48 protein-coding genes, 3 tRNA genes and 2 pseudogenes (1 of these 53 running past the window's edge) are annotated in these 57,671 nt (G+C 60.5%); 20 read left to right on the top strand and 33 right to left on the bottom strand.

The features are described from left to right. Positions 1–357 precede the first annotated feature (357 nt). Entirely contained in the window at positions 358–792 is a 435-nt protein-coding gene (locus tag ACB040_RS15450; RefSeq protein WP_338774998.1) for a YcgN family cysteine cluster protein, read from the top strand. Positions 793–1,299: 507 nt separating this feature from the next. On the opposite strand, the gene pflB is transcribed toward ACB040_RS15450, so the two are convergent. The 4 genes from pflB to ACB040_RS15470 form a co-directional block, all read right to left on the bottom strand. Continuing rightward, entirely contained in the window at positions 1,300–3,582 is a 2,283-nt protein-coding gene (gene pflB / locus ACB040_RS15455; protein ID WP_005352571.1) for a formate C-acetyltransferase, read from the bottom strand. A gap of 46 nt (positions 3,583–3,628) precedes the next feature. Further along, entirely contained in the window at positions 3,629–4,477 is an 849-nt protein-coding gene (gene focA / locus ACB040_RS15460) for a formate transporter FocA (RefSeq protein WP_005333620.1), read from the bottom strand. 381 nt (positions 4,478–4,858) lie between these two features. Further along, on the bottom strand, positions 4,859–6,619 hold the full coding sequence (gene ycaO, locus ACB040_RS15465; RefSeq protein ID WP_064335887.1) for a 30S ribosomal protein S12 methylthiotransferase accessory factor YcaO: 1,761 nt from the start codon (positions 6,617–6,619) through the stop codon (positions 4,859–4,861). A gap of 193 nt (positions 6,620–6,812) precedes the next feature. Then, on the bottom strand, positions 6,813–8,246 hold the full coding sequence (locus tag ACB040_RS15470) for a glycoside hydrolase family 1 protein (protein WP_021231363.1): 1,434 nt from the start codon (positions 8,244–8,246) through the stop codon (positions 6,813–6,815). Between the two features lie 167 nt (positions 8,247–8,413). On the opposite strand from ACB040_RS15470, the gene ACB040_RS15475 reads away from it, so the two are divergent. Beyond that, positions 8,414–9,277: a LysR substrate-binding domain-containing protein gene (locus ACB040_RS15475; RefSeq protein WP_371155512.1), complete on the top strand. Its 864-nt coding sequence runs from the start codon at positions 8,414–8,416 to the stop codon at positions 9,275–9,277. Positions 9,278–9,313: 36 nt separating this feature from the next. On the opposite strand, the gene ACB040_RS15480 is transcribed toward ACB040_RS15475, so the two are convergent. After that, the gene (locus tag ACB040_RS15480) at positions 9,314–10,063 is read right to left on the bottom strand and encodes a substrate-binding periplasmic protein (protein ID WP_371155510.1); all 750 of its coding nucleotides are present in this window, start codon (positions 10,061–10,063) and stop codon (positions 9,314–9,316) included. Positions 10,064–10,239: 176 nt separating this feature from the next. After that, positions 10,240–12,504 carry a 5-methyltetrahydropteroyltriglutamate--homocysteine S-methyltransferase gene (metE, locus tag ACB040_RS15485; RefSeq protein ID WP_371155508.1) on the bottom strand — a complete coding sequence of 755 codons (2,265 nt, stop codon included), beginning with the start codon at positions 12,502–12,504 and terminating at the stop codon, positions 10,240–10,242. A gap of 276 nt (positions 12,505–12,780) precedes the next feature. On the opposite strand from metE, the gene ACB040_RS15490 reads away from it, so the two are divergent. Then, positions 12,781–13,689, top strand: a complete 909-nt coding sequence (locus tag ACB040_RS15490) for a LysR substrate-binding domain-containing protein (protein ID WP_371155506.1) — start codon at positions 12,781–12,783, stop codon at positions 13,687–13,689. Positions 13,690–13,695: 6 nt separating this feature from the next. Here ACB040_RS15490 and ACB040_RS15495 read toward each other — a convergent pair whose 3' ends face one another. After that, complete coding sequence (locus ACB040_RS15495) at positions 13,696–14,631, bottom strand: LysR substrate-binding domain-containing protein (RefSeq protein WP_371155504.1); 936 nt, start codon at positions 14,629–14,631, stop codon at positions 13,696–13,698. 192 nt (positions 14,632–14,823) lie between these two features. Here ACB040_RS15495 and ACB040_RS15500 point away from each other — a divergent pair, with 192 nt between their 5' ends. From ACB040_RS15500 to ACB040_RS15515, 4 genes and pseudogenes are all read left to right on the top strand, one after another. Beyond that, entirely contained in the window at positions 14,824–15,561 is a 738-nt protein-coding gene (locus ACB040_RS15500; protein ID WP_371155502.1) for an isochorismatase family protein, read from the top strand. A gap of 59 nt (positions 15,562–15,620) precedes the next feature. After that, positions 15,621–16,520 carry a pirin family protein gene (locus ACB040_RS15505; RefSeq protein ID WP_201913733.1) on the top strand — a complete coding sequence of 300 codons (900 nt, stop codon included), beginning with the start codon at positions 15,621–15,623 and terminating at the stop codon, positions 16,518–16,520. Beyond that, a pseudogene (locus ACB040_RS15510) lies at positions 16,517–17,776 on the top strand (CynX/NimT family MFS transporter). The gene ACB040_RS15505 and the pseudogene ACB040_RS15510 overlap by 4 nt, the downstream one beginning before the upstream one ends. A gap of 100 nt (positions 17,777–17,876) precedes the next feature. Beyond that, entirely contained in the window at positions 17,877–18,779 is a 903-nt protein-coding gene (locus ACB040_RS15515) for a LysR family transcriptional regulator (protein ID WP_371155500.1), read from the top strand. Between the two features lie 125 nt (positions 18,780–18,904). Here ACB040_RS15515 and ACB040_RS15520 read toward each other — a convergent pair whose 3' ends face one another. Continuing rightward, positions 18,905–19,795 (bottom strand): LysR family transcriptional regulator, encoded by an 891-nt coding sequence (locus tag ACB040_RS15520; protein WP_371155498.1) that lies wholly within the window; start codon positions 19,793–19,795, stop codon positions 18,905–18,907. A gap of 101 nt (positions 19,796–19,896) precedes the next feature. Here ACB040_RS15520 and ACB040_RS15525 point away from each other — a divergent pair, with 101 nt between their 5' ends. From ACB040_RS15525 to ACB040_RS15535, 3 genes are all read left to right on the top strand, one after another. After that, entirely contained in the window at positions 19,897–20,535 is a 639-nt protein-coding gene (locus ACB040_RS15525; RefSeq protein ID WP_371155496.1) for an NAD(P)-dependent oxidoreductase, read from the top strand. Between the two features lie 425 nt (positions 20,536–20,960). Further along, on the top strand, positions 20,961–22,004 hold the full coding sequence (locus ACB040_RS15530; RefSeq protein ID WP_338771181.1) for a 2-oxoglutarate and iron-dependent oxygenase domain-containing protein: 1,044 nt from the start codon (positions 20,961–20,963) through the stop codon (positions 22,002–22,004). A 133-nt stretch (positions 22,005–22,137) separates the two neighbouring features. Beyond that, positions 22,138–23,301 carry a PLP-dependent aspartate aminotransferase family protein gene (locus tag ACB040_RS15535; RefSeq protein ID WP_338771184.1) on the top strand — a complete coding sequence of 388 codons (1,164 nt, stop codon included), beginning with the start codon at positions 22,138–22,140 and terminating at the stop codon, positions 23,299–23,301. A gap of 112 nt (positions 23,302–23,413) precedes the next feature. On the opposite strand, the gene ACB040_RS15540 is transcribed toward ACB040_RS15535, so the two are convergent. From ACB040_RS15540 to ACB040_RS15550, 3 genes are all read right to left on the bottom strand, one after another. Continuing rightward, a complete protein-coding gene (locus tag ACB040_RS15540) occupies positions 23,414–25,078 on the bottom strand; it encodes an AMP-binding protein (protein WP_005333638.1) in 1,665 nt (554 codons plus the stop codon). Positions 25,079–25,176: 98 nt separating this feature from the next. Further along, positions 25,177–25,455 carry a YfcL family protein gene (locus ACB040_RS15545; RefSeq protein ID WP_005333639.1) on the bottom strand — a complete coding sequence of 93 codons (279 nt, stop codon included), beginning with the start codon at positions 25,453–25,455 and terminating at the stop codon, positions 25,177–25,179. A gap of 99 nt (positions 25,456–25,554) precedes the next feature. Beyond that, positions 25,555–26,670: an ATP-NAD kinase family protein gene (locus tag ACB040_RS15550; protein ID WP_371155492.1), complete on the bottom strand. Its 1,116-nt coding sequence runs from the start codon at positions 26,668–26,670 to the stop codon at positions 25,555–25,557. Positions 26,671–26,790: 120 nt separating this feature from the next. On the opposite strand from ACB040_RS15550, the gene ACB040_RS15555 reads away from it, so the two are divergent. Then, a complete protein-coding gene (locus ACB040_RS15555; protein ID WP_005333641.1) occupies positions 26,791–27,528 on the top strand; it encodes a TerC family protein in 738 nt (245 codons plus the stop codon). Positions 27,529–27,623: 95 nt separating this feature from the next. Here the strand turns inward: ACB040_RS15555 and ACB040_RS15560 are convergent, their stop codons facing one another. The 18 genes and pseudogenes from ACB040_RS15560 to pspA form a co-directional block, all read right to left on the bottom strand. Beyond that, positions 27,624–28,112, bottom strand: coding sequence for an OmpA family protein (locus tag ACB040_RS15560; protein ID WP_323935174.1), 489 nt, complete (start codon positions 28,110–28,112; stop codon positions 27,624–27,626). A gap of 35 nt (positions 28,113–28,147) precedes the next feature. Beyond that, positions 28,148–29,377, bottom strand: a complete 1,230-nt coding sequence (locus tag ACB040_RS15565; protein ID WP_371155489.1) for a diguanylate cyclase domain-containing protein — start codon at positions 29,375–29,377, stop codon at positions 28,148–28,150. Further along, complete coding sequence (locus tag ACB040_RS15570) at positions 29,374–29,931, bottom strand: YfiR family protein (protein WP_236375654.1); 558 nt, start codon at positions 29,929–29,931, stop codon at positions 29,374–29,376. Before ACB040_RS15570 ends, ACB040_RS15565 begins: the two co-directional genes overlap by 4 nt. Positions 29,932–30,120: 189 nt before the next feature. Beyond that, entirely contained in the window at positions 30,121–31,668 is a 1,548-nt protein-coding gene (gene tyrR, locus ACB040_RS15575; RefSeq protein ID WP_005333656.1) for a transcriptional regulator TyrR, read from the bottom strand. Positions 31,669–31,816: 148 nt separating this feature from the next. Further along, positions 31,817–31,924 (bottom strand): annotated as a pseudogene (locus ACB040_RS15580) (4a-hydroxytetrahydrobiopterin dehydratase); the annotation flags it as partial. Positions 31,925–31,966: 42 nt separating this feature from the next. Continuing rightward, positions 31,967–32,305, bottom strand: coding sequence for a 4a-hydroxytetrahydrobiopterin dehydratase (locus ACB040_RS15585; protein ID WP_111900610.1), 339 nt, complete (start codon positions 32,303–32,305; stop codon positions 31,967–31,969). Positions 32,306–32,357: 52 nt separating this feature from the next. After that, positions 32,358–33,152 (bottom strand): phenylalanine 4-monooxygenase, encoded by a 795-nt coding sequence (gene phhA / locus ACB040_RS15590; protein ID WP_371155486.1) that lies wholly within the window; start codon positions 33,150–33,152, stop codon positions 32,358–32,360. A 153-nt stretch (positions 33,153–33,305) separates the two neighbouring features. Then, positions 33,306–34,736, bottom strand: a complete 1,431-nt coding sequence (locus tag ACB040_RS15595; RefSeq protein ID WP_323968850.1) for a gamma-aminobutyraldehyde dehydrogenase — start codon at positions 34,734–34,736, stop codon at positions 33,306–33,308. Positions 34,737–34,765: 29 nt separating this feature from the next. Continuing rightward, on the bottom strand, positions 34,766–35,593 hold the full coding sequence (locus ACB040_RS15600) for an ABC transporter permease (protein WP_040069351.1): 828 nt from the start codon (positions 35,591–35,593) through the stop codon (positions 34,766–34,768). Positions 35,594–35,628: 35 nt separating this feature from the next. Next, positions 35,629–36,597 (bottom strand): ABC transporter permease, encoded by a 969-nt coding sequence (locus ACB040_RS15605; RefSeq protein WP_005346227.1) that lies wholly within the window; start codon positions 36,595–36,597, stop codon positions 35,629–35,631. Beyond that, positions 36,594–37,607: an ABC transporter ATP-binding protein gene (locus ACB040_RS15610; RefSeq protein ID WP_371155483.1), complete on the bottom strand. Its 1,014-nt coding sequence runs from the start codon at positions 37,605–37,607 to the stop codon at positions 36,594–36,596. Before ACB040_RS15610 ends, ACB040_RS15605 begins: the two co-directional genes overlap by 4 nt. A 143-nt stretch (positions 37,608–37,750) precedes the next feature. Continuing rightward, the gene (locus ACB040_RS15615) at positions 37,751–38,896 is read right to left on the bottom strand and encodes an ABC transporter substrate-binding protein (protein ID WP_338774999.1); all 1,146 of its coding nucleotides are present in this window, start codon (positions 38,894–38,896) and stop codon (positions 37,751–37,753) included. A gap of 197 nt (positions 38,897–39,093) precedes the next feature. Next, positions 39,094–40,017, bottom strand: coding sequence for a LysR family transcriptional regulator (locus ACB040_RS15620; RefSeq protein WP_338771203.1), 924 nt, complete (start codon positions 40,015–40,017; stop codon positions 39,094–39,096). Positions 40,018–40,209: 192 nt separating this feature from the next. Next, a complete protein-coding gene (locus ACB040_RS15625) occupies positions 40,210–41,241 on the bottom strand; it encodes a YcjF family protein (protein ID WP_371155480.1) in 1,032 nt (343 codons plus the stop codon). Between the two features lie 53 nt (positions 41,242–41,294). Continuing rightward, on the bottom strand, positions 41,295–42,701 hold the full coding sequence (locus ACB040_RS15630; RefSeq protein ID WP_371155478.1) for a YcjX family protein: 1,407 nt from the start codon (positions 42,699–42,701) through the stop codon (positions 41,295–41,297). A gap of 101 nt (positions 42,702–42,802) precedes the next feature. After that, complete coding sequence (gene pspC, locus ACB040_RS15635) at positions 42,803–43,207, bottom strand: envelope stress response membrane protein PspC (RefSeq protein ID WP_005333670.1); 405 nt, start codon at positions 43,205–43,207, stop codon at positions 42,803–42,805. Next, the gene (gene pspB / locus ACB040_RS15640; protein WP_005333672.1) at positions 43,204–43,440 is read right to left on the bottom strand and encodes an envelope stress response membrane protein PspB; all 237 of its coding nucleotides are present in this window, start codon (positions 43,438–43,440) and stop codon (positions 43,204–43,206) included. Before pspB ends, pspC begins: the two co-directional genes overlap by 4 nt. Positions 43,441–43,443: 3 nt before the next feature. Further along, a complete protein-coding gene (pspA, locus tag ACB040_RS15645; RefSeq protein WP_005361184.1) occupies positions 43,444–44,130 on the bottom strand; it encodes a phage shock protein PspA in 687 nt (228 codons plus the stop codon). Between the two features lie 196 nt (positions 44,131–44,326). Here pspA and pspF point away from each other — a divergent pair, with 196 nt between their 5' ends. The 6 genes from pspF to ACB040_RS15675 all read left to right on the top strand — a co-directional run bounded on the left by pspF (position 44,327) and on the right by ACB040_RS15675 (position 50,768). Then, the gene (gene pspF / locus ACB040_RS15650) at positions 44,327–45,355 is read left to right on the top strand and encodes a phage shock protein operon transcriptional activator (protein ID WP_371155475.1); all 1,029 of its coding nucleotides are present in this window, start codon (positions 44,327–44,329) and stop codon (positions 45,353–45,355) included. 108 nt (positions 45,356–45,463) lie between these two features. Continuing rightward, complete coding sequence (sapA, locus tag ACB040_RS15655; protein ID WP_041202111.1) at positions 45,464–47,059, top strand: ABC transporter substrate-binding protein SapA; 1,596 nt, start codon at positions 45,464–45,466, stop codon at positions 47,057–47,059. Positions 47,060–47,061: 2 nt separating this feature from the next. After that, the gene (locus tag ACB040_RS15660; RefSeq protein ID WP_371155473.1) at positions 47,062–48,021 is read left to right on the top strand and encodes an ABC transporter permease; all 960 of its coding nucleotides are present in this window, start codon (positions 47,062–47,064) and stop codon (positions 48,019–48,021) included. Positions 48,022–48,056: 35 nt separating this feature from the next. Then, positions 48,057–48,950 carry an ABC transporter permease subunit gene (locus ACB040_RS15665; RefSeq protein ID WP_005333677.1) on the top strand — a complete coding sequence of 298 codons (894 nt, stop codon included), beginning with the start codon at positions 48,057–48,059 and terminating at the stop codon, positions 48,948–48,950. Next, entirely contained in the window at positions 48,950–49,948 is a 999-nt protein-coding gene (locus ACB040_RS15670; protein ID WP_005333679.1) for an oligopeptide/dipeptide ABC transporter ATP-binding protein, read from the top strand. The genes ACB040_RS15665 and ACB040_RS15670 overlap by 1 nt, the downstream gene beginning before the upstream one ends. 34 nt (positions 49,949–49,982) lie before the next feature. Continuing rightward, the gene (locus ACB040_RS15675) at positions 49,983–50,768 is read left to right on the top strand and encodes an ATP-binding cassette domain-containing protein (RefSeq protein ID WP_005333681.1); all 786 of its coding nucleotides are present in this window, start codon (positions 49,983–49,985) and stop codon (positions 50,766–50,768) included. Positions 50,769–50,873: 105 nt separating this feature from the next. Here ACB040_RS15675 and htpG read toward each other — a convergent pair whose 3' ends face one another. From htpG to dauA, 4 genes are all read right to left on the bottom strand, one after another. After that, the gene (gene htpG, locus ACB040_RS15680; protein WP_058058711.1) at positions 50,874–52,787 is read right to left on the bottom strand and encodes a molecular chaperone HtpG; all 1,914 of its coding nucleotides are present in this window, start codon (positions 52,785–52,787) and stop codon (positions 50,874–50,876) included. Positions 52,788–52,963: 176 nt separating this feature from the next. Then, positions 52,964–53,566: a recombination mediator RecR gene (gene recR / locus ACB040_RS15685; protein ID WP_338771212.1), complete on the bottom strand. Its 603-nt coding sequence runs from the start codon at positions 53,564–53,566 to the stop codon at positions 52,964–52,966. A 372-nt stretch (positions 53,567–53,938) separates the two neighbouring features. Beyond that, positions 53,939–54,026, bottom strand: a tRNA-Ser gene (locus ACB040_RS15690). 183 nt (positions 54,027–54,209) lie between these two features. Further along, positions 54,210–55,946: a C4-dicarboxylic acid transporter DauA gene (gene dauA / locus ACB040_RS15695; RefSeq protein ID WP_368215923.1), complete on the bottom strand. Its 1,737-nt coding sequence runs from the start codon at positions 55,944–55,946 to the stop codon at positions 54,210–54,212. Between the two features lie 487 nt (positions 55,947–56,433). Between dauA and ACB040_RS15700 the strand changes: the two genes are divergently transcribed. From ACB040_RS15700 to ACB040_RS15710, 3 genes are all read left to right on the top strand, one after another. Then, positions 56,434–56,509: transfer RNA gene (locus tag ACB040_RS15700), tRNA-Asn, on the top strand. A 4-nt stretch (positions 56,510–56,513) separates the two neighbouring features. After that, positions 56,514–56,589 (top strand) — tRNA-Asn (locus ACB040_RS15705). Between the two features lie 742 nt (positions 56,590–57,331). Further along, positions 57,332–57,671, top strand: the beginning of a protein-coding gene (locus ACB040_RS15710; RefSeq protein ID WP_338771218.1) for a hypothetical protein. 1,247 nt of this gene lie beyond the right edge of the window; 340 of the gene's 1,587 nt are visible here — the first part of the coding sequence; its start codon is at positions 57,332–57,334; its stop codon lies beyond the right edge, outside the window.

Consider the following 57,671-nt stretch of genomic DNA (forward strand, 5'->3'; position numbering starts at 1 on the left):
GCGCCAGTTTAAAAGTCAGCGAGTAATCGCGCTGTGTCCGTTTCACACCTTGTCCCATCGGGTTCTCCATTTATTGGGGGGAAAGGTGTAAACCATATTCAGGACGGGACAGATGTAACGGATAAAGAAGCAGAAAATAAAACCTGAACTGGACAATCATGCAGCCCAAGTATTCAAACCTGCGGGACTTCCTGCCCACCAGCGAACCCGTTTGAGCAATATGATGAGGCTGAAAGTCATTGCATTCATTTGAGCTGATCACGACAATTTGCCCACCGGAGTGACCCTCTCCTTGAAATACCGGGTAACAAGGGGTATAACCACGCGTTTTATCAGGTGTAATAAGTGAGCGGTATGATGCAAGCCCCTTTTTGGCAGACCAAGAGTCTGCAGCAGATGACTGAATCCGAATGGGAATCCCTCTGCGATGGTTGCGGAAAATGCTGCCTCAACAAGCTGATCGATGAAGATACCGACGAACTGGTTTTCACTAATGTCGCCTGCAATTTGCTTAACACCAAGACCTGTCAGTGCTCTGATTACGCCAATCGTTTCAAAAAAGAGCCTGACTGTCTGCAGATCACCCATGACAAGATCACCGAATATGACTGGCTCCCCTCAACCTGCGCATATCGCCTGCTGTCTGAAGGTGACACTCTTCCAGAGTGGCATCCTCTGCTGACCGGCAGTCGTTCCGCGATGCATCAGGCTGGTCAATCCGTCCGTGGCAAAGTCATTCACGAGGATCAGGCGGGTGAATGGATCGATCACATCATCACTTGGGCCAGCTGACACGCTCAACCCGCTATTCTCCAGAGGCAAGGGCTGCACAATGTGCAGCCCTTGTTGTTTCTGCAAGCAGGGTTTGTAGTTTGGTTGGCTTAAGCCACACACATATCTGGCTGGCTAAACCTGAGACCTCCCAGCTGCGTATGGAAAGGGAGAGGGAGAGGCAGAGGCAGAGGCAGAGGCTATGGGTATTGCTTGATACCCGCGATGGCGCCTCTGTTCACCCCTTAAACCTGATCAGCTGTTCCACGAGCCATAGCAACACTGATGTAATGGCAGGCAAAGCAACCGCCTATCCCCTTAGAGCGCGAATAAAGCATAATCGCATTACAGACGGGGCCTAGGTCAATCCTGGTGAGCCCCTCCCCTTAATCCTCTTGAAATACCCAGTAACAACTGTTGTGGTTGCGATGGAACTGGGGGCGATTCACAGGGGATGATTACTCCCCCTGAATCGCACGCATAAAAAAACCGGCGCCTTGGCGCCGGTTTTTGCTCACTATGTCTCGATTACAGAGAAGCAGTGAAGGTACGGGTGATGACGTCTTGCTGTTGCTCTTTGGTCAAAGAGTTGAAGCGAACGGCATAACCGGATACGCGGATGGTCAACTGCGGATATTTCTCCGGGTTTTCCATGGCGTCCAGCAGCATTTCACGGTTCATCACGTTAACGTTCAGGTGCTGACCACCCTCTACGTTGGATTCGTGGTGGAAGTAACCGTCCATCAGGCCAGCCAGGTTGGCTTTCTGGGCTTCCATATCTTTACCCAGTGCGTTCGGAACGATGGAGAAGGTATAGGAGATACCATCTTTAGCGTAAGCGAACGGCAGCTTGGCTACGGAAGTCAGGGAAGCAACAGCACCTTTCTGGTCACGACCGTGCATCGGGTTTGCACCCGGGCCGAACGGAGCACCAGCACGACGGCCATCCGGGGTGTTACCGGTCTTCTTACCATATACCACGTTGGAGGTGATGGTCAGAACAGACTGGGTAGCAACAGCACCACGGTAGGTGTTCAGCTTCTGAATCTTCTTCATGAAGCGCTCAACCAGGTCACAGGCGATATCATCGACGCGAGCGTCGTTGTTACCGAACTGCGGGTATTCGCCTTCGATTTCGAAGTCGATGGCAACGCCATCTTCGTCACGAATCGGCTTGACCTTGGCGTACTTGATGGCAGACAGGGAGTCAGCAGCTACAGACAGACCAGCGATACCACACGCCATGGTGCGATATACGTCACGGTCGTGCAGCGCCATCAGAGAGGCTTCGTAGCTGTACTTGTCGTGCATGTAGTGGATGATGTTCAGCGCAGCAACGTATTGCTTGGCCAGCCAATCCATGAAGTGGTCCAGACGATCCATTACGTCGTTGTAGTCGAGGTACTCGGACTTGACCATCTCGGTTTTCGGACCGACCTGGATCTTGAGCTTCTCGTCCATACCACCGTTGATTGCATACAGCATGGTCTTGGCCAGGTTGGCACGAGCACCGAAGAACTGCATCTGCTTACCAACGATCATCGGGGATACACAGCAAGCGATGGCGTAGTCATCGTTGTTGAAATCCGGACGCATCAGATCGTCGTTCTCGTACTGAACGGAAGAGGTCTCGATGGATACCTTGGCACAGTACTTCTTGAAACCGACCGGCAGCTTCTCGGACCACAGGATGGTCAGGTTCGGCTCAGGGGACGGGCCCATGGTGTACAGGGTGTTCAGCATACGGAAGCTGTTCTTGGTGACCAGAGTACGGCCATCAACGCCCATACCAGCCAGGGTCTCGGTCGCCCACATCGGGTCGCCGGAGAACAGTGAATCGTATTCCGGAGTACGCAGGAAGCGAACCATACGCAGCTTCATGACCATGTGGTCCATCAGCTCCTGGGCTTCTTGCTCGGTGATCAGGCCTTTCTGCAGGTCACGCTCGATGTAGATATCCAAGAAGCTGGAGGTACGACCGAAGGACATGGCTGCACCGTTCTGGGACTTGACTGCCGCCAGGTAGGCGAAGTAGGTCCACTGTACGGCTTCTTTAGCGTTCTTGGCCGGTACGGAGATATCGCAACCGTACTTGGCAGCCATCACCTTCATCTGTGCCAGGGCACGGTGCTGCTCGGAGATCTCTTCGCGCAGACGTATGGTGGCTTCCAGGTTGACGCCGTTTTCCAGGTCAGCTTGCAGGGACTTGAACTGGGCCAGTTTGTCGGCCATCAGGAAGTCAACACCGTACAGAGCAACACGACGGTAGTCACCGATGATACGGCCACGGCCGTAGGCATCCGGCAGACCGGTGATAACACCAGACTTACGGCAGTTCAGGATGTCTTTGGTGTAAACGTCAAACACGCCCTGGTTGTGAGTCTTGCGGTATTCAGTGAAGATCTTCTCGACCATCGGGTCCAGTTGACGACCGTACACTTCGCAAGAAGTTTTAACCATCTTGATACCGCCGTTGGCGATGATGGCGCGCTTCAGCGGCTTGTCAGTCTGCAGACCAACGATCTGCTCCAGGCTCTGATCGATATAACCGGCATCGTGTGCGGTAATGGTGGAGGGCAGGTCAGTATCAAAATCGACCGGCGCATGAGTGCGGTTCTCGATTTTGATCCCTTCCATGACCTTGTCCCACAGCTTGGTGGTCGCTTCGGTCGCGCCAGCCAGGAAGGACTCGTCACCTTCATACGGGGTGTAGTTCTTCTGGATGAAGTCACGGGTGTTGACAGAGGTCTGCCATTCACCGGCCGCGAAGCCTTCCCATGCTTTTTGGAACTGTTCGTTAAGTTCTGCCATTTTTCATTACCTCACACGGTATTGATGTAGTATCCCGCAATCATCCTTAATGATGACGACGGAAGATAAACCAGTAAGTCAGACCAACCATCACGCCACCACCGATGATATTGCCGATGGTCACGGGGATGAGGTTGTGTAGGACGAAGTTGGATACGGTCAGGTCAGCAAAGGTTGCCGGATCCTGGCCGATGGCCTGCCAAAATTCCGGACTAGCCACGCTGTGGATAGCGATACCAACCGGAATCATAAACATGTTTGCGATGCTGTGCTCGAAACCTGATGCAACGAACATGGCAACCGGCAGCAGCATAACCACTACCTTGTCAGTCGCGCTGCGGGCACCAAAAGCCATCCAGGCAGCAAGACATACCATCAGGTTACAGAGGATACCCAGCGCCACCGCTTCGAAGAAGGTGTGGTGAATTTTGTGTTGGGCCACTTTGAGGGCGTTAAGGCCCCACTGACCGTCTGCGGCCGTGTACTCGGCAGAAACGATGATCAGCGCCACCATCAGCAGACCGCCAATCAGGTTACCGAAGTAGACCAGACCCCAATTCTTGAGCAGCTGAGCCCAGCTGATGCGATTGGCAGCCTTGGCCACCAGCGTCAGGGTGGTGGAGGTGAACAACTCGGCACCGAGCAGCACACAGAGAATAAGTCCGAGAGAGAAGCAGAGACCGCCCACCAGCTTGGCCATACCCCAAGGCATGGAGCCGGTTCCGGTCGTCACTGTGATGTAGAAGATAAATGCGATGGCGATGAAAGCGCCTGCGGTGATGGCCAGTGGAATGACCTTGTATGCCGGCTTGGTAGCCTTGGCATAGGTGATGTCTTCAGCCAGTGCAGCGATGGCTTCGGGCTTGAGACAATCGAATGGAGATTCAGCTTTCAATTATTTTCTACCTGAATGTTTTGCCTGTTGAAATCATAACAAAGGGCCAAATAGCCAAAATTGACATTGATCAAGTTTATCAGAGTGCGAATGTAATTTTACTACAAATATTTTAGTGCGATGGCTACGCCACTTTACACCAGGTATCAGCTGAAACAGAAATATCACATTTTTAATGCAATGATTTTAAAGAATTTATTCCAGAGCATGGAAATATGGTATTGGCAAGATATCTTTGCAGTTCAACAGCACATCCCCTGCCCTGCCATCAACCCCCTTAGGGGTATTTTTTGTTTTTTATTTCATCTTTGAATAACAATCCCTTGCCTTGCCGCACCATAAACAGAAGGGGCCACACGGCCCCTTCCTTTACAGCAACAATCACGCCCAGTGATGGGCTCGCTTGGCCTTCTGCAACTTCTCGTAGGCCGCCAGCAGCTTCTGGTGCAGCGGGAACTGGGAGAGCGACAGGTCGGCCGCCTCCAGACCGTGGAAGCGAGCTTCGCCACTGGCGTTGGCCCATGCCTGTGCCAGCGTCTCTTCGCCATACATGCGGGTGAAGACGGCGCGATACTGCTCCGGATCCCGCTCCTCGTCGAGGAACAACTCGACGCAGGCACGCAGGGCGCGGTAGTAGCTGGCACGCTCGGCAGTGAACACTGACTGGTTGAACTCCATGGTCCAGTCGATGAGATCCAGTGCGGTCTCCAGCTCACCGGCGGCCAGCGCCAGCATGGCTTTCAGCTCGCCAACGCGCAGGGTGTGCAGCGCGGTCCCCTTGGCAGCGGCGATGCCCAGCAGCTCGCGTACACGGGTGCGCTCGTCGTGCCCCTCTTCATCCAGTTGATCAAACAACGCCATGTACTGCTCGGCGTCCCAATCCAGTGATGGCAGCGCCAGGATCACTTCGCGCAGGTTGGCGCCCATATTGTTGTTGGCCAGCAGCAGATCTTCGGCCGGATAGATGTCGGACATGCCCGGCACCAGAATGCGGCAGGCGTAGACACCCAGATGCTCGTAGTCGGCGATATAGACCGGCTGCTCCAGCTCATGGAAGATGCCGATCAGGTGATCGAACTCCTCCTGCGAGGTGCCACGGAAGTCCCAGTCGGCAAACTCGAAGTCCGCATCCTGCTTGAACAGATCCCAGCTGATAAGGCCCGAGGAGTCGATGAAGTGGGTCTCGAGGTTGTGGTGATCAGCCACCTGCTCGTTGTCGAATGACGGCGGCACGAACACGTCGAGATCCTTGAGACCGCGGCCCTGCAGCAGCTCAGTGACGGTCCGCTCGAAGGCCACTTCGAAGCGCGGGTGGGCACCGAAGGAGGCAAAGCAGGTGCCGTTGCTCGGGTTGAGCAGCACCACGCAGATGACCGGATAACGGCCACCCAAAGAGGCATCGAAGCTGTAAATGGGGAAACCTTCCGCTTCGAGCGCCGCGATGGAGGCGGCAATCCCCGGATAACGGGCAATGACCTCGTCCGGGATCAACGGCAGGCTGATAGCCTCGGCGATGATCTTGTTCTTCACGTGGCGCTCGAACACTTCGGAGAGCGCCTGGGTGCGCGCTTCGGTCTTGGTGTTGCCAGCGCTCATGCCGTTGGAGACATAGAGGTTGCCGATGATGTTCATCGGGATGTAGACGGTCTCGTGATCGGACTGACGCTCGAACGGCAGGGCGACGATACCGCGCTCCTCGTTGTTTGACTGCAGATCCACCAGCATGTCGGCGGTCACTTCACCGTCCGGGTTGTAGAACTTGCGGGTGAAGCTGTCGAGCAGACCGGCCGGGAACTGGTCGCCCTCGATGGGGAACCACTTTTCGTTCGGGTAGTGAACGAAATCGCCGTTGGCGACCTGCTCGCCCAGATAGAAGTCGGCGAAGAAGTAGTTGGTGGAGAGACGCTCGAAATATTCGCCAAGGGCAGACGCGAGGGCCGCCTTCTTGCTGGCACCCTTGCCGTTGGTGAAGCAGAGGGCGCACTCTTTGTCGCGAATATGCACCGACCAGACGTTCGGCACGGGGTTGAGCCAGGAGGCCTCTTCAATATCAAAGCCCAAGGCTTGCAGCTTGGTCTGGAAGCGTTCGATGGAGTCTTCCAGCGCCGCGTCCTTGCCGGGAATAAAAGTGTGGTCAGTCATCACGATATCCTGATTTTTATTGGCTCATGTTCGGCCGCAGATAATAGCAGGGGTCGGCGGCTTTGGCAGGACAAAAATCAGCAAACAGGGATGAGTCGCACGGTGAGAAACCGGCTTGCCCCCTCTCCCCCGCCACAAACAGCGCGGGCCCGGGGATTGCCCGGGCCCGCTGGTTACGCGACGCGATAAACCGTCAGAGCTGCTTGCCCTGGCTCGCAATCACCTGGCTGTACCAGTGGAAGCTCGCTTTCTTGATCCGGCGAAGGGAGCCCCCCTGCTCGTCACGCTCCACATAGACGAAGCCGTAACGCTTCTGGTAACCGTTGAGCCAGCTCAGGATGTCGGTGAACGACCAGGCGCAGTAGCCGAGCAATTCCACTCCATCCTGCATCGCCTCCTGGCAGGCCTTGACGTGGCTGCGCAGGTAATCGATGCGGTACTCATCGTTCACCTTGTCGCCCGCCTCCAGCTTGTCGAACTCGCCAAGACCGTTCTCGGTGATCATCAGCGGCAGGCCATAGCGGGAAGAGAGGCGACGCAGCGCGATGCGCATCCCGGTCGGATCGATGGCCCAGTCCCAGTTACTGGTCTCAAGGTGCGGATTGGGCGCCGTCTTGTAAAGACCCGGGATGCCGCTCGATGGCGTAGTACCCTTCTTGCCGGTGGTGTTGATCCGCTGCAGGGTCTGACCGCCCAAGGGGTTATCTGTGTAGGTCAGGGTGTAGTAGTAGTTGACGCCGATGTAGTCGGGCGTCCCCTCTCGCAGCAACTCCATATCGCCCGGCAGGATCTCCGGCGCCTCGCCGTTTTCTCGCAAGTAAGCGAGCGCCGCCTGGGGATAGCGGCCAAAGCAGTAGGCATCCAGCCACCAGAGGTTGTTGAACTCCTCGGCGTTCTCGTAGGCCAGCATATCTTTCGGGTCGCACGACGCCGGATAGGCAGGGGAGTAGGCAAAGCTCGGGCCGATGAGGCCATTTGGCACATGCTGGCGAAACGCCTTGATCACTCGGGCATTGGCCAGAAACGCGATGTGGTTGGCGGCAAAGAAGCGCTTGCGATCCTGCACAGCGGGCGGATGGGTGCCGAGCTGATAAGCGTTAGTCAGGTTGTAGTTCTGCTCGTTAAGCGACACCCAGTACTTCACCTTGCCGGCAAAGCGCTGATAGAGGGTCACGCAGTAGCGCTCGAAATCCTCGATAATGCGTCGGTCTTCCCAGCCGCCGTACTCATCTTGCAGCGCCTGCGGCAGATCCCAGTGATAAAGGGTCAGCACCGGTTCGATCTGGTGGGCCAAGAGGGTGTCGATCAGCTTCTCGTAGAAGGCCAGACCCGCCTCGTTCACCTCCCCCCGACCGGTGGGATAGATGCGTGGCCAGCTCACCGAGAAGCGGTAAGCCTTGAGCCCCATCTCGGCCATCAGCGCCACGTCCTCTTCCATGCGGTGGTAGTGATCCACCGCCACATCGCCGTTGCTCCCCTCAAAGGTCTTGCCCGGCAGCTTGGTGAAGAGATCCCACACCGAGGGCCCCTTGCCATCGGCATTCCAGCCCCCCTCCACCTGATAGGCGGCGGAGGCGGCGCCCCACAGAAAATCGCTCGGGAAGTCGTTGAACTTGTGGTGATGCATCTGGTGTTGCTCCTTCTGCGCTGATGGTGTCAGCCATCTCTGATAACTCGGCGCCCCCGTGCCGGGGCATCCGAAATGAATTGGCATAAGCATCCATCACTTCTAAAATTCCGTCCAATGACAAATTTGACCACTCAACATTCCCAACAGGAATGAAAGGAGCCCTGATGGAGCTACGGGATCTGAAAGCCTTCGTCACTCTGGGGGAGGTGCTGCACTTCGGCCAGGCGGCGGTACGTCAACACGTTACCCAATCCGCCCTGAGCAAACAGATCAGGCGACTGGAGGAGGAGCTGGGCGGCGAGCTGTTCGAGCGCAACGCCAGTACCACTCGTCTCACCGGACTGGGCAGGGCGCTGTATGAGGATGCCCGCAACCTGGTCATCCAGAGCGAGCAGCTCTCGCGCACCGCCCGCGACGTGCTGGCGGGCAATGTCGGCACCCTGCGCATCGGCTTTGGCGTGGCCACCAAAATCCTGGTGCCCGCCGCCATCGCCCGTTTTCGCGCCGAGCGGCCGCAGGTGACCATCGAGCTCAACGATCTCTCCACTCACCACCAGTTGCTGGCGCTCAGTGAAGGCAAGCTGGATCTCGGTTTTTGCCGCCTGCCCGCCCCCAAGGGGTGGCACGCCCTGCCGGTGGTCGAAGCCCACTTTGTCGCCGTACTGCCCGCCAGCTACCGAGATGTGAGGGAGTTGGCGGATCTGGTGGACAAGCCGCTGGCGATCCTGCGTCGGGACAAGGCACCGTCGTTTTACGATCACCTGATGAACTATCTGGCCCAGAGCGGGCTGCGTTTTCGCGATATCCAGTACGTCAACGACTTCGCCGCCGGTGTTGCCACCGCGGCAGCCGAGATCGCCTGGACTCTGGTTCCCTCCTCCACCACCATAGAGCACCCGGATGTGCTCACCCTGCCCCTTAGAGACGGGGAAGCCTGCTGGACCATTGGCCTTATCCGTCCGCCCCACAGCAAGGGGCCCTTGATCGATGCCTTCTGGGCAACCATCGCCGATATGACGCCAAGATAGACACGCCGTTGGCAAACCGCAGATGGCGGCAACGCATCAACGATAGCGTTCGACGATACGCGCCAACTCGCCGCTTTGTCGCAACCGTTGCAGGGCACGGTTGAACTCGGTTATCCGGGTATTGAAGCGGGAGTGCTTGCCGATGCAGAGATTGAACGGGGTAGAGGCAAGCTGCAGCGGCACCTCGACCACCTGCCCGGACAATCCCAGCTGGTTGAGTTTGAAACGTGCCACCAGTGGGTCGGTCACCATCAGATCCCCTCGACCCGCCGCCAGCATTTTGAAAACATTATCGACATTGATGGTGTGATGAACGGTGAAGCCCGCCAGGTTCTCCTTGCCCCAGCCGTTACCGAAATAGTCGAGAAAGGTAAGCAATTTGAAGTCGCTCAAGCGGCTGGCACGCTGAAATTCCGCCATGCGGGGATGGGCACGCTGGGTAAAAATGGTTAGCACAGTGGTAGTGACCGGCTCTTCCACAACCAGGGTATAGCTGCGCCGCTCCCGGGTTGCGATGGTCACGAAGCCATCGGCCTGCGCCATCCGCACCAGTTTTTGCGCCCGTTGCCACGGATAGCCTTCGTGGTGCACCCGCAGCCCCATCTGCGCCGCCACCCGATCCATCACGTCGATCATCAGCCCGCGCATCCTACCCTGTTCGTCACGCCACGAATATGGGGCAAAGTCGTCAAAGTAGACCATCTTCAACTCGGCCGCTGGCGCCGCCCAGACACTCTGCCACATCAGCAATCCCCACAGGATTGCGCTCCCCAGACTGACTCTCATGGCGCGACTCCATCCACTTCTGCCACCTCTGAGCCTAGTGCAAAGCGGGCAGCGGCAAGGATCAGGATCCAGTGGAAAAAGTGGCCAACGAAAAAAAAGAGGGGAAGCACATGGCTTCCCCTCTCTCGTTCGTTTTTCAGCACGCCACCTTACCGATGGCGGTCACGGCTTGCCGGTTAAGCCAGCTCGGCCCGCAGCGCCTTGGTGGCATCGACCATCACCTTGAGGGCGGCCTCAGTCTCTTCCCAGCCGCGGGTCTTGAGGCCGCAATCCGGGTTGACCCAGAGCCGCTCGGCCGGGATCTGCTTGGCCGCCTTGCGCAGCAACCCCTCAATCCAGCTCTGGCTCGGCACGTTCGGCGAGTGGATGTCGTAGACGCCCGGGCCAATCTCGTTGGGGTAGTTGAAGCGTTCGAACGCTTCGAGCAGCTGCATCTGGCTGCGGCTGGTCTCGATGGTGATCACGTCCGCATCCAGCGCCGCCACCGCCTCGATGATGAGGTTGAAATCGCTGTAGCACATGTGAGTGTGGATCTGGGTGCTGTCCGCCACCGGGCTCGCGCTCAGACGGAAGGCCCGCACCGCCCAGTCGAGATAGGCCTGGTGATCCTGCTTGCGCAGGGGCAAGCCTTCGCGGATCGCCGGTTCGTCGATCTGGATGATCTTGATGCCGGCGGCTTCCAAGTCAGCCACCTCGTCACGAATGGCCAGCCCGATTTGCAGGGCGGACTGTTCGCGGCTCACATCTTCGCGCGGGAAGGACCAGCAGAGGATGGTCACGGGGCCAGTCAGCATGCCCTTGACCGGCTTGTCGGTCAGGCTCTGGGCAAACTTTGTCCACGCCAGGGTCATAGGGGTCGGGCGGTCGATGTCACGGGTGATCACCGGCGGCTTGACGCAGCGTGAGCCATAGCTCTGTACCCAACCGAAGCGGGTGATGGCAAAGCCATCCAGCAGCTCACCGAAATACTCCACCATGTCGTTGCGCTCGGCCTCGCCATGTACCAGCACGTCCAGCCCGATCGCCTCCTGACGCGCAATGGCATCGCGGATCTCGGCCTTAATGCCAGCCTCGTAGGCGCTGTCATCGATGCGACCAGCGCGCCAATCCTGCCGCAATACCCGGATCTGCGAGGTCTGCGGGAAGGAGCCAATGGTGGTGGTGGGCAGCAGCGGCAGTTTGAGATCCGAGCGCTGCAGCTCGGCCCTGACCGGATAGGGGCTGTGGCGATCAAAATCGCTGTTGGTGAGGCTGGCGAGCCGTGACTGCACCGCTTTTTTGTGCACCCGGCTGTCGGACTCCCGATCGACGATGGGCTGGCTGTAGGCGGTGATTTTGTCGAGCTCGCCCCCATCCAGATACTCTCTGAGCAGCCCCAACTCGAAACATTTTTGCAAGGCGAAGGCGAACCAGCTGCGGGTCTGGGGATCCAGCTCCTGCTCCAGGGTCAAATCCACCGGGCTGTGCAGCAATGAGCAGGAGGAGGCCACCCAGAGCCGCTCACCGAGTTTGGCTTTAAGTGCCTTCAGAGTCGGCGCCAGCTTGGCCAGATTGGCACGCCAGACGTTGCGGCCGTTGATCACCCCGGCAGAAATGACCCACTGGGCGGGCAGATGCGGCACCAGGGTCTCCAGTTGCTCGGGGGCGGCCACCAGATCCAGATGCAGGCCATCTACCTTGAGGCTGGTGATGATGTCGCGCTGATGAGCCACCGAGCCGAAATAGGTGGTGAGCAGCAGCTTGCAGGGGCCGCTCAGGCGCTCGTAGGCGTTGAGGTAGGCCAGTCGCCACTCGTCCGGCAGGTCCAGCGTCAGCGCCGGTTCGTCGATCTGCACCCACTCCACTCCCTGGGCGGCCAACTTGGCCAGAATCTCCTGATAGACAATCAGCAGGCGATCGAGCAGTTCAAGGCGGGAGAAGCCGCTCTCTTTCTCCTTGCCGAGCCACAGATAAGAGACCGGCCCCAGCAGCACCGCCTTGACCGGCAGCCCCAGCGCTTTGGCCTCTTCGACCTCGTCAAACAGCTGGCTCCAGCCCAGTTTGAAGCGCTGATCACGGCTGAATTCCGGCACCAGATAGTGATAGTTGGTGTTGAACCATTTGGTCATCTCGGCGGCGGCCGCCGCCGGGCCGGTCGGCGCACGGCCGCGGGCCACCCGGAACAGGGTGTCGAGATCGGTCTCGCCATGACGGTGACGGGCAGGCACCGCATCCACCAGCAGGCTGGTACCGAGCACCTGATCGTACCAGGCGAAGTCGCCCACCGGCAGCAGATTGACCCCGGCGCCGTGCTGGGCCTGCCAGTGGCGCTCACGCAGCGTCTTGCCCACGGTAACGAGTTCGGCCTGAGTGGTCTCGCCACGCCAGTAGGATTCGAGGGCAAATTTCAGCTCGCGCTTGGCGCCGATACGGGGGAAGCCCAGGGTGTGTGCTCGTGTCATAGGTTCATTTCCTTATGCTCATTCATCTGATGGGAAACTGGATGATTTAGCCATCCAGATGTTTACACATCCAAAATGACAAGATAAGGTGACGCTGGCTATTGAATCCTCTTCAAGTGGCTCTCAAATAATCCTCAACTGACCGCCGGTAAGGTTCACCGCGAGGATACAGAGGCCGATTTTTACAGGTGCAAGAGGTGCCGCAGTCAAGAAGCGCAGCAGGCCACCGCCGACCGCAACCTCAGCGCCATACGCAATCTCACAAGGAGCCATCTTATGGCAGTGCCAAGCAATGCAGGGATAGAGATAAAACACTTGAAAACATTGACCGCGCTGGCCGAGCAGGGCTCGCTGGCCGGTGCGGCGCTGACCCTCAGCCTCACCCAGTCCGCCCTCTCCCACCAGCTCAAAGAGCTGGAGACCCGCCTCAATCTGGAGCTCTACCTGCGCAAAAGCCGTCCGCTGGTGCTGACCGCTGCAGGCAGCCAGCTGCTCGCCCTCGCCCGTCAGGTACTGCCCGCCCTGGCACAGACCGAGAAACAGTTGCAAGCCCTGCAGAGTGGCGATGCGGGCAGGCTGCATCTGGCGCTCGATTGCCACAGCTGCATCCAGTGGCTGCTGCCGCTGTTGCCCGATTTTCGCCGCCAGTGGCCCGGGGTGGATCTGGAGGTGGAGTCAGTGCCGGGCTTTGATGCCATCAATGCCCTGCTCGGCGGCCAGCTCGACCTGCTGCTCACCTCCGATGTGCAGGCCCGCGGCGATCTCCACTTCGAGCCGCTGTTTGCCTTCGATCTGACTCTGGTGATGGCGCCGGATCATCCCCTCTGCCACCAGAGCCACATCGAGCCGGGCGATCTGGGGCCGGAGGTGCTGCTGGTCTATCCGGTGGAGCGCAGCCGCATGGATATCTTCAGCCGCTTTTTGCAACCCGCCGGGGTGGAGCCCGCCCGCTGCAAGCCGGTGGACAACACCTCGGTGATGCTGCAGATGGCCGCCGCCGGCCTAGGGGTTGCCGCCTTGCCGCGCTGGGCCAGCGACGAGTTTGTCAGACAGGGGATGCTCTGCGCCCGCCCCCTAGGGAGCGGTATTCGTCGCCATATGTACGGCGCGGTGCGGGCCGCCGATCGGGATCAAGCCTGCCTGCAGAGCCTGTTCGAGCGCATTCGCCGCAAGATGGAGGGATAGCCCTCCTCAGCGTGGCTGACCGACCTCTGCCAGCAGTGCAGGCAACTGCGCCTTGATAAAGTCGATGAGGGCCCTGACCGCCGGTGACAGACCGCGCCGCGCGGGATAGAGCATCACCAGCTTGCCATCTTTGGGACGCCACTCGGGCAGCAGTTGTTGCAGCCGCCCATCCGCCAGCTCATTCACACAGGCGTAAAGTGGCAAGCCCACCATCCCGAGCCCCGCCAGCGCCGCCTGTTTGAGGGTTTGCACATTGTCGCTGCGCAACAGCACATTGACCGCCACCTCCTCACTCTCCCCGCTATCGTGCCGCAGCCGCAGCAGATCGGGCTGACGCTCCAGCGAGCTGAAAAGCAGGGCATCCTCTCCCTCCAGCTGGCGGGGATGTGCCAGTGCGCCATGGCGGGAGAGCCACGTCGGGGTCGCCAGCACACCCCACTGCACCGTACAGAGCGGCACCTGCACCAGACTGGAGGGGGGCTGCTCAAAGGCCACCCCGCGGATCACCACATCCAGCCCCTCCTCCAGCAGATCCACCTGCCGATTGCTGGCTTGCACGGCGAGCCTCACCTTGGGGTATTGGGCCATGAAAGCGGGCAGCAAGCGGGCAAGCAGCGCATCGGCCATGGTAATGGGCACGCTGATCCGCACCAGACCGCTCGGTTCCTGCTGCCGTTGCCGCACAGCCGCCTCTCCCGCCTGCGCTTCGGCCAGCATCGCCTGACAGTGGCGATAGAGCACCTCACCGGCATCGGTCAGGCTGAGTTGGCGCGAGGTACGTTGCAGCAGCCGGGTATCCAGCCGCTCCTCCAGCAGCCGGATCCGGCGCGAGATCCGCGACTTGGGCACGCCCAGCGCCCGCGCGGCGGCAGTGAATCCCTGTCGCTGCACCACATGGGTGAAGAGATAGAGATCATTCAAATCAAGTTCCAGTGGTGTCATCGAGTAGCCTTGGTCAGGGTGAGGTGCATTCACATCGTTCCACCAATAGAACGATAAGAACCTATTTCACCAGATTATCGCCATTTTTGCAGCCATCATAATGGCCCTGTCCCCATCAGACGGTTGCTGCGCGGGCAATCCGCCCCACCAGCAAGGGCCGTTTGACTGTTCCGATATCACAAGGAGTTCACCATGAAACTGCGACAAATCTGCTCTGCCACCCTGCTCGGTCTGGCGACCCTGACCGCCACGCTGACCACCACAGCGACACCGGCCATAGCCGCCGAGGCTGCCAGCCATCCGACCGTATCACCCAACCGCTATCTGGAGATGCTCTCCCGAGACAATGCGGTACTGCTGCTGGTCGACCATCAGGTCGGCTTGCTGAGCGGCGTGCGCGACACCACAGTGGGCGAGCTCAAGCACAACGTGGTGGCGCTGGCCAACGCCGCCCGCGCCCTCGGCGTGCCGGTGATCGTGACCGCGACCATGCCCGATGGCATGTGGGGCCCCACCATGCCTGAACTGACCAGTGCCCTGCCGGATGTGAAGGTGATCAACCGCACCGTCATCAACGCCTGGGACGATCCTGCCGTGCGCGCCGCCATTGAGAAGACCGGCCGCACACAGCTGATCATCGCCGGGGTATCCCTCGAGATCTGCGCCAGCTTCCCGGCCCTCTCTGCCAAGGCTGCCGGCTATGATGCCCGGGTGGTGCTCGATGCTTCCGGCACCTTCAACGAAGCCAAGCGCACCACGGGTCTGCAACGCTTGCTGGGGGCCGGTATCCCGGTCACCGACTACGCCTCTGCCGCGGTCGAGATGCTGCGCAGCAACGTCGACCCCAAGGCGCACGATGTCTACAGCGCCCTCGACATGCCTTTCGCCACCCTGGTGTGGCAGATGCAAGAAGGTGCCAAGAAGTCGTAACTCGCCCCGCCTTCGGTCAGATGACCGAAGGCATCTTTTATCTTCAAGAGGTTATATCGATGACCAGACGCCTGACTCTCTCCGCCCCCGTCAAGGGCCAACCGCTGCGTATTGGCAGCGGCTTTGCAGCCAGCCATTTTGGCGAACACTTTTTCAACGGTCTGATAGACCCCGTGGTGATGGTGGATCACTTCCAGATGACCGCCCCCACCTTCGAGCCCCATCCCCACGCCGGGATCTCTGCCGTCACCTATCTGTTCGAGGATTCGACGAGCCCCCACGTCAACTACGACTCCCTCGGCAATCAGGGCCCCATCGAACCGGGAGCGCTCCACTGGCTGGCGGCCGGGCGCGGGGCCGAGCATACCGAGCAGCCGGAGGGGGCATCGCCCTATGTCCACGCCCTGCAAATCTTTGTCAACCTGCCTGCCCGTCAGAAGATGGCGTCGCCTTTTGCCGTCCACGCAGCCGCAGCCACCATCCCCGAGTTTCATGGCGAAGGGGTGCGAGTACGGGTGGTCGCAGGCCACAGCAACGGGATAACGGCACCACACTCGGTAGAACTACCCCAACCCTTTACCCTGCTCGATGGCCATTGCGCGCCCGGCAGCCGCTTCACCCATCTGCTGGCGGCAGGCTGGAATGCCATGATCTATCCCCTGACCGGATCGCTGACCCTGCTGGCGGAGGGAGAGCGGCACCTCATCCCGGCAGGTCACGGGATGGGTGTCAGCCTGCCTGCCGATGGCGGCGAGGCGGTGGCACTGCAACTTGAGGCCACCGAGCCCTGCCACTTCGTGCTGCTCTCAGGCCAGGCGCTCAATGAACCCCTGGTCAAACATGGCCCCTTCGTCATGAACAGCCACGACGCCATTGCAGATCGGCTGCATGCCTATCAGCGCGGCGAATTTGGTCAGCTCAACGATGAGTGGCTGCGCAACGGCCAATATCGGCCATGAGCACGCTCGCTGGCCACCAGCCACAAAGCACGCGCTGGCCTCTGGTCTTCCTCGCCATTTTCGCCGGTGCCAGCGGCGCCCTCTGCCTTGGCAAAGTGCCCGCCGTGCTCGGCATATTGCGCAGCGAGCTGGGGCTGACACTGGTTGAAACCAGCTATCTCGCCTCAGCTTTCAATACGCTGGCGATCCTCTTCAGCCTCTTTCTCGGCCTGTTGCTGACTCGCTGGAGTGGGCGGCAAACCGGGGTTGTCGGGCTGCTGGTTATCGTGGCAGGCGGGGCGTTGGCACTGCCCGCCACCGGGCTGTCCATGATGCTGTTGTCGCGCATTGTCGAGGGGATTGGCTTTTTGCTGGTCTCGGTTGCCATGCCCGCCTTTATCGTGGCGGTGACCCGGGAGGAGGATAAACGACTGGCCCTGAGTCTGTGGGCGGTCAACCTGCCCCTTGGTGCGGCGGCCGGCATGCTGCTCACCCCCTGGCTCACTGCGCAAGGTGGCTAGCGCCTGGCCTGGCTGATCCTGATGGCTCTGCAACTCTCGGCCCTGCTGCTTCTGCTGGCCAGTCGTTCGGCAGATAAACTGCGGGTCGGGGGGCCGCAAAGCGCGGCTAACGCAGGCCACCCGCTGCGCCAACTCACGGTGCTCCGGCAGAAGGCACTCTGGCGCTACGGGTTGGCGTTCACGCTCTACAGCCTGATGCTCTGGGCGCTCTTTGTCTGGCTGCCAACCATGTTGCAAGGCAGCCCCGGGATTGGCCAAAGCCAGATCGCCCTGCTCTCTGCGCTGGCGGTGGTCGCCAATATTCCCGGCAACCTGATGGGGGCATGGCTGCTGCGCCGGGGCGTGGCACGAGATCGGCTCATCAGCTGGGCACTGGGCCTGATGGCGCTGTACGGCATGCTCGCCTTCTGGCCCGGCCTGTCACCGTGGTGGGCCTATGGGCTCTGCCTCGCCCTCTCCCTGGCGGGCGGTATGGCGCCGCCAGCCATCCTCTCGTCCGCGCAGGGAGTGAGTCAGGGGCCGGTGCAACTGGCCATCGTGCAGGGCTTTTTTGTCCAGCTCGCCAACCTTGGTCAGCTGCTTGGCCCCCTGTTGCTGGCGGCCCTGATGACGGACAGCGGCCATTGGGGAAGCGCTCGCTGGCTCTTTCTGGGCGGCTTGCTGCTGGTCGCGCTGCTCTATGCCGCGGGCCACCTGCCGGGCTCAAGCATGGCTGCAAAACAGGCTCGATCGCATTCGCAGCAAGATGGAAGATGACGAATAGAGAGGGAAACATCACAGTTATCGCAGGGAATGCTGGCCGGATAAGAGGCTGTTCAGTATGTTAACTGTTTAATCTTGCTTAACGGTAGCCACCATGTCTCAAGTCGATCTCAATCTCTTTCGCGTCCTCGATGCGGTGATCCGCTATGGTGGTGTCACCACGGCCGCCGAGATGATGGAGATGACCCCCTCGGCCATCAGCCAGGCCATCAGCCGCCTGACCACCCTGGTGGGCGAGCCGCTGTTTGTCCGCCAGGGACGCGGCATCACCCCCACGGCGCGAGCGCTCAGTCTGCACCACGAGATCATGGTGCCGCTGCACGACATGGAGCGCAGCCTGCAGCGCACCGATCTCTTTGATCCCCAGACCAGTCGGCGCACCTTTCGCATCGCGGGGGTGCCCGATATCGATATCTTCTTCCTGCCGGAGCTCAACAACCTGCTGCAGACCCAAGCCCCCAACTGTCAGCTGGAGTGGAACACCCAGGTGCAGGACGAAGCCCTGCGCCAGAACAGCCTCTATCTACACAGCGTGGATCTGGTGCTGGCCACCAAGCCGATGGCGGAGCAGGGGATCGAAAACGAGCAGATCATGTCCCAGGCCCTGCGCATCGCCTGCCGCAAGGATCACCCCAGGATCCGCCAGGCCCCCGACATGACCACCTTCTTCAACGAAAAGCACGTGGTATTGCAAACCAGGCGGCTCGACAGCTTGCTGCTCAACACCCTGACCAAGGCGCCGCTGCCGCCGCGCCAGATTGCCTACGAGAGCGACTCCCTGCTCACCGCCCTTCATCTGGTGAGCCGTACCGACTGGCTCTGCGTCGCCAGCCAGTGGCATATGGAGAAGCTGGGGCAAGCGCTGGATCTGGCCAGCTATCCCCTCCCCTGGCTCTCGGAGGATTGCCCCGTCTACATGAGTTGGCACAAGAGCTCCGGTCAGGATACTGGGCTTAATTGGCTCAAAGATCAGGTGCGGGCCGTCAGTTCGTTTTAAGTATGCTTAACAGTCAAGCATGCCCATCTCCTCATCCGGGCTATCGCTCTTCTCGACAAACCGCCTTATGGATAATCCCCCCTTCAGGATAATCGGGGGCCTTTTCTCAACCATTAAGGCGCAGCTTATGACGACATCGTCGTGCCGAAATAGCTGCGCAGTGCCTCCACCACCCGCCGCACCTTCTCCGGGATCTCCCGCTGCGGCGTGATGGCGTGGATCTCCATCGGTGCCACCCGAAATCCGGGCAACAGTTCGAGCAGACGCCCCTGCGCCAGATCCTCGCCAATCTCTCCCTCCGGTTGCAGCGAGATCCCCTGCCCCGCCAGCGCAAACTGGCGCAAGGGCAACACGTTATTGCAGAGCACCTTGGCCTTGAACCTCACCCTGTGATCGCCACCTTTTTCATCCTGCAGCAGCAAACCGTTGCCCAGCATGTCGCCGCAGAGCCAGTCGTGGGTGGCCAGATCGGCGGGCATGCGCGGCGTCCCCTTGCGCGCCAGATAGGCAGGGGCGGCGCAGAGCAGCATCCGGGTCTGCCCCAGTTTGCGGGCCACCAGGGTCGAGTCAGGCAAGGTGCCGACCCGCAGCGCCACGTCGATCCGCTCGGCAATCAGATCCCGCTTCTCGTCGTCGGCGATGATCTGGATGGTGAGGCCGGGATGGGCCTGCAACAGCGGCGAGAGGGCCAGCGCCAGCGGCTGGCCCGCCATCCCCACCGGGGCGGTGATCCGCACTTCCCCGAGCAGGGCGTCGCGCACCTCCGAGAGGCGCAGCTCGGTCTCGCTCAGAGTCTGCTGCAACGCCCGACACCCTTGCCACACCACCTCTCCCGCCTCGGTCAGACTGAGACGACGGGTGGAGCGATGGAGCAGGGGCAGTCCGAGCAGGCTTTCGAGCTGGCTGATATGCTGACTGACGGCGGAGGGGGTCATGCCAAGGGATTTGGCCGCCCCTGTCATGCTGCCCGCTTCCACAACAGCGGCGAAGATGGCGTAACGTCTGAGCTGTTCCATTATTAAATCCAGCTTATAAGTAAATGCATTTTTGAGGTGATTATTAAATCATAAATGGCGGCGTAGGATAGCCCCATTCCAACAGTGAAGGAGAGTTCCCCATGAAGATTGCCCTGATCGGTGCCAGCGGTTTTGTCGGTTCAGCCATCCTGAACGAGGCCGTCAGCCGTGGCCATCACGTCACCGCCATCGTCCGCGATGTCAGCAAGGTGGCCGTCCATCCGCAGGTCACCGCCGTGGCGGTAGATGCCCAAAACCCGCAGGCATTGGCCGAGGTGCTCAAGGGGCACGATCGGGTGATCAGCGCCTACAACCCGGGCTGGACCACACCGGATATCTACGACCAGTACCTCAAGGGCGCCAACGCGATTGTCGCAGCAGCCAAAGCGGCCAACAGCTGGCTGCTGGTAGTAGGTGGCGCCGGCAGTCTGGAGGTTGCCCCCGGCGTGCAACTGGTGGATACCCCTGAGTTCCCGGCCGAGTGGAAACAGGGGGCACTGGCGGCCCGCGACGGTCTCACCGCCCTGCGCCGTGAAACCACCCTCGACTGGCGCTTTGTCTCTCCCCCGGTGTTCCTCGAACCGGGCGAGAAGCGCGGCGGCTATCGGATTGGTGGCGATCAGGTGCTCTTTAGCGGCGAACAGCCTGCCGGGATCACCGCCGGTGATCTGGCCGACGGCGTGCTGAACGAGGTGGAAAAACCGGCTCACCTGCGCCAGCGCTTTACCCTGGGTTACTGAGAGCCAGCAGGCGGTTAAGGCCAGAATGCGCGGTCACTCGCCTGTGCTTTCGGTCAGGTGAAAAACCGCTCAACCAGAAGGGAGGCATCCGCCTCCCTTCTGTTTTGGCCATTTTCTGTTTTGGTCATTTTTGCCGCTGGCAGCTTGCCTCTGGTTATCACTCTCCCCCTCATCGTTGCCCCTTTACCCCGCAATGGCTGCGCAAAAAACCTTCAGCCAATCAGGCGCCGAATTCCATTTCGAATTTTGTATATAACTAAGAATTATTTGTTGTTTCCGTCTTGCAACACCGAACAGTAGCATCCCCTTTATCCCAGATGGCGCCACACTGTCGCGCCATCCCGTTTGCCGCTTATCAGGTCTGCCAACAGCGGAGGCAGTGCAAGAGATGGCGCCAGAGATAACGAAAGAGTGAGGAGGTGCACATGGAACATTCACCACTGCCGATCATCGATCTGGCTGCCCTCAAGGGGGCGCCCGAGGTGCGTCGCCCTATGCTGGCCAGGCTGGCCGCGACCGCACGCGATGTGGGCTTTTTCTATCTGGTCGGCCACGGCTTGAGCAAGGTTGAGATGCTAGAGACCCTGGCGCTGGCAGAGCGCTTCTTTGCTCTGCCGGAGCAGGAGAAGTTGGCAGTGCAGATGGTCAACAGCCCCCACTTTCGCGGCTACAACCGGGTCGGTGCAGAGCTGACCCGCCAGCGGCCGGATCTGCGAGAGCAGTTCGATATCATGAACGAAGCGCAAGCCCTGCCTGCGGCGCAGATCCGTGAACCCTGGCAGCGGCTGATCGGCCCCAACCAGTGGCCGGCCGCCCTGCCCGAGATGAAAGGCCATCTGCTGGCGTGGCAGGAGCGGCTGAGCGATATCACCCTCACCCTGCTGGCCGCTTTTGCCGAGGTGCTGGAGCAACCGGCCAACGTGTTTGACGACAGCATTCGCGGCGCCCCCTACCAGCACATGAAGCTGATTCACTACCCGGGGCAAGAGACGGGTGGCTGCAGTCAGGGGGTCGGCGCCCACAAGGATCCCGGCTACCTGACGCTGGTGATGCAGGATAATCACTCGGGGCTTGAGGTCGAGACGGCCGACGGCTGGATCTCCGCACCGCCCCTGCCGGGAGCGCTGGTGGTCAATATCGGCGAGCTGCTGGAGCTGGCCTCCAACGGCTATCTCAAGGCGACCCTGCATCGGGTGGTGAGCCCGCCGCCCGGCGTCTCGCGCCTCTCCTGCGCCTTCTTTATGGCGGCGCGGCTCGATTCCACCGTGCCCCTGCTCAGCCTCTCCCCCGCGCTGGCAGCGCAGGCGCAAGGGCCGGAGAGTGACCCGACCAATCCGCTCTTCTATCAGGTGGGGGAGAACGTGCTGAAAGGGCGGCTGCGCTCCCACCCGGATGTGGCGGCCCGTCACTATGGGCCGGTGGAACCCGCTCGCCTCCCACGCACAGAGAGCGAAGCGGTACCGGCCTAAGCAACGCAGAGATCCGCAGGCGGGTATATGCATAAGCCACAAGCCGCATGCACATACCCGCGCTGACAAAATCAACAAGCAACGAACAACAAAACAAGTCATGGCCAGAGCCTGGCCATCACGGAGCAACACGATGAAATTCAAGACGATGAGCGTACACAGCGGCCAGCGGATCGACCCCCAGACCGGCGCCCTCACCACCCCGCTCTACCAGAGCAGCACCTTCAGCTACTTCAACGCTCAAGCGGGCAAGGATCGTTTCGCAGGTCAGGCCCCTGGCTTTATCTACAGCCGCTTTGGCAACCCCACCACTGCCGAGCTGGAGCAGAAGCTGGCGGCGCTGGAAGGGGCCGACGAGGCACTGGTGGTGGCGAGCGGCATGGCGGCGGTGAGCGCCATCATGTATGCGCTGGCCGACAGCGGCGATGAGGTGGCCTATATCGGCCCGCTCTACGGCGGCACCGATGCCTTCCTCAAGCAGACCTTCAGCCGCGCCGGCATAAAAGTCACCGCCTACGAGAGCGATCGGGATCTGCTGGCCAACATCCGCCCCGCCACCAAGGTGGTACTGTTCGAAACCCTGACCAACCCCACCCTCAAGGTGGTGGATCCGCGGCTGGTGGTGGAAGCAGCCCGCAAGGTGGGCGCCATCACGGTGTGTGACAACACCTTCCTTACCCCCTACCTGCTGCGCCCGCTGGAGCTCGGGGTCGATGTAGTGATGCACAGCGGCACCAAATATCTGGGCGGCCATGGCGACATCATCGCCGGGGTGGTAGCGGGATCTCACGCCCTGATGAAGTCGATCCGCACCGTGGCCCTCAAGCATATCGGCTCCCCCATCGGCCCGCAGGAGGCCTACCTGCTGCAGCGCGGGGTCAAGACCCTGCCGCTGCGGATGGATGCCCACCTGCACAATGCTCAGAAAGTGGCCGAGTTTCTGGCCGCCCATCCGGCGGTGAAGAAAGTGATCTACCCGGGGCTTGCCAATCATCCGGGCCACGATGCCCTCGGCGCCTTCGCCAGCGGCTTTGGCGGCATGGTGAGTATTGAACTTGAAGGCGGGTTTGAGCGCTGTGCCACCCTGCTCGATAACCTGCAGCTGTTCGTGCAGGCGGTGAGCCTCGGCGATCTCGAGAGTCTCGCTTGCCATCCAGCCAGTACCACCCACGCCGCCATGGACGAGGCGAGCCGCCTCGCTGCCGGAGTCAATGACGACCTCATCCGCTTCAGCATCGGGGTGGAAGATGCAGACGATCTGATCGCCGATCTGGCCGCCGCGCTGGCGCAGATCTAACCGGGAGCACGCATCTCACTTGCCCGCCAAATGGCGGCGAGTGAGATGCCCAACAAACAACAACGGCCCATCAAGGGCCGTTGTTGTTTGTTGGGCTATGGAAAGACGGGATTTACTCCTCCCACACCACCACCTGGGATGAGGGCCAGCGATCCCCGACCTGGGCGTACTTTTGCTCCAGCAGGTGACGCTTGATCTTCATGGTGGGGGTCAGCACGCCGTTCTCGATATTCCAGGGTGTCTTCACTACCAGAATGCCGCGAATTTTGGCATGAGATTCCAGCTGATCGTTGACCCGCACCCGCGCCGCTTCCAGTCTGGCGTTGACCTCCTCCCGATTGCCCTTCATGGCACTCTCGGCCAGTTGCACCAGCGCAATAGGCTGGGGCATGCCATAACCAATCACGCAGAGCTGTTCGATGATGGGCTCCTGACCCAGCAGCCCCTCGATGGGTACCGGCGCCACATACTTGCCCTTGGCGGTCTTGAATACATCCTTCATCCGGCCGGTGATGGTGAGATAACCCTCCTTGTCCAGCTTGCCCATGTCACCGGTGTGCAGCCACCCCTCGGCATCGATGGCCTCGGCGCTGTGCTCGGGATCCTTGTAGTAACCCAGCATCATCCCTTCGCAGCGGCAGAGGATCTCCCCCTCGTCGGAGATCTTGATGGTCACCCCGATCCCCGCCTTGCCGACGGTGCCGATCTTGTCGGCGCGGAACGGGTAGTTGATGGTGGAGTAGGCGTGGTTCTCGGTCATGCCCCAGGCTTCAGTCACCTTGAGGCCGATGCTCAAATACCACTCAAGCAGCGCAGGGGAGACAGGCGCGGAACCGCAGCCGAGTACCCGTGCCTGATCCAGCCCCAGCCCCTTTTGCAGCTTGCGTTTGATAAGGCCGGAAATGAGCGGGATCTTGAGCAGCAACGCCAGTTTGTTCTGGGGCAGCTTCTCGTGGATCTTGATGCGGAACATGGCCCACAGCCGTGGCACCGAGATAAAGACGGTGGGACGGCAGCGTTTGACATCTTCGATAAAGGTGTCGAGGGATTCAGGGAACGCGATGGTAGCGCCGCCATAGAGGCTGCCGCCGTAGATGTAGACCCGCTCGGTAATGTGGGCCAGCGGCAGATAGGAGAAGCCCCGATCGGCCTGGCTCAGGCTCACCGTCTCCACCAGCTTCTCGCACGACCAGGCGTAACGCTCGACGCTCAGCATGGCCCCTTTCGGCTTGCCGGTGCTGCCGGAGGTGTAGACCAGACTCAGCAGGGAGTCAGGGGCCTGCACCGGGCTGTCAGGGATCGGCTCATGCGCCTCCAGCAGATCGTCCCACTGGTGGCTGGCCGGCATGGTGTCATAGGGGAAGGCGATGCGCAGCAGATCGGCGGGTACGCCCGCCTCCTGACTCTTCCAGTCATCCAGCTTGCCGACGAAGATCGCCTTGGCCTCGCTATGGCGCAGCACATATTCGATGGTGTCGACGTTGGCAGTCGGGTAGATGGGCACGCTCACATACTGCCCCATCTGCATCGCCAGATCGGCGATAAACCACTGGGCGCAGTTCTTGGAGAGCAGCGCCACCTTGTCACCGGCCACCAGACCGAGGTGACGCAAGGCCGTCACCATCCGCCGCGCTTCATCGGCCACTTCACCCCAGGTGAAATCGACATATTCGCGGTTGATGGTTTGACGCAGGTAGGTTCGATCAGGACACTGCCGCTCCCAGTGATAGAGCATCTCGAGCGGCAGTTTATTGGCAATGCGTGAGGAGGAGGCCATAGTTTAATCCCTGAAACAAAAGGCGAAACTTATTATTAACCTTTCACTAACTTCAGGGGAAGAATAAACTCAAACTTCAGTTTGAATTGTGTATCCGATCAAGCTTCTGCGTCTTGTTGCAAACGACTCCACATCGCCTGCACCAGTTTTTCATCCTCTTCAGAAAGCTCACCTTGCAAGATCGCCTCGTTGAGGCTGCGCAGCACATAGCTCTTGACGTCCCGCACCAGGGTCTTGCCTTCCAGCTCGGCCCGGGCAACGGCCAATGAGATATGACCTCGCAGGTAACCCCCCGCAAACAGCTCATCGTCGGTCGCGGTGGCAACCATGCTGTCGATCAGTCCCAACAACTTGTGCTCAAAATCGTGAATCGTCATGTAACGCAGCCTCATTTGCGGCAAAAAATTCGGGGGTATGGAACCGCAATCCGGTTGATTGCAGCTCTCTGGCGCCAGGCCAGCAGCGTCCTTGGCGTCCTATTCCGGGTTGGCCACCGGGTAGATGACCTGATCCTTGTATCCCGTGGTTATTCGCAGATAACCACGCAACGCCCGGTTTAATTGCGGATCATCGGTGTCCACCAGCAGCGGCCTGCCCGCAAGGGCGGCAAGCTTGGCTTTGGTTGCCAGCACCTGGATATTCTCCAGCCCGACACACCGAATCACCTCGGGACTCAATTGCTGATTTCCGCGCCCGAACAGATGTCCCTGTCCGCCTATCAGGGTAATGATCAGTCGGCAGCGACGACCGCGGATCCGGGTCAGGATCTCGGCGGCGCTGAGATCCTGCCCGATAAGTCGGCCATTTTCCACCAGATCCACACCGAGCAAAGTATTTTCCAGACCGAGCTCTGCCATACAGGCTGCCACCGTGCTGCCGGAGCCCATCAGATAGAGGGTATCGGGCTCCATCTGCTCCACCACACCGGCGGCGAGATCCGCCAGCACCAGCTCTTCGGACTCCTTGCCCCCCTGCTTGACCGCCTGCACATAACGCAGATCACCGGGCACCTTCAGCTGGCCGTAGTGGCGGGCCCGCACCTTGCCCGCGCGAAACGCCTCCTCGTCGATGTCGCGCACCTCGGCATCGATCAGGCTGAGCAGTTCCCCTGCGATCATCCGCGCCACCACCCGCCCGCTGGCGGCGGGGGTCACCCCGTAGACGCCGGAGTGGATCTTGCACCCCGCGGGAATGCCGAGCACATGGCAGGACTCCCCCACCGCGGCGCAGATATCCCGCGCCGTGCCATCGCCACCGGCAAACAGCAGCAGATCGACACCGGCTTCACGCATCAGCCCGGCGGCGTGGCGGGTATCACCGGCCGAGGTACTCTCCCCGACCGGTTGATAGATGACCCGACAGGGTAGTCCCAGAGATCGGGCTACCGTCTCCCCCATCTCTCCCGCCACCGTCAGCAGTTCGAACGGGACATTCAGCTCGCACAGTGGCAACAGAGCTTGCAGCGCCCGCTCCTGCGCTTTGGGCACAGCGCCTCGGGCCAGCGCCTCGGCAACTACACCGTCACTGCCCTTGAGCCCCACTGCACCGCCAATCCCGGCGACCGGATTAATAATGAACCCTAATCGAAACATGCCTGCCTCCCTTGCGATGGCCACCATTTTTATCTTTTCCCCCCTCTGGGACAAGCAGTGGCGCCCCTGCTAGAATGCGCTGCTTCAATTTTCCAACCAATTTTCAACCAAGGTTCAATCATGCTGGAATGGGTTCTTGATCCCTCTGCCTGGGTCGCACTCGCCACCCTTACCCTGCTCGAGATCGTGCTGGGCATCGACAACATCATCTTTATCTCCATCCTGGTAGGTCGCCTGCCGGAGGCGCAGCGTCAAAAAGCGCGTATTCTGGGTCTGGGGCTCGCCATGGGTACCCGGATCCTGCTGCTGCTCTCGCTGGCCTGGGTGATGCGCCTCACCGATCCGCTCTTCACCGTGCTGGGTGAAGCCATCTCCGGCCGCGATCTGATCCTGCTGCTGGGGGGCCTGTTCCTCATCGGCAAGAGTGCCCACGAGATCCACGTCACCCTGGAAGGGGCGGCCGAGCCGGAAAGCGTCAGCAAAGCGGCCTCGGGCTTTATCAGCACCCTGATCCAGATCGCCATCCTCGATATCGTGTTCAGCCTCGACTCGGTGATCACCGCGGTCGGTATGGCCGATCACGTGCCGGTGATGGTGCTGGCCATCATGATCGCCGTCTTCATCATGATGTTTGCCGCCAAATCCATCGGTGATTTCGTCGACAGCCACCCCACCATCAAGATGCTGGCCCTCTCCTTCCTCACCCTGGTGGGTTTCGCCCTGATGGCCGAGGGGATGGACCTGCATATTCCGAAGGGCTACATCTACTTCGCCATGGCCTTCTCGCTGGTGGTGGAGATGATCAACATCCGCCTGCGCAGCCATCACGACAATAACGGGCAAAATAGCGCGCAGTAACCCTGCCCCACATGCCCTCGCGACCCCAGCTGTCGCGATCAAAAAGAGCGCCGATCGGGCGCTCTTTTTTATGGGTAATGAAATGATGAGAAGGGTTATTGATCGCTGATGACGATGGCAACCCGGCGGTTGGCGGCCCGGCCCTCTCTGGTCTTGTTATCCGCCAGCGGCATGGTCTCGCCACGGCCATGGATCTCCAGATTGGCTGGCTTCATGCCGACCGAGACCAGCACATCGGCCACTGACTGGGCCCGCTTCAGGGAGAGCTGCTGGTTGTAGCTGCTCTCGCCGGTATTGTCGGTGTGGCCATCCACCCGCGCCTTCTCCAACCCTACGCCAAGCAGTGTTTTACCCAGTTTTTCAACGGATTGGCGAGTCTGGGGATTGAGCGCCCCCACGTTGTTGGCAAACAGCACCCGGTTGGCCAGATCCAGCGTCCACCCCTCATCGGTCAGATAAAAGCCCTGCTCCTTGAGCACGGCGATTTGCTCCGGGGTCAACCCCTTGGGGGCACTCTGGCAACCGGCCAGCAGTGACAACATCAACCCCAGCAGGGTCACTTTCAACAGGTGGGTGATCTTCATAGTTTGCTCCTTTTTTATGTTGTTATTCTTGCCAGTCAGGCGATGCTTTGCTGTTCGCTGCGGCGCGCCCGTTTCGCCAGATACATGGCTGCATCGGCCTGATCACACAGCACGCTGGCACTCATGCCCGCCTGATAGACGGCGAAGCCGACACTCACCTCGGCCACCAGCTGACGACCGTCACGCAGCGCCACCGGTTCGCTCATCGCCTGCTGGATGCGGCCAATCACCTCTTCCACCTCATGCTGTCGCTGGAGTGGGCCAACCAGCACCGCAAACTCGTCACCACCGAGGCGAAACACCAGATCATCCGGACGCAACTGATGTTGCACCCGTCTTGAGAGCGCGATCAGCACATCGTCACCGGCGTTGTGCCCCAGCGTGTCATTAATTTGCTTGAAACGATCGCAGTCGAGATAGAGCAGCGCAAACCCCTCTTGCTCGCCGAGAGAGATGGCCTGCGCGAGCCGCGCTTCAAACAGGGCGCGATTGGGCAGTCCGGTGAGGGCATCGTGAGTCGCCTGATGGAGCAGGCTGGCATTTTCGCGGGCCTGCTGGGCCTGCCAGGCTTGCAGCTCGTCCAGCAGGGAGTTGAAGTCATCCCCCAGCTCGTTAATCTCGACAATATCGGCCGGTGGCGCCCGCATCCCCAGGGTGCGTTGTCGACGTACCGAGTGGGCGACAAGTGCCAGTTTGCGCAGCGGTGCGGTGATGGAGACCTGCATCCGGTCAGCCACATAGAGTGCCACCATGGCGCTCAGCATCAGGCAAACCACCATCGCCAGCAGCGCCGAGAGCAAAAACAGCAACAGATATTCACCGTGGCCGCGCAGCTCGATGGTGGCGATCTGCTCACCACCCCGCAGCATGGGGAGCTTGACAGGCCCCGGCATCAGCAGTTGGGCCAGATAGTCTTCGAGCGTCACCAGCGGGTTGCTTCTGGGGCGCTCCCAACTGGCAAGCAGCTGACCATTGGTCAGCACGATAGTGGCTTCGGCCACCTCTTCCTTGGCAACGATGCCACTGAGCGCCTCGCTCGCCGCCTCCTCATCGTGGAACACCACCGCCGCCTCGGCGCTGTAGCTGATGGCGCGGGCTACCAGCTCCAGATTGTGGTCGGCGTAAAAACGCACTACCAGCAGGGCCACTATTGTAAAAAATAGTCCCGCCACGCTGACGGCTGTGATGGCGGCCACCAGATGGGTTCGCCCCAGGCTCTGACGCAGGGTCAGACGGCGGGGAGCCGCGCTCACCTGTCGTCTCATGGGACCCCCTTGTCGGCATGGGCCAGCTTGAGCACGGCGGGATGCACCCGCACGCCGCTCAGGGCCAGGGCATCGAGGTTCACTTTAAACCGCACCCGCACGCTGTCCGGTGAGGTCTGCAGGCAGAACACCGAGCTGGTGGAACAGTCGTGGTTGTATTCGCTGATGCTGAGCACAGGGTGCCCCTGCAGGCGGGCAAACAGCGCAATCCGGGTCGGCTCGTCGAGCACTCCCAGATAGAGCACATCGCAGTGATCGCTGATGGCCGGATCGCTCGCCTCGTAACGATGGACCTGCACGGTACGGCCATTGGCCTGACGATCGATGGTAAAGAGGGCGCCGGCATATTCGGTCGGCGCCACCACGCACATGCGCAGCACCGCAGGCTCGGTGGGCCAGCGGGTATAACTCATGATATCGAGCACCAGCTCCCTGACCGCCATCGCCCGGCTCTCCGCGGCCGTTTCCGCCAGCGCGCGGGGCAACAGCAGGCCAAACGCAACCAACAGGAGCGCCAGACGGGCAGTTAAACGGGGGGAAAAGAGTAACAGCATGATCGGGAGGTGGTCGCCTTGACAATACCGCTGCTATGGCATTGCGGTTCGGGTACATGAACCCAGATAGTAAGTTGGCTGACACTGGCCTGACAAGTCTCACCCCGCCATCATCTACCGAGTTCGTGTAAAGAAAACAGAGAGCCCGTCTGGTAACGGGCTCTCTGGTGGCAGGCATCAAGGCGGAAATCACTTCTTGCTGATGCCGTATTCCCGCAGCTTGTTGGCGATGGCGGTATGCGACACGCCCAGGCGTTTAGCCAGCTGGCGCGTCGACGGGAAGGCGGGATAGAGCCGGGCCAGCAGCTGGCTCTCGAAGCGCTTCACCGCATCGTCGAGATTCCCCTCAAACCACTCGTCGATCAGCGGCATGGTATCGGCCGCCACCGGCAGGTCGATCTGCTCGGGCCCCAGCTCATCCCCTTCCAGCAGGGTCATGGCACGGTAGAGACAGTTGCGCAGCTGACGCACGTTGCCCGGCCAGCGATAGGCGGTCAGGTAGTCGGCCATGTTGCGGGTAAAGCGCGGACGGGGTCGCTGCAACTCGCTGGCAAAGCGGGAGACAAACTGCTGGGCCAGCACCATGATGTCCGCCTTGCGCTCGCGCAGGGGGGGCAGCGCCAGACTGAGCACGTTAAGGCGATAGTAGAGATCCTCGCGGAAGGTTCCTTCGTGCACCAGATCCAGCAACTGCTTCTGAGTGGTGCAGATGAAACGCACGTTGACCTTCACCTCTTGCTCGTCACCGACCCGGCGGAATACCCCATCCTGCAACACCCGCAAAAACTTGGTTTGCAGATGGGGAGACATGTCGCCGATCTCGTCCAGCATCAGGGTGCCGCCACTCGCCAGCTCCAGCACGCCGCGCTTGCCCTCGGTGTTGTTGCCAAAGGCGCCGGGGGCATAACCGAACAGCTCGCTCTCGGCCACGTTATCGGGCATGGCGGCGCAGTTGAGGGCCATAAAGGGGTGGCTGGAGCGCAGGCTGGCCCCGTGACAGGCACGGGCCAGCAGCTCCTTGCCGGTACCGGTCTCACCGACAATCAGCAGCGGCGCGTCCTGCATCGCCAGTTTGCGCGCTTGCGACAGCACCTCTTTCATCTTGGGGCTCTCGGCCTGCAGATGCTCGAAGCCCCCCACTTCCACCGCATGAAGCGCGCTGAAGTGCAGGCCGACCCGACGGGCAGATTTGAGCACCACCACGGCCCCGGCCAGCGCCTGCTTGCCGCGGGCTTCTGCCACGAACAGCGGCATCAGATCTGCCAGATACTCTTCGCCATTGAAACTGAGCTTGCAGGTCTGCGGCTTGATCTCGCTCGCCTCCAGCCAGCGGGTGAAGGAGAAACCCTTGACCAGCGAACCGAGCGCCACGCCGCGCACCTCCTCCACCGGCAAGCCGAGGGTGGTGAGGGCAGACTGGTTGGCCTGGGTCACCTTGCCCTTGCTGTCGAGGGAGAAGACCAGATCCGGCAGCGCCTTGAGCAACGCCTCGATCTCGTGATGCTCTCGCTCGGAAGGCATGTAGGGGATGGTCTTGACGTCGTAGACGCCGGGAATGCGGCGGATCTCCGGCATCAGGTGCTGAAAATCACTGAACTCCAGCTCGGGAAAGTTGAGATAGATGATGCCTGAGGTATCGATTTCGATGCCGCGCAGATCGATATTGTGCTCCACCAGGCGGTCGAGCAGTTCCCGGGTCAGGCCCAGGCGGTCTTCACAGCTGACTTCAAGACGCATTCGGGACACACTTCCTAGCTAACTCTATGAATGAGCGGATAATACAGTCTCGATCCCCCCAGTGCGAGCGCCAGCCCATAAAAATGCGGGCCTGCCCCGCTTTCGCAGGCAGGCCTGGGTCAACCGATGACGCTGGTGTGGGGTGCGATTACCGGAGCAACTGATCGGTGCGCGCCGCCATGATGAAGTCGTTGCGATGCAAACCGCCGATCTTATGCATCCACCAGCTGACGATCACCTTCCCCCATTCGGTCAGAAATGCAGGAAGGGGGAGACTCCGCCTCAACCTGTTCTCAGATTATCTGGGCAATTGGTCTGTGCGCGCAGCCATGATGAAGTCGTTGCGGTGTAATCCGCCGATCTTGTGGGTCCACCAGCTGACGGTCACCTTCCCCCACTCGGTCAGGATGGCCGGATGATGGAACTCCGCCTCCGCCAGCTCCCCCAAGCGGTTGGTAAAGGCCAGCGCCTCCTTGAAGTTGCGAAATGTAAATTCCCGCCGCAGTTGCAGCGCCCCCTCCTCCACCAGCGGCTGCCAGTCGGGGATAAGCTGCATCAGCTCGCGCAGCTCCTCATCGCTCACCTTGGGGGCATCGGCGCGGCACGCTTCACACTGCTGGCTGGCCAGTTTGGACATGGGTTACTCCTGCTTGAATTAATGAAAATGAAATAGGGTTGTTTGCTTTTGGTCAGCTCGCCTGTTTGCCAGCGGCAACCTCAAAACGCGGCGGATAGAGGCCAAGCCGACTGGCCTCGGCCAGAGCAGCCATGATCTCCTCCCCGGTCAGCTGGTAGAGATGATCGAGACTCGGCAGCACAAAATAGGTGGGCTGCATGATGTCGATACGATAGGGTGTGCGCAGCACGGTCAACAGATCGAAAGGTTGCAGCAGCGGCTGGCCAGAGAGGGCATAGGCGGTCTCGCCGATGGAGGAGAGAATGCCGCCACCGTAGATACGCAGCCCGTCGGGCGTTGCCAAGAGGCCAAACTCCACGGTGAACCAGTAGAGCCGCGCCAGAAAAACCCGCTGATCCTTGCTCGCCTGCTGCCCCAACTGACCGTATAGGTGGGTGAAGTGGGCAAAGGCCGGATTAGTCAGCATGGCGCAGTGGCCAAAGATCTCGTGAAAGATATCGGGCTCTTGCAGGTAGTCGAGCTCGTCCCGGCGCCGGATAAAGGTCGCCACCGGAAACTGGCGATTGGCCAGCAGGGCGAAGAAACGATCGAACGAGATAAGCGCAGGTACCGCCGCCACCGACCAGCCGGTCGCAGGCTGCAAGACGGCGTTGATCTCGGCCAGCTGGGGGATGCGATCACGGGGCAGCCCCAGCCTGTCGAGACCGGCCAGATACTCGTTACACCCCTTGCCATCGAGGGCGGCGAACTGACGTTCGATCAGGATCTGCCAGGTGCCGTGCTCTTCGTTGCTGTAGTGGATCACCCCGTCAGCATCCGGCTGGTGGGCGGTGTAAAAGGTTGCCATAGCGGTTCCATCCTCTGGCGCCACATCAAGGCGCCTTGCCGTTTCATCACGGTTTCACTGTAACGAAATGGCAACAAAAAAAGCAGCCGACCCATGAGTCGGCTGCCTGAAACAGTTGTAAATAAATTGTGACAACCCGCTAACCAGTCCCCACTACAGCTTGACCATGATATGGCGCGGCACCGTGTAATCCTCCAGCGCATAGAGGGAGAGATCCTTGCCGTAACCCGACATCTTCATGCCGCCGTGGGGCATCTCGGAGGTGAGCATGAAGTGGGTGTTGATCCAGGTGCAGCCATATTGCAGGTGGCTGGCCACCTTGCTGGCGAGGCTCAGATCCTTGGTCCAGACCGACGAGGCGAGGCCATAGTCCGAGTCGTTGGCCCACTGCACCACCTGCTCGGCATCGTTGAAACGGGTCACCGACACCACGGGGCCAAACACCTCGCGGCGCACGATCTCATCCTCCTGCCGTGCCCCGACAATCAGGGTCGGCTCGAAGAAGAAGCCGTTGCCTGGGCGGATCTTGCCCCCCGCAGTCACCTCCACATGACCGCTGCTCTGGGCCCGCTCGACAAAGCTGGCAACCCGGTTGCGCTGTCTGTCCGAAATAAGCGGCCCCATCTCGACCCCCTCCTCGTATTGGCTACCTACCTTGATGGAGGCCACCGCCTCGGTCATGGCGGCGACGAACTTGTCGTAGATCTTGCCCTGGGCATAGATACGGCAGGCGGCGGTGCAATCTTGCCCTGCATTGTAGAAACCGAAGGTGCGAATGCCCGCTACCACCGCCTCCAGATCCGCATCGTCGAAGATGATCACCGGTGCCTTGCCCCCCAGCTCAAGGTGGGTGCGCTTCATGGTGCGGGCGGCGCTTTGCAGGATCTTCTGGCCGGTGGCGATATCGCCGGTGAGCGACACCATCCGTACCAGCGGGTGCTCCACCAGCGGTGCCCCCACGCTTTCCCCCCGCCCGCAGATGACGTTGATAACGCCGCGGGGGAAGATCTCGCTGGCCAGTTCGGCAAGACGCAAGGCGGTGAGCGGGGTCTGCTCGGAGGGTTTGAGCACCACCGTATTGCCCGCCGCCAGCACCGGCGCCATCTTCCAGGCCGCCATCATCAGCGGGTAGTTCCAGGGGGCGATACTGCCCACCACCCCGATGGGATCGCGGCGGATCATGCTGGTGTGCCCCTCGAGATACTCCCCCGCCAGCGGCCCTTGCAGGCAGCGGGCCGCCCCGGCAAAGAAGCGGAAGCAGTCCACCACCGCGGGCAGCTCGTCGTTGAGCACCGCCAGATAAGGTTTGCCGCAGTTGAGGGATTCGAGCGCCGCAAACTCCTCGGCGTGGCGCTCGACGAGATCCGCCAGACGCAGCAGCATGTTGCTGCGCTGGGCCGGGGTGGTGCGGCTCCACTGGGCGAAGGCGCGCTGGGCACCGTTCACCGCCCGGTTCACCTGTTCGAACGAGGCTTCGGGTACGGCGGCGATCTGCTCGCCGTTGGCCGGGTTGAGAATGGGTTCGGCCTGCCCATCGCCGGTCACAAACTGGCCATCAATCAAGAGTTGGGTAGAGAGTTTCATGGTTGCATCCTTGCGCACGCGTTGAGTCATCATTTGCCACTGCCAGCGACATCATGGGTGTCGCGAGTGAGGTAGTAGGCAAGCAAAATAGGGATAGTGGTGAAGGCCACTATGATGAGGGCCACCACGTTGGTGACCGGCCTGTCTCGGGGACGGATCAGCTCCTGATACATCCAGATGGGCAGCGTGGTCTGCTGGCCCGCCGTGAAGGTAGTGACAATCACTTCGTCAAAGCTCAGGGCAAAGGCCAGCATGCCCCCCGCCAGCAGCGCCGTGGCCAGATTGGGCAGGATCACGTAGCGCAGGGTCTGGAAGCCGTCGGCCCCGAGATCCATCGACGCCTCGATGAGGCTCTGGTTGGTGCGGCGAAAACGGGCCAGCGCATTGTTGTAGACCACCACCACACAGAAGGTTGCGTGGCCGATAACGATGGTCCAGAAGCTGAACGGGATCTCCATCAGGCCGTAGGCCGAGCGCAGCGCGATACCGGTGACGATACCGGGCAGCGCGATGGGCAGCACCAGCAAGAGCGACACCACCTCCTGACCGAAGAAGCGGCTGCGGGCAATGGCCCCTGCTGCCAAGGTGCCGAGGATCATGGCCGCCAGTGTCGCCAGCCCTGCGACCTCCAGTGACAGCTGGATGGCACGCCACACATCGGGGCGATTGAGGGTTACCTCGAACCATTTGAGAGTGAGTCCGGGGGGCGGAAACTGGTAACTCTTGCTCTCGCTGGTGAAGGCGTAGAGGAAGATAAACAGAATGGGAAAGTGCAGGAACAAGAGCCCGCCGATGGCGGCGTACTTGAGCAGGCCCGAAGGGCGCTCTCCCTGACGGCTCACTGAGTTAGCTGACATGAAGGCCTCCTTGCTGCCGGTTCAAAGCGATTGATTCAAAGCGCATCAAAAGCCCCCAGTCTTTTCGCAATCGCCAGATAGATGGCGATGATAAGGATCGGCACCAGCGAGAAGGCGGCGGCAAAGGGCAGATTGCCCGCCGTCCCCTGCTGCATGTAGACCACCTGACCGATATACATGGTTGAGTTGCCGATGATGCCGGGGATGATGTAATCACCGAGGGTCAGCGAAAAGGTGAAGATGGAGCCCGCCACCACACCGGGCAACGCCAGCGGCAGGATCAGGTTGCGAAAGGTCTGGGCGGGTGTCGCCCCCAGATCGCTGCTCGCCTCCAGCAGGGATCGCGGTATACGCTCCACCGCCGCCTGAATGGGCAGGATCATGAAGGGCAGCCAGACATAGACGAACACGATAAAGGTGCCGAGCCGCGAGAAGGAGAGCGACGGGCCACCGATCACCGGCAGGGAGAGGATGGCATCGAGCAGCCACTCCAGCCCCATGCTGTCCGCCAGCCAGCTCACCACCCCCTCTTTGGCCAAGATCAGCTTCCAGGCATAGACCCGCACCAGATAGCTGGACCAGAGCGGCAGCATGATCCCCACATAGAACAGCGCCCGGGTCTTGCCACTGGTGTAGCGTGCCATGTAGTAGGCAACCGGAAAACCGAGCAGGGCGCAGGCCAGGGTCACCAGCAGCGACATGCCGACGGTGCGGCCGATCACATCCAGATTCTCCGGTCGCAGCAGGGCGACGAAGTTTTGCAGCCCCAGCTCGTGGCGCACCTGACCGCTGAACTCGTCCAGCCCGAACAGGGAGTTGGAGAGCAACATCAGCAAGGAGCCGACATAGATGATCCCGAGCCACAGCAGCGGCGGCCCCAGCAGGATCGCCAGCAGCAGGCCGGGCCGACCATAGAGCAGGGTCGAGAGACGCCGCAGCGGCCTGAAACGGGCAGGTTCGGGCTGATGGTTCATGGCAAGACTCGCACTGTGAGGGGCACTCATGGCTGCGCCCCCTGATGGGCGCCGCTCAGGCGATGGATGGCCTGCTCCGGCCAGCTGAGGCTGACCCTGCAGCCACGGGCCAGACGGGCCTGCCCCTCGTTGGGGTGATTGACGATGATCTCGAGCTGCTCCCCGAGATCAACCCGATAACGGACGAAGGGGCCCAGATACTCCACCTCGCGGATCTCCCCCGACCAGCCCGGCGTGCCCGCCTCAGCGAGCCGGATCCGCTCCGGGCGCACCATCATCTGGCTGCCGTCGCCGCACAGCCGTCTGGCCTGCTCCCCTTCGAACAGATTGACGGTACCGACGAAGCGGGCCACAAACGGCGTCGCCGGAGCGTCGTAGATAGTATCGGGCGCAGCGATCTGCTCGATCTTGCCCTGACTGAAGATGCAGATCCGGTCGCTCATGGAGAGCGCCTCCTGCTGATCGTGGGTGACGAAGATAAAGGTGATGCCCAACTGGCGTTGCAACGCCTTGAGCTCAAGCTGCATCTGCTCGCGCAACTTGAGATCGAGGGCCCCCAGTGGCTCGTCCAGCAGCAGGATGCGTGGCTGGTTGATAAGCGCCCGGGCGATGGCGATGCGCTGGCGCTGGCCGCCGGAGAGCTGGCTTGGTCGGCGCTTGCCGACCCCGGACAGTCGCACCAGCTCCAGCATCTCGTCCACCTTGCGGTAACGCTCAGCCTTGGCGACCCCCTTGAGCATCAGGCCATAGCCGATGTTGTCGCGCACATCCATGTTGGGAAACAGGGCATAGTCCTGAAACACGGTGTTGAGGTTGCGATCATAGGGCGGCACGGTGGAGCAGGGTTCGCCAAACAGGCGGATCTCCCCGTCGCTCGGGTACTCGAAGCCCGCGATCATCCGCAGGCAAGTGGTCTTGCCGGAACCGCTCGGCCCCAGCAGGGTAAAGAATTCCCCGGAGGGGATCTGGAAAGAGATGTCGTCGACCGCCTTCACCTCGCCATAGTGGCGACTGACCCGGTCAAATTGTACGGCGTTCATGGGGCGTCCTTGTCTGTACTGGGATGGGCCGGACTCCTGTCCGGCCCGCTTGATTATCCGCTCTCGGCAGTCGTGCAGAGGAGGCGCAGCGCCCCTGCCGTTGGCAAGGTGGCAGTGGTTCCGACCACCTTGCTCACCCCGCCTTAGCGACCGCCCAGAATGGCGATATAGTCGGAAACCCAGCGGTAATAGGGCACGCAAGTTCCCTGGCTCTTGCACTGGGAGACCGGAGTGCGCCAGAAGCGAACCCGATCGAAGTTGTCGATACCGTTGGTTTTGCACCCGGTCGGGCCCAGCAGGGTATTGCCCTCACAGGCGGCAGGTACCACAGGCACCGAGCCAAACCAGGCGGCGAGATCCCCCTGCAGCTTGTTGCTCAGGGAGTGCTCCAGCCACTTGTAAGCGCAGGTGAGGTTCTTGGCATCGCTGTGCACCATGCTGGTATCGGCCCAACCGGTCACTCCCTCTTTCGGCACAGTGGTGGCGATGGGCTGCTTGTCGGCGATCAGGGCGTTGGCCTGGAACGGCCAGGAGCCTGACGCGACCACCCCTTCGTTCTTGAAGTCATCGATTTGCACGAAAGCATCATGCCAGTAGCGTCCCACCAGCTGGCGCTGCTTGCGCAGCAGATCGAGGGAGGCCTTGTACTGATCCTCGTTCAGCTCGTAAGGATCCTTGATGCCCAGGGCAGGCTGATGGGTCATCAGATAGAGGGCGGCATCGGCGATGTGGATCGGGCCGTCAAAGGCCTGCACCCGCCCCTTGTTGGACTTGCCATCCGCCAGGGTCTGCTCCTCGAACACCACGTTCCAGGAGTCCGGTGCCTTGGGGAACACCTTGGTGTTGTACATCAGGATATTGCCGCCCCACTGGTAGGGCACGCCGTAGTGCTTGCCATCCACAGTGTGCCAGGGGGCATTTTGCAGCCGGGGATCAATCTTGCTGTAACTCGGGATGAGCGCCAGATTGAGCGGCTGCACCTTGCCACCGGCAATCAGACGCAGACTGGCATCACCGGAGGCGGTCACCAGATCGAAGCCCCCCTCGTTCATCAAGGCCACCATCTCGTCCGAGGTGGCCGCCGTCTTGACGCTCACCTTGCAGCTGGTCTCTTTCTCGAATCCGGTCACCCAGTCGTAGTTCTTGTCGGTCTCGCCACGCTCAACGTAGCCAGCCCAGGCCACGATATTGAGCTGGCCTTCACCCTTGCCGAGCTCGGTCGGGGCAGCCTGGGTCTGGCCTGCCAGCAGCGCCGGAACAAGAGCCAGCATCAGAGGGGTCAATTTCATCATGCACTCCTTGCATTGTGTTGACTTGCATCAGGTGAAGGAACGCCACCATAGGCGTTAACATCCTGTTAACCAGCAATGAGCTTAGGGGAGTGGCAATACGATGAATATTTCAATTTTTGGTGGCTCAGGTATCAGCTAAATCGATATCGAGTGCAGATGAATCTGATTTTTGGTGGCTACCCCGCAAGAGATGGCTAGCGAGGGAGCGCCTGACGGGCCCGCAACCGGCTCTGATCCCGCGCAATATCGATAAATTCCCGCGCCGTCCAATCCAGCCGAGAACCACGGCGCCACACCAGCCCGATATCGATGGCGGGAATGGGCTCCTTGATGGGGCGCGCCTCGACCCGCTCCTGCTCCAGCGACCAGGGGCGATAGGCAAAGTCGGGCAACAGGGCGACCCCGAGCTGGCTTGCCACCAGACTCCGCACAGCCTCCACCGACGCAGTGCGCAGCACGATACGGGGGGAGATGCCGTAGCGACGCAGGCCGCCACCGATGATCTGATCGAGCTGATCGGCGGTCAGCGAGATCATCGGCTCCTCCCCCAGCGCGGTGAGCGAGAGGGTCGACTCGGCGCAGAGCGGGTGGTTGGCGGCCAGCCAGAGCCGCAGCGGCGAACGGGTCAGCAATTCGGTATCAAACGCCTCTTGCCGGATGGTGCGGTTGGTCATCAGGATCCCCACATCCACCTCGCCGTTGACGATCTGGTGCTCCAGAAAAGGCTGTTCATCCTCCTTCACCTCAATCTGCACCGCCGGAAAGGCGCGGCGAAAACGGCCAAGCGCCTCTGAGAGGTAGTAACCCGCCACCAAGGTGGTCACGCCGATGGTGAGTCGTCCCTGATCCTGCTGGGCCACCGCTTTGAGGGAGTGGCTCGCCTCGGTCATGGCGCTGAGAATGCGGCGGGCGTGGAGCAAAAACTGGTGGCCCTGAGTGGTGAGAGTGACGCCGCGCGGGTTGCGCTCGAATAGCGGGGCGCCGAGCTCGGTCTCCAACTCGCGAATGGCGCTGGTGACCGCCGACTGGGAGATATGAAGCTCGGCTGCGGCACGACTCACTGAGAAGCTGTCGGCCACGGCCACGAAATAACGGATCTGGCGAAAGGTAAAGTTCATCGGGCATCCTTGCCGATTGGTACTATTGGTGTGATTGGTCAGATTGACTGCCAGCTTAACCGTAAACGGACGCCCCGCCAAAGCCGGGCACCAGGCAGCCAACTCAATGATCTGCCGATTAAAACCATGCCCCTGTGGCTTGGCGAGCACGACAGGGGCAAGGGTCATATCAGCAAGGTGCAGACAGGGCTATCAGGATTTGTTGAGGTACCCCGCCAGCTGGCCGATCAGCCGCTTGCGCAGCTCGCCGAGTTTGGGTTTCTCGTCCGCACACCAGGGCAGCGGGCGGCACGCCTCTATAGTACGCAGGCCAAGGCGAGCGGTGAGCAGCCCGGCCCCCACCCCTTGTGCGGCGCGGGCAGAGAGCTTGGCGGCAAACTCGGCGCCCAGCAAGTCCATCCCCACCTCGCTCACCAGCTCGGTGGCGCCGGCGTAGAGCATGTTGCGAAACACCTGACGGATGAGGCGTATGCGGCTCCAGTAGCCGAGCTCGATGGCATAGACATCGGCGATATCCTCGATCATCCGCAGGTTGCGCCACAGCATCAGCATCATGTCGACGGTGGCGAGCGGGCTGAGCGCCACCAGCACGGCGGCCTCCCCCGACCATTTGGCCACCCGCGCCTGGGCCAGCTTGTCACGCTCGCCGAGTACCAGCTGGCTATAGAGGGTCAGCACTTCCCGATCGCTGTGGCTCTCATCGAGCTGGGCCAGCCAGGTTTGATACCCCTCGCGCCCCTTGTCGCCACTTTTGACCGCCAACCCTTCGCAAAAGGCCTGCCCCTGTCCGACTCCCTGATGAGCAAGCAGATCTGCTGCGCGCGAGCGTACATCCTGACGCCGCTTGAGGGTGCGCAGTCGCAGCCACTCGCGCCCCACCACGCTGGCGGTCCCCGCCGCCACCAGCGCCGAGGCTGCCAGCCAGGCGCTGCCCCAGAGCGGTGTGGTGAGAAATTGATCGTAAAGAAAGGCGCCATACTGGCCCAACGAGAGCAGACCGACTGCCCCCAGCCCCCACGCCAGTAGCCGATGACGGCGACGCGGTTTGATGACGAGGGCGCTCTCCACCTCGGTGAACTCGTCCAGCTCGTCGAGGCGCTCGAAGCTCGCCTCCTCCAGCCGCTGGGCCGGTGCGGGCGGTCGCTCGTCACTGGCCACCGTCAAGGCAGGCTCAAGAATCACCTTGCCCTGCAGCGGTGGCCGCTCTTTTATCTGATCGTTCATCGCATTGTTCTCCTGTGCGCAGCCTTCGGCTCAGGTGCCAAGACCGCACACCGTTATTCGAGGTGATCCCCGAGCAGAAACTCCAGCGCCGCATCGAGCCGGATATGGGGCAGCGCCTGATGGGGGCTCATGGGCATGGGGCGAAACGCCTGAAAATCAAAACCCTGACTGTTCCACCACTGTGCGGGGGGAATATGGGGCGGCATCTCCCCGGGGAAGAGGAGCAGCGGCTCACCGCTCAGGCTGGTGCCACGGATGGCGGGGAACTCGCGGCCATTGGCCACCCCCTTGCCAACTTCCGTCGCCTTGATGGCGGCGAGCGCCAGACACTCGGTGGTGATCCCCTCAAAACGGGCCTGACCGCGAGCGCTGCGCACCAGATGCTGCAGCAGTGAGACCATGGGCGCATGTTGTTCGGGGGTGACGTGATCGGCCTTGCTCGCCACAAACAGCAGCTTGTCGATACGGGGCGAGAAGAGTCGCCGCCACCAGTTGCTCTTGCCGTAGGCAAAGCTCTCCATGATTCGGGCAATGGCCTGCTGCATGTCGCCAAAGCTGGCTGCCCCGGCGTTGAGGGGCTGCAGGCAATCCACCAGCACGATCTGGCGATCAAAGCCGGCAAAGTGCTGCTCATAAAAACCCTGCACCAGATGCTGTTTGTACTGCTCGAAGCGCTGCTTGAGAGTGGCGTAAAGAGTGCCATCGGCGGGCTCGCCGACAGGCATCTCCCACACCCAGGGGACAAATTGCAGCATGGGGGCACCGGCATACTCCCCCGGCAACACGAAACGGCCGGGTTGAATAAGGTGCAATCCCAGCTCCTGTTTGCAGGCGTGTAGGTAGGCGGTGTAGCGCTCGGCCAGCTCAGCCACCGGCCGCTCTTCGAAGCGCTGATCGGCCTGCCACCCGGGTGTCAGCCAGCTGGCAGCGAGCGCCTGCAGCTCTGGGCGGCGCAGTTGCTCGCGCACCTGTTCGCTCCACTGCTCGTAGCTCATCTCAAGGAGCGGCAAGTCGAGCAGCCACTCCCCGGGGTAGTCCACCAGATCCACGTAGAGGGTGGAGATCTCCCCCAGATGCTTGCGCAGGGGGTGACGGGTGCGATAGCGGATTTCGAGGCGCACTTCGGCCACGCCGCGGGTGGGCTCGGGCCAGGCAGGTGGATCGCCAAACAGGGAGTCGAGGCCACGCTCGTAGGCAAAGGTGGGGATGTGGGCATTGAGCTGCGGCACCCGGCGGGCACCGAGGATGCGCCCCTGACGCAGGGCATCCCACAACGGCAAACGGCCGTCGATGGCCGCGTGTTCCAGCTGGTTGACCAGCGCCGTGATAAAGGCGGTTTTACCGCTGCGAGAGAGGCCGGTCACCGCCAGCCGAATATGGCGATCCCGCACCCGGTTCACCACGTCGTTCGCCTTGTGTTGCAGGCGAGTCAACTTCTGTTCCAGTTTATTGAGTATCAAGGCTTGACCCGTTCTCCCTTGGTGGTTGCATCTGGATAGCTGGTGTCGATGGTGGCGCATCACGGGAGGCGCCGCCATCGACATGGGGGCTTCAGCAAGCACTACAGCTTGCGAAATTCCCGCTGCAGGGTGAACTCCCTGGAGGTTACCAGCTTCTCGATCCGCTGAACTCTGGGCTCCAGCGCGTCAAGTTCCTGCGCGATGCGGCCCAGCGCCTGATGAGGGGTGATCCCCGCCTGCCAGCTGCGCGCTTTCATCCGCACCTCAGCAAAGTCGGCATCCTCTTGCGAATAGAGGGTGACCGGCTTTTTGTCGAGCAGGAACCAGGCGGCGATATAGGCGGTGAAGGTGATGAAACCGGCGAAGATAAGGCCACTGATGGCGAGCAGCCGCACGATCCAGGTCTCCACCCCGAAATACTCAGCCAAACCGGCACAGATCCCGGCTATCTTGCCACGCTGGGGATCGCGATAGAGGTTACGCCCTTCACGACTGACACTGCTCATACCTTGTTCCTCCAACCGGGTACTTCCGCATCCAGAATCGACTCCAGCGCGCCCACTCGCTCCTGCATCTTCTCGGTGCGAGCCAGCAGCCCTTGCAGCTGTTCCCGCTCGCTATCGGCAAGACCGGCGCCAATCCGCCCCTTGGCACGATAGTGCAGCACCAGCCAGATGGGAGCCACCACCACCATGAAGACCACCATGGGAACCATCAATACGCCCAGCAGATCTTCCATCTGTTACTCCCCCTGTTTGCCTTCGCTTTTGCTGTCGCCCTGACCCAGCTTCTGGCGCATGGCTTCCAACTCGCGGCTTATCTGATCGTCCACTTCCAGCTCGGCAAACTGCTGCGCCAGCGCCTTGTCGGACTGTCCCAGATCGGCGCGCGCTTCCATTTCGTCGATGCGACGCTCCATCCGCTCAAACTTGCTCACCACCGCCTGGCTCTCGCCACGGGCTACCTGGCTCTGCACATTGAGACGGCTGCTGGCCGCTTCGGTGCGAATGGCCATCGCCTTTTGACGGGCGCGGGCATCTTCCAGCTTGGCTTCGAGCTGGCGGATCTCTTCACCCAGCTTCTCGATGCCGCTGTCGACCGCCTGCTGCTCGCGGTAGAGGGTCTCTGACAACTCGGTCTGTTTCTTCTTCTCGATCAGGGCGGCGCGGGCCAGATCTTCACGTCCCTTGGTAAGGGCCAGCTCGGCCTTGGCCTGCCACTCGTCGACCCGCTCCTGATGACGGGCGACCTGACGACCAATCTCTTTCTGGCTGGCGAGGAAGCGGGCCAGATTGGAACGCTCCTTGACCAGCTCGTCCTCCATCTCCTGGATGATCAGGCGCACCATCTTCTGGGGATCTTCTGCCTTGTCGAGCAGGGCCGTCAGGTTGGAATTGATGATGTCGGCCAGACGGGAAAAAATACTCATGATTGCACTCCTGTTATTGGCATGGCGTTGTTTCTCCATTGACAATGGCAACTTGTGTGCCAATCTGGAACAAAATTTAACTTGTTGATTTATATGGGGCAGAATAGCCGGATTGCAAGATGCCTCGCGCAAGTGATGATTAAAATCACCAACTTTTGGTAAGATTGACCAGCTTTTACAACTGACAGGGATCACTATGACCACGGCCACGGAAAGCCTGCTGGGGGAATCCAACGCATTTCTCGAGATCATTGAGCAGGCCTCACGGCTCGCCCCGCTGCGCAAACCCGTGCTGATCATCGGTGAGCGGGGGACGGGCAAGGAGCTGATCGCCCACCGCCTACATTATCTCTCGGCGCGCTGGGATCAAAGCTTTGTCACCATCAACTGCGCCACCCTGAGCGAGGGCCTGCTGGAGACCGAGCTGTTCGGTCACGAAGCGGGATCGTTTACCGGCGCGGCCAAGCGCCATCAGGGCCGCTTCGAGCGGGCCGATGGCGGCACCCTCTTCCTCGACGAGCTGGCCACCACCAGCGCCCGGGTGCAGGAGAAGCTGCTGCGGGTCATCGAGTATGGCGAGTTCGAGCGGGTGGGCGGGGCCAAGCCCCTCAAGGTGGATGTGCGGCTGGTCTGCGCCACCAACGAGGATCTCCCTGCGCTGGCCGACAAGGGGCAGTTTCGCCACGATCTGCTCGACCGGCTCGCGTTTGATGTGATCACCCTCCCCCCCTTGCGGGAGCGGCGGGAAGATATCCTGATGCTGGCGGAGCACTTCGCCCACAGCATGACCCGGGAGCTGGGCTATCCGCTGTTTGCCGGTTTCTCGCGCAAGGCGACCCAGTTGCTGCTGGATTACCACTGGCCGGGCAATGTGAGAGAGCTGAAGAACGTGGTGGAGCGCAGCATCTATCGTCAGGGCAATCCCCAGCTGCCGCTCTCGACCCTGGTGCTCAACCCGTTTGATTCCCCCTGGCGACCACAGGTCACGCAACCTGCGCAAGAGGCCCGAAGCGAGGTACAATCTGCATCCCCCCTCGCCCTGCCGCTCGATCTCAAGCAGGCGGTGGCGGAGTTCGAGATTAATTTACTCAAGCAAGCGATGCAGCAATCCCAGTATAATCAGCGCAAAGCCGCTCAACTGCTGGCCTTAAGCTATCACCAGTTCCGTGGCATGCTACGCAAATATCAGCTGCTGGATGGCGATAACGATGCAGAACAAGAGTGAAGGAGCGCGGTTGATGCCGACTCCAGCAACACGCCAGCCTTCGCGCTGGCACATTTGTATCAAAACGTGCGTACAAAACCCCTATAAGAACATGGTTCAACAATGAGAATGCTCACACCCTTGCTGCTGGGTCTGCTGGTGCTGGTCACCGGCTGCCAGAAGCAACCCGAGGCCTCCAAAACCGGACTCATCTATTGTGCTGAGGGATCCCCCCTCTCCTTCAATCCCCATGTTTCCAACTCCGGGGTGACACTGGATGCCAGTGCCCGTCCGCTCTACGACCGCCTGCTGGAGGTGAACCCCAATACCCTGGCGCTGGAGCCGGCGCTCGCCACCAACTGGCATGTCAGCGAGGATGGCCTCACCTATACCCTGACCCTGCGCAAGGGGGTGACGTTTCACCATACCCCCTGGTTCAAGCCCACCCGCACTTTCAATGCCGATGACGTGGTCTTCACCTATGCCCGCCAGCTTGACGAGCAGCACCCCTATCACAATGTGTCCGGCGGCGATTACCCCTACTTCTACAGCCTGGGGCAAGATCTGCTGATCAAGCGGGTGAGCAAGAAGGGGCCGCAGACGGTAGTGTTCGAGCTGAACCAGCCGAACGCCTCCTTCCTCGCCACTCTGGCCAGCGACTATGCGGTGATCCTCTCCGCCGAATACGCCGAGCAGATGTTGCAGGCGGGCACCCCAGCCCTGCTCGATAGCCGCCCTATCGGCACCGGACCGTTCAGCTTCAAGGAGTATCGCCACAACGAGTTCATTCGCTATCTGCGCCATCCCGGCTACTGGGGCGGTGATGCCAAGATTGAACAGCTGGTCTACGACATTACCCCCAAATCCGCCAAACGGCTGGCCAAGCTGCTGACCGGCGAGTGCGACGTAATGAGCACCCCTTCCGCCAGTCAGCTCTCGGTGATCAAGCAAAATCCGGCGCTCAGTCTCTCGGTCCAGTCGGGGATGAACGTCGCCTTTTTGGCCCTCAATACCCGCAAGCCGCCGTTCAACAACGTCAAGGTGCGTCAGGCCATTGCCAGCGCCATCAATATCGACAACCTGTTGCAGGCGGTCTATTTCGATACTGGTCTGCCCGCCAACAGCCTGCTGCCGACCCTCTCATGGGGGTACAACCCCAGCCTGCCCGAGCGCAAACCCGACCTGAAACGGGCGCGCCAGCTGCTCAAGGAGGCGGGGCTGGAAAAAGGGTTCGAGATGCAGGTGCTGGTGCAACCGGACGCCCGCCCCTACAACCCGGATGCGGTCAAGACCGCCCAGCTGATCCGCAGCGATCTGGCAAAGGTCGGGATCAAGCTCAAGATCGTGCAACGGGAGTGGCCGGTGATCGAAGGCCGCCTCACCAAGGGGCAGTACGACAGCCTGCTCTCCGGCTGGATTGCCGACAACGCTGACCCGGACAACTTCTTCCGCCAGCTGCTGAGCTGCTCGGCAGTGGAACGCGGCAACAACTACAGCCGCTGGTGTAGCCCGGCCTTCGATCAGTTGCTGGATGATGCGGTCACCACGCCCCAGCTCTCGTTCCGGCTGCGCAACTACTACTATGCCCAGACCCTGCTTAACGAACAGCTGCCGCTGATCCCGCTGGCGCACGCCTTGCGTACCCAGGTCAGCCGCAGCGACATCGAGGGGCTGACGCTGATGCCCTTTGGCGGCACCTCCTTCAACCAGGCTCACAGGGAGTAAGCATGCTTCTATACACCTTGCGCCGCATCAACCTGCTGCTTATCACTCTGCTGGCGCTGACCTTTGTCGCCTACCTGCTGGACTATCGGCTGATCGGCCATCAGCTCAGCTTCTGGAGCGGCTATCCCGACTTCCTGCGCCGCATTTTCGCAGGCGACCTGGGGCTCTCCAGCGTCTCCGGGCTGCCGGTGCTGGACGAGATCCGCCACTACTTCCCGGCGACCCTGATCCTCTGTCTGGCGGCGTTCGCCATCTCACTGCTGGTGGGGATCCCTCTCGGAACCCTGGCGGCCCTGTCCCAGGGCAAGACGCTGGATCTCTCCATCATGACTGCCGGTCTTATCGGCTATGCGGTGCCGGTGTTCTGGCTGGCGCTGCTGGTGGTGATGCTCTTTTCGCTGGATCTCGGCTGGTTGCCAGCCTCCGGGCAGATCAGCCTGCTCTACGACGTCCCCCCCATCACGGACATTGCGGTGATCGATGTGCTACTCAGCAACGAACCCTGGCGGCAAGCGGCACTGCACGATGCCCTGCGCCACCTGATCCTTCCGTCACTGGTGCTGGCGGTGGTGCCCACTACCGAGGTGATCCGCCATGTGCGCAGTTCCCTCATCGACGTAATGAAGCAGAACTACATCAAGGCGGCGGCGAGCCGGGGCCTTTCCAAGGCGCAGATCGTCTGGCGCCATGGTCTGAAGAACGCCCTGCCGCCGGTACTGCCGCTGCTGGGTCTGCAACTGGGTAGCGTGCTCACCTCCGCCATGATCACCGAGGTGGTATTCGAGTGGCACGGGATCGGCCGCTGGCTCATCAGCAGCATCGCCCTGCAGGATTACGCCGCCATTCGCGGCGCGACCCTGGTGGTGGCCAGTTTCGTGATCCTGACCAGCGTCAGCACCGAGTTGCTGACCACCCTTATCTATCCGGCACGGCGCAAAGAGTTGTATGCCAAACAAGATTGAACGCGCTCATGGCGTGACCAGGAGCCAGGTATCCTATGCAAGATAAATCGAACATCTATCCCGAGCTCAAGATCCTCTCGCCCCTTGAGCAGACGTGGGCCTCCTACAGCCGCAATCCGCTGGCGATGGCAGGGCTATGGTGCTTTTTGCTGTTGCTGCTCATCACGCTGGTGGGGCCGCTGGTCGTCCCCTACGGCATCGATGAACAGCACACCGACAAGCTGCTGCTGGCCCCCTCCTGGGCGGCGACCGGCAACATCGACTACTTCCTCGGCACCGACGATCTGGGGCGCGACATGCTCTCCCGGCTGGTGGTGGGGGCACGTCTCACTTTCGGCTATGCGCTGGTCGTGGTGGTGATCGCCATGGTGGTGGGCTCCGCCATCGGTATCCTCGGCGGCATGAGCAAGGGACTTAAATCGAGCGTGCTGCACCACCTGCTCGATACCCTGCTCTCCATCCCCTCCCTGCTGATGGCCATCATCATGGTTGCCATCATGGGGCCGGGTTTTGGCAATACCCTGATAGCCATTACCTTGGCGTTGATCCCGCCCTTTATCCGGGCCACCTACAACGCAGTACATGCCGAGATGCAGAAGGAGTACATCACCGCCAGCCGCCTCGATGGCTCGCCTCCCTTCCGGATCATGCGGCTGGCTATTTTGCCCAACATTGTCGAGACCCTGGTGGCCCAGACCACCCGCACCTTGTCGGCGGCCATTCTCGATATCTCGGCAGTCGGTTTTCTTGGCCTCGGCGCCCAATCTCCCCAACCGGAGTGGGGCACCATGCTGGCCGATTCGAGCGACCTTATCTATCTCGCCCCATGGACCGTCACCCTGCCCGGCATCGCCATCCTGTTCAGCGTGCTGGTGACCAATTTAGTTGGTGAAGGCATTCGTGAAGCACTCAAAGAGGGGAATGACTGATGCCGCTGCTCGATATTCGCAATCTCACCATCGAGATCGACACCCCGCAAGGCAAGGTCAAGGCGGTGGACAAGGTGAGCCTGACCCTGACCGAGGGGGAGATCCGCGGTCTGGTGGGTGAATCCGGCTCCGGTAAAAGTCTGATCGCCAAGGTGATCGTCGGTATCGAGAAGGACAACTGGACGGTTCGTGCCGACCGGATGCGCTTCAACGACATGGATCTGCTGACCATGGCCCCCAAGGAGCGCCGTCGCATCATGGGTCGCGAGATCGCCATGATCTTCCAGGACCCCATCAGCTGTCTCGACCCCTCCGAGGAGATCGGCACCCAGCTGGAAGAGGCGATCCCGACCGATTCGTTCGAGGGACAATTCTGGCAGCGCTTCCAGTGGCGCAAGAAGAAGGCCATCGCCCTGCTGCACCGGGTAGGCGTCAAGGATCACCGCAAGGTGATGCGCGCCTATCCCCACGAGCTGTCGGATGGCATGTGCCAGAAGGTGATGATCGCCATGGCGATAGCCAACCAGCCGCGTCTGCTGGTAGCCGACGAGCCCACCAGCGCCATGGAGTCCACCACCCACTCCCAGATCCTGCGACTGCTGGACAAGATGAACAAGCTGGGCAATACCACCATCCTGATCATCAGTAACGATATCGCCGCCATCGCCAACCTGACCGACACCATCAACGTGATGTACTGCGGCCAGATGGTGGAAGTGGGCACCCGGGAGCAGATCCTCGAGACCCCGCATCACCCCTATACCGATGCCCTGCTCAAATCGATCCCCGACTTTGACAAGCTGGTGCGCCACAAGTCGCGCCTCGAAACCCTGCCCGGCGTCATCCCGCCGCTGCAACACCTGCCCATCGGTTGCCGTCTGGGGCCGCGCTGCCCCTACGCCCAGAAGCAGTGCGTGCAGACCCCCCTGATGAACAAGATCAAGGGCCATCAGTTCAGCTGTCACTTCCCGCTGAACATGGAGGAGCCAAAAAAATGATGACCGTTAATGCCCCCATGAAGGAGCCCCGCTTGTGATCGAGCCATCCCTGTTGCAGGTCAGAGGCCTTAGCAAAACCTACCAGAACCGCACCGGTCTGTTCCGTCGTCAGGCGGTGGAGGCGATCAAGCCCCTCTCGTTCGATCTCGAAGTGGGTCAGACCCTCGCCATCGTCGGCGAAGCTGGCTCCGGCAAGAGCACCCTCGCCCGCATTCTGGCTGGCATGATCGAACCCACCAGCGGCGACATCGCCATCGACGGCCAGCTGATGGTGCACGGCGATTACCAGACTCGCTGCAAACTGCTGCGGATGATTTTTCAGGATCCCAACACCTCGCTGAACCGCAAGATCCGGGTCGGCCAGATCCTGGAAACCCCGCTGCGTCTCAACACCGAGATGACCGAGGAGGAGCGCCGCGAGAAGGTGGTGCAGACCCTGCGTATGGTGGGGATGCTGCCGGATCACGCCCTCTTCTATCCGCAGATGCTCTCCTCCGGTCAGCAGCAGCGGGTGGCGCTGGCGCGGGCACTGATCCTCAACCCCAAGATCGTGGTGGCCGATGAGGCGCTCTCCACCCTGGATATCTCGGTGCGCTCCCAGATCATCAACCTGCTGCTGGAGATGCAGGAGACCATGGGGCTCAGCTATGTGCTGGTCGCCAACGATCTGGGCATCGTCAGCCATATCAGTGACGAGGTGCTGGTAATGCACGAAGGGCGGGTGGTGGAGCGCGGCAAGACTCTCAAGGTGTTTGCCGATCCCCAGCATGAGGTGACTCGCCGTCTCATCCAGAACTACAACAACGAATACCGCAAATAGAGAGGCGCTGGCCACCTCCCTCACAGCTGTGTTTCGCCGAGCTCACACGGCGGGATCAAAAAAGCCCACTGCATGCAGTGGGCTTTCTGTTACCGGCGTTGCTGCTTAGGCTTGCAGCAGCAGACGGTTGATACGGGAGACGAAGCTCGCCGGATCGTTCAGCCCGCCCTGCTCGGCCAGCTGGGCCTGTTCGTGCAGCAGGGTGACCCACTCACCGAACAGTGCCTCGTCTTCAATGGTGTCGAGTTTCTTCACCAGCGCATGGTCAGGGTTGAGCTCCAGAATGTACTTCTGCTCCGGTACCGGCTGGCCGGCCGCGCGCATCAGCTTGATCATCTGGGTGCTCATGCCATAAGCGTCAGTGACGATGCAGGAGGGGGAGTCGGTCAGACGGTGAGTGACACGCACCTCTTTCACTGCATCACCCAGGCTCTTCTTGACCCGCTCAACCAGACCGGCGTTGGCCTTCTCGGCCTCTTCCTGCGCCTGCTTGGAAGCTTCGTCTTCCAGATCGCCGAGATCCAGTTCGCCACGGGTGACGGAGATAAGCTGCTTGCCGTCGAACTCGGTCAGGTGGCTCATCAGCCACTCGTCCACGCGCTCCCACATCAGCAGCACTTCGACACCCTTCTTGCGGAAGATCTCGAGGTGCGGGCTGTTCTTGGCAGCGGCATAGGAGTCAGCAGTGATGTAGTAGATCTTCTGCTGGCCTTCCTTCATGCGGCCAACGTAATCCTCAAGAGAGACAGTTTGGGCTTCGCCCTCGCCAGCGGTGCTGGCAAAGCGCAGGAGCTTGGCGATCTCTTCGCGGTTGGCGTAATCCTCGGCAGGGCCCTCTTTGAGCACGTTACCGAACTCTTTCCAGAATTTGGCGTACTTCTCGGCATCGTCTTTCGCCAGCTTGGAGAGCATGGTCAGCACGCGCTTGGAGCAAGCCTTGCGCAGGGAGGCGGTCACCTTGTTGTCCTGCAGGATTTCACGGCTAACGTTGAGCGGCAGATCGTTGGAGTCCAGCACCCCTTTGACGAAGCGCAGGTAGGTCGGCATAAACTGCTCGGCGTCATCCATGATGAAGACGCGCTGCACGTAGAGCTTCAGACCGTGCTTCTGCTCGCGGTTGTAGAGGTCGAACGGTGCGCGGGCCGGTACGTAGAGCAGGCTGGTGTACTCCTGCGCCCCTTCCACCCGGTTGTGACCCCACAGCAGCGGATCTTCAAAGTCGTGGGCAACGTGCTTGTAGAACTCCTGATACTCCTCGTCCTTGATATCTTTCGGGTTGCGGGTCCACAGTGCCGTGGCGCGGTTGACCTGCTCCCACTCGCCCGGGGTGCCGACGATGGTCTCGCCATCCTCTTCCCGATCCGGGGTGCCCTCTTTGAACATCTCGACCGGTACGCTGATGTGATCGGAATATTTGCCCACCACGGAGCGCAGACGCCAGTCATCGAGGAACTCGTCCTCTTCGGCACGCAGGTGCAGGATGACATCGGTACCGCGACCCTCTTTGGTCACATCAGCGACGGTGAAGGAGCCTTCCCCTTCCGATTCCCACTGTACGCCCTGCTCCGGAGCAGTACCGGCGGCACGGGAGACCACGGTCACCTTGTCGGCCACGATAAAGGCGGAGTAGAAACCGACCCCGAACTGACCGATCAGCTGAGAATCCTTGCCCTGATCGCCGGAGAGGTTTTTGAAGAATTCTGCGGTGCCGGACTTGGCGATGGTCCCCAGGTGCTCAATCACCTGATCACGGGTCATACCGATCCCGTTATCGGAGATGGTCAGGGTACGCTTCTCTTTGTCCACCACCAGACGCACACGCAACTGGCCGTCGTTTTCGAACAAAGAGGCATCGGAAAGCGCCTTGAAGCGCAGCTTGTCCGCCGCATCGGAGGCGTTGGAGATCAGCTCGCGCAGGAATACTTCTTTGTTGGAGTAGAGGCTGTGAGCCATCAGGCTCAGCAGTTGTTTGACTTCAGTCTGAAAGCCGTGGGTTTCGGCATGAACACTTTGGGTCATGGACCAATCCTCAGAAACATCAGGTTGAACATATGCCCAACCTAAATGGGGACGGCCAATCAAATATCAAGGGGCGAGTGTGCAATCCCGCTCACTCGCCCCTTCAAACCCGCTCAAACGGCTATTTATTGCCCAGCGCTACCGCTATTAATGCGGGGCAACTGGCTGGCACCTTGCTATTTCAAGCGCTGGCGCCCCATCAGGGAGTGGGAGAGCGTAGTGCCATCCACCAGCTCCAGCTCGCCCCCCACCGGCACGCCGTGGGCGATGCGGCTCACCTCTACCCCGGCGGTGTGGGCCATGTCGGCGATATACCAGGCGGTGGCATCCCCCTCGATGGTGGGATTGGTAGCGAGGATCAGCTCACTGATGTACTCTTCCTTTAGACGGCGCTCGAGAATATCGAGCCCCAGCTCCTCCGGGCCTATGCCGTCCAGCGGCGACAGATGGCCCATCAGCACAAAGTAACGACCGGAAAACTGACCGGTCTGCTCGATGGCCGCCACGTCCGCCGGGCTCTCCACCACGCAGAGCAGGCCATTCTCTTCCCGCTTGGGATTGGCGCAGATATCGCAGCGGTCGTTCTCGGTAAAGGTGCGGCAGTGGCTGCAGTGACCAATCTCGGTCAGGGCGCGAGAGAGCAGCTGGGCCAACCGCAAGCCGCCGCTGCGCTCACGCTCGAGCAGGGTAAAGGCCATCCGCTGGGCAGACTTGGGCCCCACCCCCGGCAATACCTGCAGGGCTTTCATCATCTCATCGAGCAGGGGACTGAACTTCATAACACTCCTTACACGGGCCTGCCCCTCGCCACCACCAGGGCCACGACGGGTCAGCAAAACAGGATAACGCCATTGGCGCAGGACTATACCCGAGCCCGCCGCCCATCGCCATCGGCTTGCCCACAGTGCTCGCAAAAACGCGGATAGCAAAAAGCCCTGATGGAAACATCAGGGCTTTTCAATCTGGCAGTGCATGTGGTGTGAGCGTTAAATTCGCAGCAGCAAATCACCGACTATTCTGCATTGCCATTTTTTAAGACGAGCCGCGACACAGGACAAACCAAGCGGGGCTTTTCGCTCCGCACTGCTGGCACCTACATCAGGATGGCGCTTAAAAACAAAAAACCGACCATCAGGTCGGTTTTTGCAATTTGGCGGTGAGGGAGGGATTCGAACCCTCGATACGTTGCCGTATACACACTTTCCAGGCGTGCTCCTTCAGCCACTCGGACACCTCACCAAATTTTTGCTCACTGCTTTATGTGCTTGAGCTGCACATTCACTGGCGGACCATGCCGCGGCGACGGGGCGTAATGTAAGGGATACGATGGCTTTTGGTCAATGCAATTTTTTACTTTTTGCGTTCGTTTGCTCAATATCCGAACCAAGTGACCAAAAATATGCCGTTTCGTATCCCTTTCAATCAATTTACTGCCGCTTCGTGCAAATGTTCACCTTTGAGCGCCTCTTCCAGCGAGCCGTAAAATTCCAGCTTGCCGGGCTGCGGCCGTACCTTGGCGCGTGCCAGGGTCTTGAGCGGTTGGAACTGCAACTCGGCCACCCGCAACTCGACACCGGCTTTAGCCATCTGCTTGCCAAAGTGGAGGAAGGCAGACAGGCCGCCCGCATCGAGGATGGAAACCGCCTCCATCTGCAACACCAGCACCTTGTGCCCTTTCACTTGTGATTCCAGCTCGGCAAAGACCCGTTCGGCCGCTGCGAAGAAGAGCGGGCCGTTGATCTTGTAGAGCAGGCCATTGTTCGGCACCTCATGGGCATAGCGCTTGTGCTCGGCCAAATCGTGCAGTTTGGTCATCTTGGCGATTTCGCGCATAAAGAGCAGGGATGCCAGGATCACCCCGAAAGTAATGGCGATGACCATGTCGAAAATGACGGTGAGCGACAGGCAGACCAGCAGCACCAGCACATCGGATTTGGGGGCGCGACGGATCAGCTCCACCACCTTGTGCGCTTCACTCATGTTCCAGGCCACGATGAGCAGCAAGGCAGCCATGGCCGAGAGCGGCAACCAGGAGAGCCAGGGGGCCAGCACCAGAATGGCGGCCAGCACCACCAGCGCATGGACGATCCCCGAGATGGGGGACGTAGCGCCGGCACGCACGTTGGCGGCAGAGCGGGCGATGGCAGCGGTAGCGGTAATGCCGCCAAAGAAGGGGGCGAAGATGTTGCCAAGCCCCTGCCCCACCAGCTCGGCGTTGGAGCTGTGTTTGCGACCGGTCATCCCATCGAGCACCACGGCGCAGAGCAGCGATTCGATCGCCCCCAGCATCGCCATGGAGAAGGCGGCAGGCAGCAGCCGCTCAACAGCCGCCAGGTTCCATTCAACTGGCAAGCCATCCGGTCCGGGCAAGGCCCAGGGCATCACCAGGGTCGGCGCGATGGGCGGGATCCCCATCCCCTGGGTGCCATCAGCCAGGGTATAGCTGAACTTGCTGCCGATGGTGGCCACATCCACCCCAAAGTAATGGAGGCCAAAACCCAGACCTACTCCGACCAGCACCGCAGGCAGGTGGCCGGGCACAGGCAGACGCAGGCGTGGCCAGAGCAGCAGCACGGCCAGTGTTGCGACCCCCACCAGGGTATCGCCCCACTGCAAGCTTGGCAGGGCGGCGGCCAGCGCTTCGACCTTGCCCAGATAGGTTTCCGGCATCTCGGGCACGCTTAGGCCAAAGAAGTCCTTGATCTGCAAGGTGGCGATCACGATGGCGATACCACCGGTAAAGCCCAGCGTCACTGACGGGGGAATGTACTCGATAAGGCGGCCAAGACGGGCCATCCCCATCGCCACCAGAAAGAGGCCTGAGATAAGCGTCGCCATCAACAGACCGCCAACCCCGAACTGCTGGGCGACCGGGTAGAGGATCACTACAAAGGCAGCGGTCGGGCCGGAGATGGAGTAACGGGAACCACCGGTCACGGCGATCACGATACCGGCAATGATGGCGGTATAGAGACCGTGTTGCGGCGGTACACCGCTGGCGATGGCCAGTGCCATGGCGAGCGGGATGGCGATGATGCCCACCGTCACACCGGCGATAAGATCACGGCCGAAGCGGGCCATGCTGTAGGGTTCATCAATACAGGACTGGCGTAAGGCTATGGCGAGCTTCACGCTATTTAAAGAGGCTTGCTTGTGCATGTATATCGTAATACCAGAAGAGGGAGATAAAGGCCGGAGAGATCCGGCGCCCGATCATCATCAAGGGCCGGCAGGGCTGTCGACGCGGCGATGGTATCCTGCGTAACCTTACTCCAGACCGGCCATTTTTTCGATGGGCAGGATCAATGAAACGCGCGCTCACCCATTATTTGGCCTATTTGCCGCCAAATCGCCGATCTTTGCTCCTGCTCTCCCCCTTTTTGCCACAAAGATTACCATTTGAGCCTCATCTGGTTGCCAGCACGTTCGCGACATCATGCTGTCATCATCAGGTTGATGCGAACCGAACCAATGCCCCCTGCGCCGGTTGGGGGGAACGACGGCAAGGGACTGATTGTGCTGAAAATAAACCGCAAAGCGCAACTTTTGGGCAAACAGTCCGAAAATCCGGTTTTCGGGAAATTCGCGGGTTGACACCCGCCGCCCTGGTCATTAATATTCGCCCCGTCTTAACGAGACAGGCAATTCCTCCTTAGTTCAGTCGGTAGAACGGCGGACTGTTAATCCGTATGTCACTGGTTCAAGTCCAGTAGGAGGAGCCACTTTTCCCTCGTAGTTCAGTCGGTAGAACGGCGGACTGTTAATCCGTATGTCACAGGTTCAAGTCCTGTCGAGGGAGCCAAATTCTAAAGCCCAGCCTTTTGGCTGGGCTTTTTCGTATCCATCTCTCCATTGTTTCAAGCTGAGCCAGCTACCCCTCACCGCTTGCTCTGCCACATTCCCCTCGCAGTGAACGATCCACTCTCCCTGTTTTCTCTCAACTCAAATTCGACTAACGACGGCTCCGGTCCCTATCCGGTCAACTCAGCGGGTGAATGGGTCACGATCTAGACCGAGCCAGAAGTCATCCCTTCCCCTGACGTAAATACCTCCAGAAACCCCCTCCGGTCACAGCTTCCGGTCTTTCTGCTGAGAGACCATGGGGATGGTCAGACCGGAGCAGGCGACTCTGGCGTACAGATAACGCGGATTGAAAGATGGAGACGCTCAGGAGGGACAAGGGAAGAGGAATGGTTAGCGGTAAGGCCGGAGCAGCCTCTGGGGCATATCCGGTCGCTTGGGCTGTAGCTGAGTTTGCCAGGAGTTGTGCAAAGTCGCGTCGATGCCGACGAGGTGACGGGTCGTCACGTCGACGCGACCGTCGGCAACTTTCACAAGAAATATTTACCGCACCTCTTGTCTTTGATGCTTGGCTTGTAAGCCTCAAAGGCATGGAGCTAATGTAGGCCCAGCCTTGCGAGTAATAGAGCGTCTCGCGTGAGCGATCCAGTTTGACGAAATCTGCAATCGCTGTTTTGATACTCCGAAACTTGTGATTATTCCTTTATATTATCTAATATTAGTTCAAACCTAGGAAACAAGTTATGTCGTCAACAGATCAAAAAATGCCAACATTAGGTTATTTCAGTAAAATAATTAGCGATTGTTTGGGGTTGTGGAGTAGTGAGAAAAAGGATATTAGCTTTACTGTATCAGCTACTGAGAAAGCGAGGCGTAAGGCCTTAGCCGATGCATTTAATGCAATAAAGCGTAGCAATGGAAAATATGGTTCTCATAGTGATCTAATCGCACAGACAACTAAGATCTACCCAAAACCACAGCAAAAAATCCTAAAAAACAAAACCATTCAAGACTATTTAAATTATTTATCAAAAGAAGACTTTTCTTCATATCATGAATTTTTGGAATTTAAAGAGTACATCG

It is taken from the genome of Aeromonas sp. S11(2024), from assembly GCF_041402345.1.
GTDB classification, from domain to species: Bacteria; Pseudomonadota; Gammaproteobacteria; order Enterobacterales; family Aeromonadaceae; genus Aeromonas; species Aeromonas veronii.

Excerpts from the sequence above, each read along its gene's own strand:
- phhA (WP_371155486.1), bottom strand. The coding sequence starts at position 33,152 with ATGGCAACCTTTTACACCGCCCACCAGCCGGATGCTGACGGGGTGATC.
- ycaO (WP_064335887.1), bottom strand. The coding sequence starts at position 6,619 with ATGACTGACCACACTTTTATTCCCGGCAAGGACGCGGCGCTGGAAGAC.
- ACB040_RS15475 (WP_371155512.1), top strand. The coding sequence starts at position 8,414 with ATGGAGCTACGGGATCTGAAAGCCTTCGTCACTCTGGGGGAGGTGCTG.
- pspA (WP_005361184.1), bottom strand. The coding sequence starts at position 44,130 with ATGAGTATTTTTTCCCGTCTGGCCGACATCATCAATTCCAACCTGACG.
- pspC (WP_005333670.1), bottom strand. The coding sequence starts at position 43,207 with ATGAGCAGTGTCAGTCGTGAAGGGCGTAACCTCTATCGCGATCCCCAG.
- metE (WP_371155508.1), bottom strand. The coding sequence starts at position 12,504 with ATGACACGAGCACACACCCTGGGCTTCCCCCGTATCGGCGCCAAGCGC.
- ACB040_RS15545 (WP_005333639.1), bottom strand. The coding sequence starts at position 25,455 with ATGACGATTCACGATTTTGAGCACAAGTTGTTGGGACTGATCGACAGC.
- ACB040_RS15470 (WP_021231363.1), bottom strand. The coding sequence starts at position 8,246 with ATGCATCACCACAAGTTCAACGACTTCCCGAGCGATTTTCTGTGGGGC.
- dauA (WP_368215923.1), bottom strand. The coding sequence starts at position 55,946 with ATGCACAAGCAAGCCTCTTTAAATAGCGTGAAGCTCGCCATAGCCTTA.
- sapA (WP_041202111.1), top strand. The coding sequence starts at position 45,464 with ATGCTCACACCCTTGCTGCTGGGTCTGCTGGTGCTGGTCACCGGCTGC.
- ACB040_RS15585 (WP_111900610.1), bottom strand. The coding sequence starts at position 32,305 with ATGTCCAAACTGGCCAGCCAGCAGTGTGAAGCGTGCCGCGCCGATGCC.
- recR (WP_338771212.1), bottom strand. The coding sequence starts at position 53,566 with ATGAAGTTCAGTCCCCTGCTCGATGAGATGATGAAAGCCCTGCAGGTA.
- ACB040_RS15520 (WP_371155498.1), bottom strand. The coding sequence starts at position 19,795 with ATGGAACAGCTCAGACGTTACGCCATCTTCGCCGCTGTTGTGGAAGCG.
- ACB040_RS15595 (WP_323968850.1), bottom strand. The coding sequence starts at position 34,736 with ATGAAACTCTCTACCCAACTCTTGATTGATGGCCAGTTTGTGACCGGC.
- ACB040_RS15505 (WP_201913733.1), top strand. The coding sequence starts at position 15,621 with ATGACCAGACGCCTGACTCTCTCCGCCCCCGTCAAGGGCCAACCGCTG.
- pspB (WP_005333672.1), bottom strand. The coding sequence starts at position 43,440 with ATGGAAGATCTGCTGGGCGTATTGATGGTTCCCATGGTGGTCTTCATG.
- ACB040_RS15605 (WP_005346227.1), bottom strand. The coding sequence starts at position 36,597 with ATGAGTGCCCCTCACAGTGCGAGTCTTGCCATGAACCATCAGCCCGAA.
- ACB040_RS15540 (WP_005333638.1), bottom strand. The coding sequence starts at position 25,078 with ATGGCCTCCTCCTCACGCATTGCCAATAAACTGCCGCTCGAGATGCTC.
- ACB040_RS15620 (WP_338771203.1), bottom strand. The coding sequence starts at position 40,017 with ATGAACTTTACCTTTCGCCAGATCCGTTATTTCGTGGCCGTGGCCGAC.
- ACB040_RS15450 (WP_338774998.1), top strand. The coding sequence starts at position 358 with ATGCAAGCCCCTTTTTGGCAGACCAAGAGTCTGCAGCAGATGACTGAA.
- ACB040_RS15560 (WP_323935174.1), bottom strand. The coding sequence starts at position 28,112 with ATGAAGATCACCCACCTGTTGAAAGTGACCCTGCTGGGGTTGATGTTG.
- ACB040_RS15495 (WP_371155504.1), bottom strand. The coding sequence starts at position 14,631 with ATGACACCACTGGAACTTGATTTGAATGATCTCTATCTCTTCACCCAT.
- ACB040_RS15525 (WP_371155496.1), top strand. The coding sequence starts at position 19,897 with ATGAAGATTGCCCTGATCGGTGCCAGCGGTTTTGTCGGTTCAGCCATC.
- ACB040_RS15535 (WP_338771184.1), top strand. The coding sequence starts at position 22,138 with ATGAAATTCAAGACGATGAGCGTACACAGCGGCCAGCGGATCGACCCC.
- pspF (WP_371155475.1), top strand. The coding sequence starts at position 44,327 with ATGACCACGGCCACGGAAAGCCTGCTGGGGGAATCCAACGCATTTCTC.
- ACB040_RS15665 (WP_005333677.1), top strand. The coding sequence starts at position 48,057 with ATGCAAGATAAATCGAACATCTATCCCGAGCTCAAGATCCTCTCGCCC.
- ACB040_RS15610 (WP_371155483.1), bottom strand. The coding sequence starts at position 37,607 with ATGAACGCCGTACAATTTGACCGGGTCAGTCGCCACTATGGCGAGGTG.
- ACB040_RS15670 (WP_005333679.1), top strand. The coding sequence starts at position 48,950 with ATGCCGCTGCTCGATATTCGCAATCTCACCATCGAGATCGACACCCCG.
- htpG (WP_058058711.1), bottom strand. The coding sequence starts at position 52,787 with ATGACCCAAAGTGTTCATGCCGAAACCCACGGCTTTCAGACTGAAGTC.
- ACB040_RS15615 (WP_338774999.1), bottom strand. The coding sequence starts at position 38,896 with ATGAAATTGACCCCTCTGATGCTGGCTCTTGTTCCGGCGCTGCTGGCA.
- ACB040_RS15660 (WP_371155473.1), top strand. The coding sequence starts at position 47,062 with ATGCTTCTATACACCTTGCGCCGCATCAACCTGCTGCTTATCACTCTG.
- ACB040_RS15625 (WP_371155480.1), bottom strand. The coding sequence starts at position 41,241 with ATGAACGATCAGATAAAAGAGCGGCCACCGCTGCAGGGCAAGGTGATT.
- pflB (WP_005352571.1), bottom strand. The coding sequence starts at position 3,582 with ATGGCAGAACTTAACGAACAGTTCCAAAAAGCATGGGAAGGCTTCGCG.
- ACB040_RS15565 (WP_371155489.1), bottom strand. The coding sequence starts at position 29,377 with ATGAGACGACAGGTGAGCGCGGCTCCCCGCCGTCTGACCCTGCGTCAG.
- ACB040_RS15500 (WP_371155502.1), top strand. The coding sequence starts at position 14,824 with ATGAAACTGCGACAAATCTGCTCTGCCACCCTGCTCGGTCTGGCGACC.
- ACB040_RS15555 (WP_005333641.1), top strand. The coding sequence starts at position 26,791 with ATGCTGGAATGGGTTCTTGATCCCTCTGCCTGGGTCGCACTCGCCACC.
- ACB040_RS15515 (WP_371155500.1), top strand. The coding sequence starts at position 17,877 with ATGTCTCAAGTCGATCTCAATCTCTTTCGCGTCCTCGATGCGGTGATC.
- tyrR (WP_005333656.1), bottom strand. The coding sequence starts at position 31,668 with ATGCGTCTTGAAGTCAGCTGTGAAGACCGCCTGGGCCTGACCCGGGAA.
- ACB040_RS15530 (WP_338771181.1), top strand. The coding sequence starts at position 20,961 with ATGGAACATTCACCACTGCCGATCATCGATCTGGCTGCCCTCAAGGGG.
- ACB040_RS15490 (WP_371155506.1), top strand. The coding sequence starts at position 12,781 with ATGGCAGTGCCAAGCAATGCAGGGATAGAGATAAAACACTTGAAAACA.
- ACB040_RS15600 (WP_040069351.1), bottom strand. The coding sequence starts at position 35,593 with ATGTCAGCTAACTCAGTGAGCCGTCAGGGAGAGCGCCCTTCGGGCCTG.
- ACB040_RS15550 (WP_371155492.1), bottom strand. The coding sequence starts at position 26,670 with ATGTTTCGATTAGGGTTCATTATTAATCCGGTCGCCGGGATTGGCGGT.
- ACB040_RS15480 (WP_371155510.1), bottom strand. The coding sequence starts at position 10,063 with ATGAGAGTCAGTCTGGGGAGCGCAATCCTGTGGGGATTGCTGATGTGG.
- ACB040_RS15570 (WP_236375654.1), bottom strand. The coding sequence starts at position 29,931 with ATGCTGTTACTCTTTTCCCCCCGTTTAACTGCCCGTCTGGCGCTCCTG.